The 40,629-nt window shown below is 58.2% G+C and carries 34 protein-coding genes, 1 tRNA gene and 2 other annotated features (1 of these 37 cut by a window edge); of the genes, 11 read left to right on the plus strand and 24 right to left on the minus strand.

Going from position 1 to position 40,629, the window contains the following annotated elements:
• Both ACZOF8_RS03065 and ACZOF8_RS03070 read left to right on the plus strand, forming a co-directional pair.
• Window positions 1–4,053, plus strand: the 3' portion of a protein-coding gene (locus ACZOF8_RS03065; protein WP_441373725.1) for an acyl-CoA dehydratase activase-related protein. 234 nt of this gene lie to the left of the window's left edge; 4,053 of the gene's 4,287 nt are visible here — the last part of the coding sequence; its start codon lies off the left edge, out of view; the stop codon is at window positions 4,051–4,053.
• 148 nt (window positions 4,054–4,201) lie between these two features.
• Complete coding sequence (locus ACZOF8_RS03070; protein ID WP_022487966.1) at window positions 4,202–5,323, plus strand: 5-methyltetrahydropteroyltriglutamate--homocysteine S-methyltransferase; 1,122 nt, start codon at window positions 4,202–4,204, stop codon at window positions 5,321–5,323.
• Window positions 5,324–5,380: 57 nt separating this feature from the next.
• Here the strand turns inward: ACZOF8_RS03070 and ACZOF8_RS03075 are convergent, their stop codons facing one another.
• The 3 genes from ACZOF8_RS03075 to ACZOF8_RS03085 all read right to left on the minus strand — a co-directional run bounded on the left by ACZOF8_RS03075 (window position 5,381) and on the right by ACZOF8_RS03085 (window position 8,634).
• Window positions 5,381–6,715 carry a GntP family permease gene (locus tag ACZOF8_RS03075; protein WP_022487965.1) on the minus strand — a complete coding sequence of 445 codons (1,335 nt, stop codon included), beginning with the start codon at window positions 6,713–6,715 and terminating at the stop codon, window positions 5,381–5,383.
• 119 nt (window positions 6,716–6,834) lie between these two features.
• A complete protein-coding gene (locus tag ACZOF8_RS03080; protein WP_022487964.1) occupies window positions 6,835–7,359 on the minus strand; it encodes a LeuD/DmdB family oxidoreductase small subunit in 525 nt (174 codons plus the stop codon).
• A gap of 15 nt (window positions 7,360–7,374) precedes the next feature.
• A complete protein-coding gene (locus ACZOF8_RS03085; RefSeq protein ID WP_022487963.1) occupies window positions 7,375–8,634 on the minus strand; it encodes a 3-isopropylmalate dehydratase large subunit in 1,260 nt (419 codons plus the stop codon).
• Between the two features lie 257 nt (window positions 8,635–8,891).
• On the opposite strand from ACZOF8_RS03085, the gene ACZOF8_RS03090 reads away from it, so the two are divergent.
• On the plus strand, window positions 8,892–9,545 hold the full coding sequence (locus ACZOF8_RS03090) for a GntR family transcriptional regulator (RefSeq protein WP_022487962.1): 654 nt from the start codon (window positions 8,892–8,894) through the stop codon (window positions 9,543–9,545).
• A 339-nt stretch (window positions 9,546–9,884) separates the two neighbouring features.
• Window positions 9,885–11,390 carry an ArnT family glycosyltransferase gene (locus ACZOF8_RS03095; protein WP_487426542.1) on the plus strand — a complete coding sequence of 502 codons (1,506 nt, stop codon included), beginning with the start codon at window positions 9,885–9,887 and terminating at the stop codon, window positions 11,388–11,390.
• A gap of 30 nt (window positions 11,391–11,420) precedes the next feature.
• Here the strand turns inward: ACZOF8_RS03095 and ACZOF8_RS03100 are convergent, their stop codons facing one another.
• The 4 genes from ACZOF8_RS03100 to ilvB (ACZOF8_RS03115) all read right to left on the minus strand — a co-directional run bounded on the left by ACZOF8_RS03100 (window position 11,421) and on the right by ilvB (ACZOF8_RS03115) (window position 15,601).
• Window positions 11,421–11,981, minus strand: coding sequence for a methylated-DNA--[protein]-cysteine S-methyltransferase (locus tag ACZOF8_RS03100; RefSeq protein ID WP_022487960.1), 561 nt, complete (start codon window positions 11,979–11,981; stop codon window positions 11,421–11,423).
• Window positions 11,982–12,080: 99 nt separating this feature from the next.
• Entirely contained in the window at window positions 12,081–13,331 is a 1,251-nt protein-coding gene (locus ACZOF8_RS03105; RefSeq protein WP_154487505.1) for an ATP-binding protein, read from the minus strand.
• Window positions 13,328–13,891, minus strand: a complete 564-nt coding sequence (ilvN, locus tag ACZOF8_RS03110; RefSeq protein WP_022487958.1) for an acetolactate synthase small subunit — start codon at window positions 13,889–13,891, stop codon at window positions 13,328–13,330. The genes ACZOF8_RS03105 and ilvN (ACZOF8_RS03110) overlap by 4 nt, the downstream gene beginning before the upstream one ends.
• Window positions 13,892–13,903: 12 nt before the next feature.
• A complete protein-coding gene (gene ilvB / locus ACZOF8_RS03115; RefSeq protein ID WP_154487503.1) occupies window positions 13,904–15,601 on the minus strand; it encodes a biosynthetic-type acetolactate synthase large subunit in 1,698 nt (565 codons plus the stop codon).
• Window positions 15,602–15,746: 145 nt separating this feature from the next.
• Window positions 15,747–15,986: a binding site (T-box leader), on the minus strand.
• Window positions 15,987–16,224: 238 nt separating this feature from the next.
• On the opposite strand from ilvB (ACZOF8_RS03115), the gene ACZOF8_RS03120 reads away from it, so the two are divergent.
• From ACZOF8_RS03120 to ilvN (ACZOF8_RS03140), 5 genes are all read left to right on the plus strand, one after another.
• On the plus strand, window positions 16,225–17,730 hold the full coding sequence (locus ACZOF8_RS03120; protein ID WP_022487956.1) for a sensor histidine kinase: 1,506 nt from the start codon (window positions 16,225–16,227) through the stop codon (window positions 17,728–17,730).
• Window positions 17,708–18,394: a response regulator transcription factor gene (locus ACZOF8_RS03125; protein ID WP_022487955.1), complete on the plus strand. Its 687-nt coding sequence runs from the start codon at window positions 17,708–17,710 to the stop codon at window positions 18,392–18,394. Before ACZOF8_RS03120 ends, ACZOF8_RS03125 begins: the two co-directional genes overlap by 23 nt.
• A gap of 131 nt (window positions 18,395–18,525) precedes the next feature.
• Window positions 18,526–18,765, plus strand: a binding site (T-box leader).
• Between the two features lie 82 nt (window positions 18,766–18,847).
• On the plus strand, window positions 18,848–19,858 hold the full coding sequence (gene ilvC / locus ACZOF8_RS03130; protein WP_022487954.1) for a ketol-acid reductoisomerase: 1,011 nt from the start codon (window positions 18,848–18,850) through the stop codon (window positions 19,856–19,858).
• Window positions 19,859–19,897: 39 nt separating this feature from the next.
• Entirely contained in the window at window positions 19,898–21,595 is a 1,698-nt protein-coding gene (ilvB, locus tag ACZOF8_RS03135) for a biosynthetic-type acetolactate synthase large subunit (RefSeq protein WP_487426543.1), read from the plus strand.
• A complete protein-coding gene (ilvN, locus tag ACZOF8_RS03140; protein WP_022487952.1) occupies window positions 21,592–22,095 on the plus strand; it encodes an acetolactate synthase small subunit in 504 nt (167 codons plus the stop codon). Before ilvB (ACZOF8_RS03135) ends, ilvN (ACZOF8_RS03140) begins: the two co-directional genes overlap by 4 nt.
• Window positions 22,096–22,120: 25 nt before the next feature.
• Here the strand turns inward: ilvN (ACZOF8_RS03140) and ACZOF8_RS03145 are convergent, their stop codons facing one another.
• The 6 genes from ACZOF8_RS03145 to ACZOF8_RS03170 form a co-directional block, all read right to left on the minus strand.
• Window positions 22,121–22,690 (minus strand): DNA-3-methyladenine glycosylase I, encoded by a 570-nt coding sequence (locus tag ACZOF8_RS03145; RefSeq protein ID WP_487426544.1) that lies wholly within the window; start codon window positions 22,688–22,690, stop codon window positions 22,121–22,123.
• Between the two features lie 112 nt (window positions 22,691–22,802).
• The gene (leuB, locus tag ACZOF8_RS03150) at window positions 22,803–23,876 is read right to left on the minus strand and encodes a 3-isopropylmalate dehydrogenase (RefSeq protein WP_329778219.1); all 1,074 of its coding nucleotides are present in this window, start codon (window positions 23,874–23,876) and stop codon (window positions 22,803–22,805) included.
• A complete protein-coding gene (locus tag ACZOF8_RS03155) occupies window positions 23,876–24,358 on the minus strand; it encodes a 3-isopropylmalate dehydratase small subunit (protein ID WP_022487949.1) in 483 nt (160 codons plus the stop codon). Before ACZOF8_RS03155 ends, leuB begins: the two co-directional genes overlap by 1 nt.
• The gene (gene leuC, locus ACZOF8_RS03160; RefSeq protein ID WP_487426545.1) at window positions 24,355–25,620 is read right to left on the minus strand and encodes a 3-isopropylmalate dehydratase large subunit; all 1,266 of its coding nucleotides are present in this window, start codon (window positions 25,618–25,620) and stop codon (window positions 24,355–24,357) included. The genes ACZOF8_RS03155 and leuC overlap by 4 nt, the downstream gene beginning before the upstream one ends.
• Window positions 25,621–25,938: 318 nt before the next feature.
• Window positions 25,939–27,345, minus strand: coding sequence for a WG repeat-containing protein (locus ACZOF8_RS03165; protein WP_487426546.1), 1,407 nt, complete (start codon window positions 27,343–27,345; stop codon window positions 25,939–25,941).
• 24 nt (window positions 27,346–27,369) lie between these two features.
• The gene (locus ACZOF8_RS03170; RefSeq protein ID WP_022487946.1) at window positions 27,370–28,296 is read right to left on the minus strand and encodes a LysR family transcriptional regulator; all 927 of its coding nucleotides are present in this window, start codon (window positions 28,294–28,296) and stop codon (window positions 27,370–27,372) included.
• Window positions 28,297–28,431: 135 nt separating this feature from the next.
• Between ACZOF8_RS03170 and ACZOF8_RS03175 the strand changes: the two genes are divergently transcribed.
• A complete protein-coding gene (locus ACZOF8_RS03175) occupies window positions 28,432–29,508 on the plus strand; it encodes an AbrB family transcriptional regulator (protein WP_487426547.1) in 1,077 nt (358 codons plus the stop codon).
• Window positions 29,509–30,031: 523 nt separating this feature from the next.
• On the opposite strand, the gene ACZOF8_RS03180 is transcribed toward ACZOF8_RS03175, so the two are convergent.
• The 11 genes from ACZOF8_RS03180 to murQ form a co-directional block, all read right to left on the minus strand.
• A tRNA-Ala gene (locus ACZOF8_RS03180) sits at window positions 30,032–30,107 on the minus strand.
• 142 nt (window positions 30,108–30,249) lie between these two features.
• Window positions 30,250–31,143, minus strand: coding sequence for a CvfB family protein (locus ACZOF8_RS03185; RefSeq protein ID WP_329778216.1), 894 nt, complete (start codon window positions 31,141–31,143; stop codon window positions 30,250–30,252).
• Window positions 31,140–31,493 carry a ribosome silencing factor gene (gene rsfS / locus ACZOF8_RS03190; protein ID WP_012937544.1) on the minus strand — a complete coding sequence of 118 codons (354 nt, stop codon included), beginning with the start codon at window positions 31,491–31,493 and terminating at the stop codon, window positions 31,140–31,142. The genes ACZOF8_RS03185 and rsfS overlap by 4 nt, the downstream gene beginning before the upstream one ends.
• Before the next feature lie 61 nt (window positions 31,494–31,554).
• A complete protein-coding gene (locus tag ACZOF8_RS03195; RefSeq protein WP_022487943.1) occupies window positions 31,555–32,532 on the minus strand; it encodes an LCP family protein in 978 nt (325 codons plus the stop codon).
• A gap of 17 nt (window positions 32,533–32,549) precedes the next feature.
• Window positions 32,550–33,128: a bis(5'-nucleosyl)-tetraphosphatase (symmetrical) YqeK gene (yqeK, locus tag ACZOF8_RS03200; protein WP_022487942.1), complete on the minus strand. Its 579-nt coding sequence runs from the start codon at window positions 33,126–33,128 to the stop codon at window positions 32,550–32,552.
• Between the two features lie 36 nt (window positions 33,129–33,164).
• Window positions 33,165–33,776, minus strand: coding sequence for a nicotinate-nucleotide adenylyltransferase (gene nadD, locus ACZOF8_RS03205; protein WP_022487941.1), 612 nt, complete (start codon window positions 33,774–33,776; stop codon window positions 33,165–33,167).
• Window positions 33,777–33,891: 115 nt separating this feature from the next.
• Window positions 33,892–34,662: a histidinol-phosphatase HisJ family protein gene (locus ACZOF8_RS03210; RefSeq protein WP_487426548.1), complete on the minus strand. Its 771-nt coding sequence runs from the start codon at window positions 34,660–34,662 to the stop codon at window positions 33,892–33,894.
• Window positions 34,663–34,686: 24 nt separating this feature from the next.
• Complete coding sequence (gene ychF / locus ACZOF8_RS03215) at window positions 34,687–35,796, minus strand: redox-regulated ATPase YchF (RefSeq protein ID WP_022487939.1); 1,110 nt, start codon at window positions 35,794–35,796, stop codon at window positions 34,687–34,689.
• Between the two features lie 38 nt (window positions 35,797–35,834).
• Window positions 35,835–36,896: a MupG family TIM beta-alpha barrel fold protein gene (locus tag ACZOF8_RS03220; protein WP_303225512.1), complete on the minus strand. Its 1,062-nt coding sequence runs from the start codon at window positions 36,894–36,896 to the stop codon at window positions 35,835–35,837.
• A 111-nt stretch (window positions 36,897–37,007) separates the two neighbouring features.
• Window positions 37,008–38,396: a PTS transporter subunit EIIC gene (locus ACZOF8_RS03225; RefSeq protein ID WP_487426549.1), complete on the minus strand. Its 1,389-nt coding sequence runs from the start codon at window positions 38,394–38,396 to the stop codon at window positions 37,008–37,010.
• On the minus strand, window positions 38,386–39,222 hold the full coding sequence (gene murQ, locus ACZOF8_RS03230) for an N-acetylmuramic acid 6-phosphate etherase (protein WP_022487936.1): 837 nt from the start codon (window positions 39,220–39,222) through the stop codon (window positions 38,386–38,388). Before murQ ends, ACZOF8_RS03225 begins: the two co-directional genes overlap by 11 nt.
• A 109-nt stretch (window positions 39,223–39,331) precedes the next feature.
• Here murQ and nagA point away from each other — a divergent pair, with 109 nt between their 5' ends.
• Complete coding sequence (gene nagA / locus ACZOF8_RS03235) at window positions 39,332–40,495, plus strand: N-acetylglucosamine-6-phosphate deacetylase (RefSeq protein ID WP_487426550.1); 1,164 nt, start codon at window positions 39,332–39,334, stop codon at window positions 40,493–40,495.
• Window positions 40,496–40,629: the final 134 nt, after the last annotated feature.

Below are 40,629 nucleotides of genomic sequence, written 5' to 3' on the forward strand. Positions count from 1 at the left end.
GAACAGGAAGTCATCGCCGCCACCAAATTCGTCAAAGCCAAATATCCGGACGTGGCCACCCTGATCGACATCGGCGGCGAAGACGCCAAAATCGTGTATATTAAAAAAGATGGCAGCTGTGATCTGCGGATGAACGGGAACTGTGCCGGCGGCACCGGGGCCTTCCTGGATCAGATGGCTGTGCTGTTGGGGATTCCCATCGAACAGCTGAACGGGCTGGCGGAAAAGGCCCAGCACGTCCACTACATTGCTTCCCGCTGCGGAGTTTTTGCCAAAACGGATATCCAGAACCTGCTGGCCAAGAACGTGAGCCGGGAAGACATTGCCATTTCCATTTTCCATGCAGTGGCGGTCCAGGTAATTTCCACCCTGAGCCACGGCTGCACCATCGAGCCCAAGATCCTGCTCTGCGGCGGTCCTTTGACCTTTATGCCCGCTCTGCGGAAGGCTCTCATGGACTGTCTCCAGATTCCCTATGTGAATTTCGTGGTGCCGGACAACGCCAACCTGATCCCGGCCTACGGCACTGCCCTCAGTGCGGCGGACGCTCCTTCCATCACCTTTGACCAGCTGGTGGAGAAACTGGAAAGCGCCCCCAAGGTAAAGGTCCGGTCCGATGATGTGCTGCCTCCCATTTTCAAATCCCCGGAAGACTATGCCGCCTGGAAAAAGGCCAAGGAAGCGGACGCCATCCAGCTGACCCCTCTCACCCCGGAAACTGACGCAGTCTATGTGGGCATCGACTCCGGCTCCACCACCACCAAACTGGTGGTTACGGACCCGGAAGACCGGATCCTGTACACCCATTACGGGCCCAACAACGGGAATCCCATCGGCGCCGTCCAGGAAGCCTTCGAAGCGTTCTATGCAGAATGCCTGAAGGTGGGAGCCAACCCCCGGATCCTGGGCAGCTGTTCCACCGGCTATGGGGAAGACCTGATCAAAGCCGCCTTCGACCTGAAGACCGGCATCATCGAGACCATCGCCCATTATCTGGCTGCCCGGAAAATCCACCAGGACGTTTCCTTTATCCTGGACATCGGGGGCCAGGACATGAAGGCCATTTTCGTGGACCACGGGGTCCTGAACCGGATGGAACTGAACGAATCCTGCTCCTCCGGCTGCGGCACCTTCCTGGAAACCTTCGCCAAGGGGCTGAACTATTCCGTCAGCGACTTTGCCAAACTGGCCTGTGAAGCCAAGGAACCCTGCGACCTGGGTACCCGGTGCACGGTGTTCATGAACTCCAAGGTAAAACAGAGCCTCCGGGAAGGGGTCACCATCGGGGACATTTCCGCCGGTCTGGCCTATTCCGTGATCAAAAACTGCCTGTACAAGGTGCTGAAGCTCCAGAACACCCATGACCTGGGGAACGACATCGTCCTCCAGGGAGGCACCATGAAGAATGATGCGGTGGTCCGGGCCTTCGAACTGCTGACCGGCACCACTGTCCACCGGAGCAACATCCCGGAAATCATGGGAGCCTACGGCTGTGCCCTGTTTGCCCGGAGCCGGGCGGAAGGGGAAGCCACCCTGGACGACATGATCCATGTGGCCAACTACACTGACAGCCAGCTCCAGTGCCACGGCTGCGAAAACAACTGCCTGATCAAGAAGTACAACTTCAGCAACGGCAGCATCTATTATTCCGGGAACAAATGTGAGAAATTCTTCACCAACAACGGGGAAGACCACAAGCCCGGAGAAAACATCTACGACTACAAATACAAGCTGCTCTTCGACCGTCCGGTAAACGAGGATGCCCAGCGGGTCATCGGGATCCCCCGGTGCCTGAACATCTACGAGGATTATCCCTTCTGGCATGCCCTGTTCACCACCTGCGGCCTGAAGGTCCAGCTGTCCGATCCCTCCACCTTCAAGAACTACGAAGGCGGGATCCACGATGTGATGAGCGACAACATCTGCTTCCCGGCCAAACTGGTCCACGGCCACATCAACAACCTGATCCGGAAGCGGGTGAACCGGATCTTCATGCCCTATGTGATCTACGAACGGCAGGATGACAAACGGCAGCTGAACAGCTACAACTGCCCGGTGGTCTCCGGCTATTCCGACGTGATCAAAAGCGTGGTGAACACGGAGATCCCCATTGATTCCCCGCCCATCAACTTCCAGGATGAATCCCTGCTGAAGAAGCAGATCCGGAAATACCTGAGCTACATCGGCTTTGACCGGTTCACCGCGGACAAGGCCCTGAAGGCGGCCCTGAAGGCCCAGGAAGAATACGGCCGGGCCATCAAGGCAAAGAATGAGGAAATTCTCCGGAAAAGCCGGGACAATAAACAGCTGACCATCCTGCTGGCAGGACGTCCCTACCATACGGACCCCCTGATCCAGCACAAACTCAGCGAATCCATTGCAGCCATGGGCATCAATGTGATCAACGAGGACCTGGTCCGGGATGACAGCACCATCACCATCGATGATTCCTATCTGGTCCGCCAGTGGGCCTATATCAACCGGATTTCCAAGGCTGCCGACTGGGTGGCCCGTCAGGACAACAGCGTCCACTTTATGGAAATGACCTCCTTCGGCTGCGGCCCGGATGCCTTCCTCCAGGACGAAGTCCGGGGCATCCTCCAGCGTCACGGGAAGGCCCTGACCCTGCTGAAGATCGACGATGTGTCCAATATCGGCTCCCTGAAACTGCGGGTCCGGTCCGTGGTGGAAAGCATCCGGTACAACCGGGATGCCAAATTCACTTCCACCCCCTTCGAACAGCCTCCCCGCTTCGAAAAGAGCATGCGGGACTACACCATCCTGGCTCCCTATTTCACTCCCTTCATCTCCCCGCTGATCCCTTCGGTGATGAAGAATGCAGGCTTCCATGTGGAAACCCTGCCGGAAAGCACTGTCCAAAGTGCGGATCTGGGGCTGAAATTCGCCAACAACGAAGTGTGCTACCCGGCCACCCTGGTGGTGGGGGACTTTATCCGGGCGCTCCAGTCCGGGAAATACGACCCCTCCCACACGGCTGTGGCCATTACCCAGACCGGCGGCCAGTGCCGAGCCTCTAACTATTTCGGGCTCATCAAGCACGCTCTGATTGCCGCCGGGTTCAAGGACACCCCGGTGCTGTCCCTGGCCACCAGCAAGAACATCCAGAACGACCAGCCGGGGTTTGAACTGAACTGGCTGAAGATTGCCAAGATCACCGTTTCCACCGTATTGTTCTCCGACTGCCTGGCCAAGTTCTTCAATGCCTCCGTAGTCCGGGAAACCGTAAAGGGCAAGGCAGAAGAACTGAAGGACAAGTACCTGGATCTGGCCAAGAAGGAAATCGAAGCCAACAGCTCCAGCGGCCTTCTGAAGCTGCTGAAGGAAGCGGCAGCGGAATTCAACGACCTGGCCAAACCGGATGTGCGGCTGCCCCAGGTGGGGATCGTAGGGGAGATTTACCTGAAGTTCAACGCCTTCGCCCATAAGAACATCACTGGCTGGCTCATGGAGCATTCCATCGAAGTGATGCCGCCTCTCCTGACACCCTTCTTCATGCAGGCCTTCGTGAACCGGATCACCAACCGGAAATTCGGCCTGGAACGGCACCATATGCCCAATGTGATCGCCGATGTGCTGTACATGTGGGTGAACAAGCAGGTGAAGAAGTTCAACGAGATCGGGGAAGAATTCCGATACTTCACTCCCATCGAGGACATTTTCGAACTGGCCAACGACGGGAAGAACATCATCAACATGGCCGCCCAGTTCGGGGAAGGGTGGCTGCTGCCGGCGGAAGTGGTGAACTTCGCCAAGCACGGCATCGAGAATGTGATCAGCCTCCAGCCTTTCGGCTGCATCGCCAACCACATCATCTCCAAGGGGATCGAAAAGAAGATCAAATCCCTTTATCCCCACATGAACCTGCTGAGCCTGGACTTCGACAGCGGGGTCAGCGACGTGAACGTGACCAACCGGCTGCTGCTGTTTGTGGAGAACATCCGCACCAGCGCCGCCCCGGCTCCCGCTCCCAAAGCAGAAAAGAAAAAAGGCTTCTTCGACGAGAATCTGGCGAAGAGGGAGATCATGATTTAAAGAAAAGGCCTGCTGCCGGCGCAGCAGGCCTTTTTTGTTATTCCTAAAACCTATGGCAGCTGGTTGTTTTTCTGTATTATCCAAATCCCTATGCGTATGCTATACTTTTCCCATGAACAAAATGTGAATGATGTGGGAGGATATATTCATGACTGTAAAGAACAAACCGCCTTTTCGGTATGATATTGTAGGGAGCTTTCTGCGGCCGGCTGCTTTGAAGGAAAAACGGGAGGCTCTGGCCGCCGGGACCATCACTGCCGCTGACCTGAAGGCTGCGGAAGACGAAGCCATCCGGGACCTGGTGGCCAAGGAAAAAGAAGTGGGACTCCGGGCCGTTACCGACGGGGAATTCCGCCGCCGGTACTGGCACCTGGATTTCCTGACGGAACTGGAAGGAGTTACGGAGATTTCCGCAGAAAACTGGTCCGTCCATTTCAAAGGGGCCCAGCCCAAAGCCCGGACCGCCAAGATCACCGGTCCCATCAGCTTCGGCAGCCACCCCTTCCTGGACCATTTTCGGTTTCTGAAGGAAGCGGCCGGGGACACCCTGGCCAAAATGACCATCCCCTCTCCCAGCATGCTGCATCTGATCTGCTGCGTCCGGGAAAAACACTATGAACCCATTCCCCAATACCAGGACCAGAACCGGCTGTTCACGGACATTGCCCTGGCCTACCAGCAGGCCATCCGGTCCTTCTACGCTGCCGGCTGCCGGTACCTGCAGCTGGATGACACCAGCTGGGGAGAATTCTGCGACGCAGACAAGCGGAAAGCCTATGCAGAACGGGGCTTTGACCTGGATGAACTGGCCAACCACTATGTGGATATGATCAACCGGGCCCTGGAAGCCAAACCGGAGGACATGACCATCACCATGCACATCTGCCGGGGGAACTTCCGTTCCACCTGGTTCTCCAGCGGCGGCTACGAACCGGTGGCGGAAACCCTCTTCGGCCGCTGCCATGTGGACGGATTCTTCCTGGAATACGACAGCGACCGGGCCGGAGGCTTCGAACCTCTCCGGTTCATCAAAGACCAGCAGGTGGTCCTGGGCCTGGTGACCTCCAAGACCCCGGAACTGGAAAAGGAAGAAGACATCATCGCCCGGATCCGGGAAGCGGAAAAATACGTACCCCTGGACCAGCTGTGCCTGAGTCCCCAGTGCGGTTTCTCCTCCACCGAAGAAGGGAACCTGCTGACGGAAAAAGAACAGTGGGCCAAGCTCCGTCTGATCCGGTCCATTGCGGAAAAAGTCTGGGAAGATGCGTGAAAACGGGGTTGTGAAAAAATGATTTTTCATTTTTTCACAGCCCCGTTTTTTCATTGTTTACAGCCACAGGCTGGCAACATACGTGGCCAGCAGGCCCCCCAGGCTCATGAACACATTGCCCAGGGACAGAGTCTTCAGGCCGGTTTTCATATCAAATCCCATGCAGTTGGTATACACCCAGAAGAAGGAATCGTTCACATGGCAGCATACCCGGGCACCGGCACCGGATGCCAGGAAGATCAGGATGGGGTTGAGCCCCAGGCTGCTGGCAATGGGCGCACACAAAGTGGCTGCAGTGGTCACTGCCACAGTGCCGCTTCCCTGGACCACCTTCAGCAGTCCGGAGATCACAAAGGGAATCAGGATGAACGGCAGCCCGGTGTCGATGACCATCTGTGCCAGGCTGGCACCGGCTCCCGATGCTTTCAGCACAGCACCCAGGGCACCGCCGGCGGAAGTGATGAACACAATGGGCCCTGCATCTTTCAGGGTGGTATCCATGATTTTCAGGACATTTTCTCCCCCGATCCGTTTGCCCAGGGTAATGATGGCAAGGACGGCCCCAATGGCCAGAGCGATGTTGGCATCCCCCACAAAGGAGGTTACCGCCAGCAGCGGATGTTTCTTGGGCAGCAGCATGGAAGCCGTAGTATTCCCCACGATCAGCAGCAGAGGAATGACCAGGGGAACCAAGCTGGCCAGAGTCCCGGGAAGATCGTCCGTATTGTCATCGAACACTTCCTGTTCTTCCTTCAGGGCATCGGGCTGGAACTGATAATAACCAGCCGGCCGTGTCCGCAGATAGGTTTCCGCAAAGAGCCACCCTGCAGCCGTCATGAACACGGCCGCAAAGGCACCCCACATAATGGCCTGGCCGATATCGATGCCCAGCAGCCCGGCAGCTGCCAGAGGGCCGGGCGTGGGCGGCACATACACATGGGTGGCCAGCAGGCCCCCGGAAAGGCTGACAGCCAGCACTGCCAGCGGGATCCCGGTTTTTCTGTGGATGGCCTTGACCAGGGGGGCCAGGATTACACAGGCAGCATCGGAAAATACCGGGATGGAGACCAAATAGCCGGTAAGGGCCATGGCCAGGCTGGCCCGTTTCTGCCCTACCAGGCGGACGGCATCAATGGCCATCCGGTTGGTCCCTTTGGCGGCATCCAGATAGTTGCCCAACAGGATCCCAAAAATAATCACGATCCCGATGCTTTTTACCGTACCCGCAAACCCGCCGGTAATGGCTTTCACCGTACCCGGTCCGCCCAATCCGGACAGGATCCCCATGATCAGGGCCGTGGCCAGCAGGGCGATGAATGCATTGGCCTTGACTTTCAGGCACAAAAACAGCAGGACGGCAATCCCTATGACAAAGACCAGTTCAATTGGCATTTTTTTCTTTCCCCTTTCTCTGATTTCCGTGTTTTTTTGTGGAAATCCCGCACTTTCCAGACAAAGCTCATTCCGATCAGGACCAATGCCCCCAGAAGAAGGATCTGTTCCTGTGTCATTTACTTGTCTCCCGCTTCTGCCTTGATTTTAGCGAACCGTTGCCGCATCAAAGGTTTGATGCCCCCGGCTTCCAGGATTTTCAGAGCCTGGTCTCCCAGCTTTTCACAGGGATAGGTTTCGCCGGTTTCCTGGACCGTCACCTGATATTTTTCCAGATCCAGGGTCAGGGTCATCCCATCCTTCACCTTTTCCCGGATCCCTTTGCAGATAATGGGCAGCAGCCCCAGATTGATGGCATTCCGGAAAAAGATCCGGGCAAAGGAATCAGCCAGGACGGCTTTTGCTCCCATATTCAGCAGGGCAATGGGAGCATGTTCCCGGGAAGAGCCACAGCCGAAATTCCTTCCGGCCACCACCATCCCTCCCTGGGGGAAATTGGCAGCAATGGATTCATCCACGCCGCACAGACAGTGACTGCCGATTTCCTTGGGATCCACAATATCCAGATAGCGCCCCGGATAGATCTGATCCGTATCAATATTGTCTCCCACCACAATGATTTTTCCAGTTACTTTGGTTTCCATTGCCTGTTCCTCCTCTTACAGATATTTCCGCGGGTCGGTAATGTACCCGGTGATCATGCTGGCGGCTACCGTTGCAGGGCTGGCCAGATACATCAGCGCATCCTTGGAACCCATACGTCCCGGGAAGTTCCGGTTGGTGCTGGTAATGCAGACTTCCCCAGCTGTCAGCACCCCTTCATGGGCCCCCAGACAAGCGCCGCATCCCGGAGTGGAAATGGTGGCACCTGCCTGGATCAGATCCTGGATATACCCTTTTTCCAGGCATTTCTGCATCACTTCCGCCGAAGCCGGGATTACCACCAGCCGGGTATATTCCGGAATGTGTCTCCCCTTCAGGATTTTGGCAGCGATGGCAATATCTTCTTCCCGGCCTCCGGTGCAGGAACCGATGTATCCCTGGTTCAGTTTTACCGGGCCTTCAGCCACTACACTGGAAAGGGTATGGACATTTTCCACACTGCTGGGACAGGACAGTTCCGGTTCCAGTTGGGAAACGTCGAAGGTGTAGCTTTCAGAGTATTGGTACCCGGGATCCGTGTACTGGACTTCAAAAGGACGGACAGCCCGGGCTTTCACATAGTCCAGCACATCCTGGTTGGGCTGCATGTAAGCGGTTTTGGCTCCCATTTCCACGGCCATGTTGCAGATGGTCATCCGCCCGGCCACATTCAGATTTTCCACATAGCTTCCGGTAAAATCGATGGCTTTGTAAACCGCTCCGTCTGCCCGGATTTTCCCCAGTACGGCCAGGATCACATCCTTGGGGAACACTCCCTTGGGGGCTTCCCCTTCCAGACGGACTTCGATGATTTCAGGGATCCGGAACCACAGTTCCCCGGTCATCAGGATGGTAGCCATGTCCGTGGCTCCGCAGCCGGTACCCACCGCACCGAAGGCTCCATGGGTGGTGGTATGGCTGTCCGTTGCCACCACGATCATCCCCGGATAAATGACCCCGGCTTCCGGCATAACCTGATGGCAGACACCGCAGTTGGTGTCAAAATGGTATTTCAGGTTGTTCTTTTGAGCGAATTCCCGCATTTCCTTATGGTTCTGTGCACTTTTAATGGTGGGGCAGGGTGCATAATGGTCAAAGACAAAAGCGCAGCGGGTATTGTCCCAGACCTTTTCTCCGCCCATTTCATAAAAAGAATAGACCGTCTGGAGATACAGATCGTTGATTTCTGCAAAATCCACTTTGGCCATGACGATTTCGCCAGTTTCCACGCTTGCCTTTCCGGCATTTTTCGCAAAAATTTTCTCGATGGCATGCATAGTTGTATTCCTCCCTCATAATCCTCTCGTCTGCATAGTAGAATATCGTATATCGTATACGATATTTCGTATGAGATATTTTTACCATATTTCTCCTGGAAAAACAATCCTTCAAAAGAGTTTTCTGATATTTGGCTACAAATTGAATATCGTATACGATATTCAATTTTCCATATACAACATAAAAGATATTGAATTCCCGTCAAAAACTCCTTACAATAAAGGTATCTATTCATCCATAGGAGATCGTGATAATCATGCAAACCCTGAAAATGGTCCCCACCCGGGTGCGGGTCACTTCCATACTCAAACGTGCCATCTACAGCGGGGAATACAAATCCGGTCAGGAGCTGAGCCTGACTGCCATTGCAGAAAAGCTGGGCATCAGCCGGACCCCTGTCCGGGAGGCCTTTCAGACTCTGGCGGCCGAAGGCCTGATCACCCTGCGCATGAGCAAAGGTGCCATCGTCAATAAAATCGATAGGAAATTCATCCAGGATACTTTTGAAATGCGCATCCTCCTGGAATCCACCGCTGCCTACAAGGCCGCACAGAACGGTCTGAAAAATGGAGAAGAGCTGATGGCAAAGCTCAGAGCCCTGGCCGACACTAAAGGCCCCATTGACAGCAAAAGCTATGAGGAACTGAACCAGACCATCCATATGGCCATCTGGGAAGCTGCCGACAACCAGAAGCTGACCAGTTATCTCATGGAACTGTGGAACGGTCCCAGCACCGGCCATGCCATTCCGGAAGAACAGCAGCACTACCGGCTCTCCACGGAAGAGCATATCCAGATCCTGGAAAACATCCAAAACCACAACCCGGTTGCCGCAAAAAATGCCATGGAAAAACATCTCCGGCGCAGCGAAGACAATGTGCTGAATTACCTGGAAAACCGGGATGCGTAAAAAGAAAAGGTGCTGCACAGAACGTGCAGCACCTTTTCTTTTTGTCAGCGGTCAACGGTCAGTGACCGTTGGGACCCCCTTGTTCCCCCCATCTCCAACTGACTTTTGACGGGGCGCCGAGCCTGCGCCCCCTACGGTTATACACAATAAGAAGAACCTGGCCGAAGGACAGGTTCTATCCAACGACCCGAGACTCACGGCTCGAGACCCGAGACCTGAAAAGAGGGCTGTTGCCCTTGCAACAGCCCCCTTTTCTTTAATCAATCCTTCGATTGTGTTTAATTTTCCTTTAAGATTCCCTTCTATACTGGAACCATCAAGATATGGGAGGATCCGGATATGGAATATTGGGAACATGACGACAATCCGCTGCTGGGCTTTTATCATCGGCACTGGCCTGCTTTTCTGCTTCTGCTGCTGAGCCTGGTGCTGTTCTTTGCCGGCAACGGACAGCTGTTGATCACCGATCCGGTGGAATCCAACTATGCCCTTACCGCCAAGGAGATGCTGGCTTCCGGGGACTGGCTTTCCCCCCGGATCTACGGAAACTACTGGTATGACAAACCCTGGATGTTCTACGGAGAACTGCTGGCGGCCTTCCAACTGTTTGGAGAGACTTCCTTTGCCGCCCGGTTCTTCCCGGCGGTTTTCGGCACCATCGGGGTGCTCCAGACCTACTGGTTCGCCCAGAAGCTGTACAGCCGGAATGTGGGATTCCTCAGCGGTCTCATTATGGCCACCAGCGCGGAATATTTCTACCTGGCCAAAGCGGTGATCACCGATATGACCCTGTTCGTCACGCTGGACGGAGCCCTGATGCTGTTCTACCTGGCCAAGACAGAAAAACGGCCCCGTCTGTATTACGGAGCCTATGCCCTGGCCGGTCTGGCCATCCTGACCAAAGGGCCTCTGGGTCTGGTGCTCCCCGGCCTGATCATCCTGGCCTACCTGGCCGGGAACCGGGATTTCAAGACCCTGGCCCACATGAAGCTGTTCCGGGGGATCCTGCTGGCTCTGGCCATTGCCGCCCTTTGGTACGTCCCCATGACACTTCTCCACGGTTTCGCCTTCCTGGACGGGTTCATCGGGGTCCACAATGTGCTCCGGGCCACGGTGTCTGAACATCCCCGGAACAACACCTGGTGGTATTACTTCCTGATTTTCCTCATTGGCTGCTTCCCCTGGAGCCTGAGCCTGCCCTGGCTGTGGAAGAAGTACGGGAAGACCCTGAAGGAACGGATCAAGACCCGGACCTTCTGGAAGAGCCTGGACGACCAGCAGCGGTTCCTGTTCCTGTGGGTGCTGGTCACCTGGTTCTTCTTTGAATGCATGGCCACCAAATATCCCACCTACACCTTCCCCTACCTGCCCCCGCTGGCCATAGGCCTGGCCTGTGCCGTCAGCCGGCTGGATTTCCAGTACTGGGTGAAACGGGCAGCCGCGGCCATGGTCCTGCTGTTCACGGTGCTGTCTTTTGTGCTGGCCGCCCCTTTGTGCCGCCAGGCTTCCGCCTGGGATGTGGCCCAGCTGGTTTCCGTCCATCATGTGCCCGGGGTGCCGGTGTACGTGTACGGGGGCCGGTATCCGGTTTCCTTCACCTATTACAGCAAGATTCCCGCTCCCCGGCTGGTAACCCGGCAGCGGCTGCAGCAGATGCGGCCGGAAGGAATCAACTGGAACGCCAAGAACATGATGCCCTTCCAAGCCCTGGAAGATCTGCCGAATACGGGACGGCTCATTGTGCTGGTGGACCAGAGCAGCCAGAAAGACTTCCTCCAGCAGGTCCCGGGAGACTGGGAGAAGCTGGGAGAAGGAGGACGCTGGACCGTGTGGGGAAGAAACTGAATCTCCTGGAAGCAAAAAGGACTGTCCCTGTTACAGGGCAGTCCCTTTTTTCGGTATGGTGAAACCGGAGGCTTTCAGATCGATTCCTTCATGTTCCAGCAGCCACACTTTCCGGGGCATACCGCCGCCGTATCCGGTCAGGCTTCCGCTGGTCCCCACCACCCGATGGCAGGGAATAATCAAGCTGATGGGATTGTGGCCCACCGCTCCTCCCACGGCCTGTGCCGACATCCGCTCCTTTCCCTCCCTCCGGGCCATTTCCCGGGCAATGGCGCCATAGGTCATGGTCTTTCCGTAAGGAATGGTCAGCATGATCCGCCCTACCTGCTGCCGGAAATCACTGCCGGACAGTTCAAGGGGAGGCGTGAAGCCTGGATCTTTCCCCTGGAAATACAGGTCCAGCCAACGCCGGGTTTCCTGGAATACAGGGAGATCCGGCCGTTCTTCCACACCGTCTTCGTTTTTCATCCGGATTTCTTCATACTTCTCTCCCTGGAACCACAGCCCGTTCAGTTTTTCTCCATGGCTGCTCAAGAGGATGGTCCCCAAGGGACTTTCCACCTTATCCATATACAACACCGTCTTTTTCATGGTTTTCCCTCCTGTTCTGCCTTTATTGTACCAGAAAAAAAGAAAAAACCGGCGGTTATCAGACAGGAAAAAGGGGCTGCTGCAGACGCAGCAACCCTCTCAATGATTCCCCAGATACCACTGGACGAACTGTTTGGCAATCCTTCCGTTCCGGCCGGAGTGTTCCATTTCCCACCGGACCCCTTCCACCCGGAGTTCTTCCGGGGACAGCTGGATGCCTTCTTTCCGGAGTTCGTGGTCGATGATGGCCAGGTATTCCTGCTGGGTGGGAGCCCCGAAATGGAGGATCAGCCCAAACCGGTCGGACAGGGAAATGGATTCGTTGGTGGCGTCTTCCCGGTACACTTCCGCCTCCAGGTCGTCACTCCGGTCCGTCCAGGTTTCCTTCAGCAGGTGCCGCCGGTTGCTGGTGGCGCACAGCATCACATTGTCCGGCTGGGGAGCAGCCCCTCCGTCAATGGCGGATTTCAGGTACTTGTATTCCTTTTCGTTCTCATCAAAGGACAGGTCGTCGAAGAAGAACAGGAACCGGTGGCTGCGGATCTTCCCGGCCCGTTCCATGGCTTCCGCCAAGAGCTGGAGCTGATCCCGCTTGATCTGGACCAGACGCAGGCCCTGGGCACTGAACAGGGGGATCAGGGCCTTGATGGAGGTGGACTTCCCGGTGCCCCGGCTGCCCGTGGACAGCACATTGTTGCAGCCCCGGCCGGCCATGAACTGCCGGGTATTGGCCAGGAGCTTCTCCTTCTGGTCCTCATAACCCAGGATATCGTCCCAGGCGTAATGGGGAAAGTCGGCAATCCCCTGGAACCGTCCTTTGGCATCCAGGCAGAAGGCTTCATACCGGGCCATTTTTCCCCGGCCGTACCGCTGGTAATGGTGGAGCAGCAGCCGGGCCTGTCCGGCGGCTTCAGGGGTTTCTTTCAATTGCCGGGCCAGCTGGCTTTCCAGGTTCTCCCGGGCCGGCCGGCTGGGTTCATAATGGTCATAGAACCCGTCCTGGAACACCGCCTGCCCGGACAGGTCCAAAAAGGGACGGAGGGCCTCCAGGTCCCGGGTGAGAGCCGCCAGAAGGCCGCTGCCGGCGGTGCCCCGGTTTTCCGCCACCTGGGCGGCCAGGTTGTCCCCTTCTGCCAGGAGATGGAAAAAGTATCCCTGCCACAGGTTCCCGGCAAGGCCCAGCTCTTCAGCGGCGGCCAGGACAGCTTCCCGGGCCCGGGCCAGGTGTTTCTCCCGTTCCGGATGGGCCTGGGCTTTGGCCAGGCTGTGGATCACCGGATCCCGGCGAAGGTTCCGGAGGACGGACAAACGGGCAAACAGGCGGAAATCCGCGGTCTGGTTCTGGCTCATGGCTGTTCTCCTTTCCTTTCAGCCGGTTCCGTTTCTTCCGGCCGAGGTGCGGCCAGCAGGCTGTCCTTCACCGTCTGGGGCCCCCGTCCCAGGGCAATCTGGCCGGTGGTGGCGATTTCCAGGACGGTGTAGCTCCGGAGCATCTGCTTTAAGGCCTCAATATGATCCTGTCGTCCCGTAAGCCGGAAAATCAGGGAATCCGGATACACATCCACGATCTTGGCATGGAACAGGCCAGCAATGTTGGTCAGTTCTTCCCGGATCTGGGGGGTAGGGGCGCTGACCTTGATCAGGGTCAGTTCATAGCTCACCAGGGGGGCATCATCCAGGTTCACCACCTTGATTACATCGATGAGATGGCTCAGCTGGTGGATGGCCTGGTCCAGCTGGAACCGGCTTTCCACTCCCACCACCAGGTTGATCCGGCTGATTTCCGGGATTTCCGTGTAGCCTACGTTCAGGCATTCTATATTGATGTTCCGGCGGGCGATGAGTCCGGCCACATGGGACAGGACTCCCGGCCGGTTGTTGACCAGAAGGGCGATATGCTGCCATTTCATGGGTTTTCCTCCTTATTTCTCTTCCGGGCCCAGGATCATCTGATCCAGCCCTTTGCTGCCCGGGACCATGGGATAGACCCGTTCATCCTCGGGAATGGTGATTTCCAGCAGGGCGGATCCCTCCGACCCAAACAGGAACTCCAGACCTTCTGCCAGCTCTTCCGGCCGGGAAATGCTCCGGGAAGGGATCCCCATGGCTTCCGCGATTTTGGCCATGGAGGGCTTCCGGATCAGTTTGGTCTGGGAATACCGGCCTCCCCGGAACAGGCCCTGGAGCTGGCGCACCATGCCCAACTGGCCGTTCCGCAGGACGATGGTCTTCACCTGGATGCCGTAGGTGGGCAGGGTGGTGAATTCCTGACAGTTCATCAAAATGCTCCCGTCCCCGGTAATCAGGAGGACGGTTTTGTCCGGTTCCCCCACTTTGGCTCCCAGGGCGGCAGGAAGGCCGAACCCCATGGTGCCCAGCCCTCCGGACGTAAGGAAATGCCGGGGCTGTTCCGTAGGGAAGAACTGGGCCGCCCACATCTGGTGCTGGCCCACGTCGGTGACCACAAGGGTGTCCTGGGGAGCCCGGGCCGCCGCCTGTTTCAGGGCGGTTTCCGGAGAAATCCCCCCGGTGCACCCATGGGCGCTGCAGGGGACCTCCCGTTTCATTTCTTCTCCCTGTTCCCGCCAGGGAGCCGTCTGCTCTTTAACGGCTTCTGCCAGAGGTTCCACCAGACTGGCAAAAAGGGGCAGGGATTCCTGGAGATCGCCGGGCACCGCCACCTGGACCGGGATGATCTTGTTGATTTCCCCCGGTTCCACATTGAAATGGACGATCCGGGCCGCCGGGGCAAACAGGCTGGCCTTGGCGGTGGACCGTTCGTCGAACCGGACCCCGAAAGCCAGCAGCAGGTCACAGCCGGATACTGCCATATTGGCGGCGTAGCTGCCGTGCATCCCCAGCATCCCCAGGTTCTGGGGGAGGGAATCGGGCACGGCCCCTTTCCCCATCAGGGTGGTGACCACCGGGATCCCGGTTTTTCGGGCCAGTTCCGTAAGCACTCCTCCGGTGCCAGACAGGATCACCCCGCCTCCGGCCATGATCACCGGACGGTGGGCCCGGCAGAGGGCTTCCGCCGCCCGCCGGACATCGGACTGCCGGGGATGGAGACTCCCCTGGTAGCCCAGGAGATGGACCTCCTGGGGATACTGGAAATCCAGTCTGGCATCGAACACGTCGGTGACGATGTCGATGAGCACCGGTCCCGGCCGGCCGGTCCGGGCAATGTAAAAGGCTTCTTTCAGCACCTGGGGCAGGTTCTCCACCTTCCGGACCAGATAGTTGTATTTGGTGATGGGAGTGGTGATCCCTGCGGTGTCCGCCTCCTGGAAGGCATCCTGACCGATCAGGGAGGTGGCCACCTGACCGCTGATAATCACCAGGGGAATGGAATCCATGTTGGCGGTGGCAATCCCCGTCACCATGTTGCAGACCCCGGGGCCGCTGGTGGCAATGCACACCCCCACCTTTCCGGTGGCCCGGGCGTACCCGTCCGCCGCGTGGATGGCCCCCTGTTCGTGGCCGGTGAGAATATGGGGAAAGTTGGTTTTGTAAATGGCATCATACAGGCCCAGTACGGCCCCTCCCGGGTAGCCGAAAACCACCGGGACCTGTTCTGCTTTGAGACATGCAAGGATGGCTTCTGCGCCGGTCATTTCCATAAGAGGTCCTCCTTCAACGCTGTTTCCTTTTCAACTGGGCCCTGGTATCGTGGCCCTGATCCTTTTCAATGGGTTCTGGTATCGGAACCCGGGTGGGGAAAGTCGATTTGACGGTTGCCGCAGAAATAAAAAAAATCCGTCCCTCCAAAGGGACGGAAAAATCCGCGGTACCACCCTGTTTCCCCGGTCCATTGCTGGTCCGGGACACTTTGCCACGTACAGTCATACGCGCTTCCGGTAACGGGGAACACCGTCCAGGCCTACTGCACTGCTTCAGCCTGTCTCCTCCGGGACCAGTTTCCTCCAGGTTCCCCTGATGGCTCGCACCTGCCGCCATCTCTCTGTCAGCTTCCCCCGGACTACTCTTTCCCCTCATGGGATTGGGATTTGAAATTGTGAATTGTCGCTATTTTATCTCCCGTGAGGACGCTTGTCAATATCTTTTTGTGTTTTTGTTGCATTCTCCTGTTTTTTATTTTTTAATTGTAAAGAAAGAAACAGCCCATAAACTCTTTCGAAACAATCTTTCCTTCCATTCGGAGGCCCCAGGAAAAATGCTATAATATGAAGACATTCAAAAAGAAAGGAGCCTCCCGCTTTTCCCGGGCGGGACTGTGGAACCTATGCGCTGGAAAGACCTTCCCATCCGGAAACGGCTGCTGGCCGCCAACTATCTGATGATCCTGACCCCTGTACTCTGCTTCATGGTGCTCAGTGTGGGGATTTTCTGGATCTTTGGTATAGAAAACCTGAACCGTGCCAGCGTCCTTTCCTTCATCTGGCCGGAAAGCGGCCCCACTCTGTCCATCCAGTTTGAACTGACCCGGCTCCGGGTCCGGTCAGACCATTACAACCCGGACAAACCCAAACCTCTGCTGCTGGTCAGTGACCATCTGGAAGACCAGGGGCTCCGGGTACTGCTGGAACGGAACGGCCAGCCCTTCTATGTGACGGAAGGGCAGCAGCCGGAGGAAATCCGCACCGCCACTCTCCAGCAGGTACCGGAAGGCCGGGGTGGCATCAGCTGGGGAAAAAAAGGAGTGGCCTTCTACTACCGTTCCCTCCAGACCGGCGTGGAAACCTATGTGGTGGGGGCTGACCCGCTGGTGGAAACCGACGACCGGTTCGCCATGCACTCCAAGGAACTGTTCAAGGGCAGCTTCGTAGGAGCCTTCCTGCTGGTGATGCTGACCGCTGCCCTGGCAGGCCTGGCTCTCAGCCGGCTTATGGCCGTCCAGCTGCTGAAGCCTTTGAACAAACTCCGCCGGGTGGCCGCCCAGGTGAGCCGGGGAGACCTGGATACCCCGGTGAAAGCCGACAGCCGGGATGAAATCGGAGACACCCTCCGGGCCTTTGAGACCACCCGGCTGGAACTGCGCCATGCCCGGGAAAAACGGGAGCAGTATGACCGGAGCCGGAAGGAAATGCTGGCAGGGATCGCCCACGACCTGGCCACCCCTCTCACCAAAATCCAGGGCTATGCCTCCGGGCTCCAGGACGGGATCGCGGACACCCCGGAAAAACAGCAGCGGTACCTCCAGAAAATCCTGGAAACCACCGAAAGCATGGCCAAACTGAACCAGACCCTGTTCCTGTTTTCCAAACTGGATCTGGACCAGGTTCCCTTCCATTGGGAAACGGTGGATCTTTGCGCCTGTCTGAAGGACTATGTGGAGGAACAAAAGGATCACTGGGAACAGAACGGCCTCCAGGTGACTCTGGAAAGCACCCTGGACCGGGCCCCTGTGAAAATGGACCGGGACCAGTTTGCCCGGGTGCTGGACAACCTGCTGAGCAACAGCTGGAAATACAAAACGGAAAAAACCGGCACCGCCCAATTCCACCTGTTCTCTGACGGAAAGAACCGGGTACGGCTGGAACTGGCGGACAACGGATCCGGGGTGGCACCAGACCAGCTGGACCGGATCTTTGAAAGCTTCTACCGGACGGACCGGGCCCGGAGCCATGTGTCCGCCGGCAGCGGCCTGGGCCTGGCGGTGGTCCGGAAAATCGTGGAAACCATGAAGGGAAAGATCTGGGCGGAGGCCAATCAGCCCAGGGGCCTGAAAATATGCATGGAATTTTCTTTGGAGGAGAATGGGAACAATGGAAAAGATCCTGATTGTTGAAGATGACAGGGATATAGCGGAACTGGAACGGGATTATCTGGAAGCCAACGGCTATCAGGTGGAAATCGCCCCGGACGGCCCCTCCGGGGAAAAGAAAGCCCTGGAACCAGAGGTGGATCTGGTGCTGCTGGACATTATGCTGCCGGGGCTGGATGGGTTCCAGGTGTGCCGGCAGATCCGGGAAAAGCGGAACATCCCCATCCTTATGGTGTCCGCCCGGCAGGAAGATGTGGACAAGATCCGGGGCCTGGGCCTGGGCGCCGATGACTATATCGTGAAGCCCTTCAGCCCGGGAGAACTGGTGGCCCGGGTAAAGTCCCATCTCCAGCGGTACCGGCAGCTCACCGGCCAGAAAGCCGCCAGCCCGGTGCTCCAGCGGGGAGGCCTGACCATCGACCGGGAAGGCCACCGGGTCTATGTGGACGGGAAAGAAGTGATCATGCCCAACAAGGAATTCGCCCTGCTGCTGTTCCTGGCGGAACATCCGGGGATCGTGTTCAGCAAAGAGACCCTGTTCGAGCGGATCTGGGGAGAAGATTCCCTGGGGGACACGGCCACGGTTTCCGTCCACGTGAACCGGATTCGGGAAAAGATCGAAACCTCCACCACCAAACCGGAGTACATCGAAACCGTATGGGGCGTGGGCTACCGGTTCCGGAAATAGAAAAACGGCTATTACATTCTTTACACTTTTTATTTTCGTTTTGTGCTTTTGGAACTTTTTTAAAAATCATGTTGACAACTGTTCTTGTGCAATGTATACTGACACCATCCTTTTCAAACCAAGTGAACAAGGCAAATCCCATGAAGGGAACGAGTACTTTGCCTCCCGTTTCTCCCAGAGAGCTGACAGATGGTGAGAGCCAGCAGAAACCGGCAAACGAAAATCCTCCCCCAGGAGCCTGCTGAAAAACAGTAAGCACGGACGGCTTTCCCCCGTTAACCGGAACGCGTATGATAGTACGTTGCAGAGCGCTCCAGGCCAGCAATGGCCGGAGAACCAGGGTGGTATCGCGGAAACTTTCCGTCCCTATTTTCATAGGGACGGATTTTTTTATACGAAAAACCCCTGCAGCGTATCCCCATTTTATTTCTATTTTCAAAGGAGATGTTTCCCATGGCAAAAGTATTTTATGACAAGGACGTTAACTGGAGCGTACTGAAAGACAAGACGGTGGCCGTCATCGGCTACGGCAGCCAGGGCCATGCCCATGCCCTGAACCTGAAGGAAAGCGGCGTCAACGTGGTGGTGGGCCTGTACAAAGGCAGCAAATCCGCCGATGTGGCCCGGGCTGCCGGCCTGGAAGTGAAGACCGTAGCCGAAGCGGTAGCCGCTGCTGACGTAACCATGGTCCTGATCCCTGATGAAAAGCAGGCCGATGTGTACAAAGCCGAAATCGCTCCCAACCTGAAAAGCGGCAGCGCCCTGGCTTTTGCCCATGGGTTCAACGTCCATTTCAAGCAGATCGTCCCTCCCGCTGATGTGGACGTGTTCATGGTGGCTCCCAAAGGTCCGGGCCATCTGGTCCGCCGGACTTTTGTAGAAGGGGGCGGCGTCCCTGATGTATTCGCAGTGGAACAGGATGCCACGGGCAAATGCTTCGACCTGGCCCTGGCCTATGCCAGAGGCATCGGCGGCACCCGTGCCGGGGTCATCCAGACCACCTTCCAGGAAGAAACGGAAACTGACCTGTTCGGGGAACAGGCTGTCCTGTGCGGCGGCATCTGCCAGCTGATCACCAACGGATTCGAAACCCTGTGCGAAGCCGGCTATCAGCCTGAAATCGCCTACTTTGAAACCTTCCATGAAATGAAACTGATCGTGGACCTGATGTACGAAGGCGGCATGGCCAAAATGCGGAAATCCATTTCCGACACCGCCGAATATGGGGACTATACCGCCGGCCCGAAAGTGGTGACCCAGGATTCCAAAGCTGCCATGAAACAGGTTCTGAAGGATATCCAAGACGGCACCTTCGCCAAAGACTGGCTGCTGGAAAACCGTGCCGGCGGCCGGGCTCACTTCCTGGCCATGCGCCGTCAGCATGCGGAACATCCCATCGAAAAAGTCGGGGAAAAACTGCGCAGCATGATGCCCTGGCTCCATGAAAACGACAAAAACGAGTAATCCACAACCATTCCAGCTTTAAAGGAGGCAGGGGAAACCATGAAAATCACCGGTGCAGAAGCCGTCATCGAAAGTTTGCGAAAAGAACAGGTCCAGGTTGTCTTCGGCTATCCTGGAGGGGCCGTACTGAGCCTGTATGATGCTCTGTACCGGATGAAATTCCCCCATATCCTCACCGGCCATGAACAGGGGGCCGTCCATGCAGCGGACGGCTATGCCCGGGCCACCGGGAAAGTGGGTGTCTGCTTTGCCACCAGCGGTCCCGGAGTCTGCAACATGGTCACCGGCATTGCCACCGCCAATATGGATTCCATCCCTCTGGTGGTGATCAGCGGCCAGGTGGCCACCCATCTCATCGGCCGGGATTCCTTCCAGGAAGCGGACATCTCCGGCATCACCACCCCCATCACCAAGCACAACTACCTGGTGAAAAAGGTTCAGGACCTGCCCCGGGTGCTGAAGGAAGCCTTCTACATCGCCCGGAGCGGCCGGCCGGGACCGGTGCTGGTGGACGTGGCCAAGGATGTGTTCGACACGGCCTTTGACTACGAATATCCGGAAACCGTCTCCCTCCGGGGGTATCAGCCCCTCCAGGAAGGCCGGGAAGAAGAAGTGGACCGGGCCCTGGAGGCTCTCCGTAAGGCTCACCGTCCCCTTTTGATGGTGGGCGGCGGAGTGGTCCTGTCCGACACTGCGGACACCCTCCGGCAGATCGTCCAGGCCGCCCAGCTGCCGGTGGTATACACCCTTATGGGCAAAGGAGCCATCCCCGACGCCTGGGAAGAAAACCTGGGCATGGCCGGCATGCACGGCACCTGGACCGCCAACATGGCCATCACCCAGTGTGACCTGCTGCTCACGGTGGGAGCCCGGTTCGACGACCGGGTCACCGGCTCCGTGGCCAACTTCGCTCCCAAAGCCCGGATCGTCCATTTCGACATCGATCAGGTGGAGATCAACAAGATCGTCCACGCGGATCTCAGTGTGAACGGGGATCTCCGCTGGTCCCTGCCCGCCTTCTGGAAGAAACTGGAAGCCGCCCCCATTCCGGCGGTCCAGACCGTCACCTGGCGCCAGGAGCTCCAGGAAATGAAGGCCGGCCATCCTTCCGGGACCCGTCCTTCCTCTGACAGAGGGCTTTCTCCCCAGGTGGTGCTGGAACAGCTGGCCCAAAAGGCCGGTCCCGATTCCATTGCCGCCACCGATGTGGGCCAGCACCAGATGTGGGCCGCCCAGTTCTACCCGGTTTCCCAGCCCCACCACTTCATCACTTCCGGAGGCCTGGGGACCATGGGCTACGGTCTGCCCGCCGCCCTGGGCGCCAAACTGGGAGCCCCGGACAGCCCGGTGGTGCTGATTACCGGGGATGGCAGCATCATGATGAACTGCCAGGAATTTGCCACCCTCCACAAATACGGCATTGCCGTAAAGACTGTGGTCCTGCGGAACAACACCCTGGGCATGGTCCATCAGTGGCAGGGGATGTTCTACCAGGGCCATTTTGCCGAATCCGACCTGACCGCCAATCCGTCCATTGCCGGAATCGCCCGCTCCATGGGGGTACCGGCCTGGACAGTGGAAAGAGAGGACCAGCTGCCGGAAGCCCTGGACAGACTTTTTTCCCAGGACGGCCCGGCCCTTCTGGAAGTGACCATCCCGCCGGACGAAAATGTCTACCCCATGGTCCCCGGTGGAAAGAAACTGGATGAAATGGTAACAGGAGGCGAACAATCATGATCCGACAGCATCTGGCCATCCTGGCCGACAACAAGCCCGGGGTCCTGACCCATGTAGCCGGACTGATCAGCCGCCGGGCCATCAACATCGAGTTCATCAACGCCGGCTATACGGAAGAACGGGACGTGACCCGGATCAACATCGTGGTGTCCGTAGAGGACCGGTACGAGCTGGACCAGGCCATCAAACAGCTGGCCAAGCTTATCGATGTGATCAAGGTGGTGAACCTGGACGACGCTCCCTTTGTGAGCTACGAACTGGCCATGATCAAGGTCAGCGCCCCCACCCCCCAGGTGCGGGAAGAACTGACCAACCTGGCGGACCTGTTCCATGCCAAAGTGGTGGACGTGCAGAAAAAGTCCCTGGTGCTCCGGCTCACCGGCCGGGAAGACCACATCGACGCCCTGCTGGAAGTCCTGGAAGACTACCAGATCATAGAAATCGCCCGGACCGGGCAGATTTCCCTGGGACGGGGGCTGGTGCCGGTGAAGAAGATGTAAATGAAAAAAGGGGGTGTGAATTTTTTCACACCCCCTTTTGCTGCTCCAGCCAGCACCCCTTCTCATGGCTCCAGATGACTCCTACGGCCTGGAGGAGGGAGTAGACCACCGTGGTGCCCACGAATTTCATACCCCGCTTCTTCAGGTCTTTGGACAGGGCATCGGACAGAGGGGAATGGGCAAGGCCCGTTTCCCGGATGGTCTTTCCTTCCGTCCAGTGCCACAGGTACCGGTCGAAGGTCCCCCATTCCTTTTGGATGGTCAGGAACACCTGAGCATTGGTCACGGCGGCCCGGATCTTCAGCCGGTTCCGGATAATGGCGGGATTTTGCCGGAGGGCTTCTGTTTTTGCTTCCGTATAACGGGCAATGATTTCCGGGTCGAAGCCGTCAAAGGCCTGCCGGAACCCTTCCCGCTTGTTCAGTACGCACTCCCAGGAAAGGCCGGCCTGAAAGGTTTCCCAAAGCAGCATTTCGAACAGTTTCCGGTCTTCATGGACCGGCCGGCCCCATTCCTCATCATGGTACCGGATATACAAGGGATTGTTGGGATTGGCCCAGAAACACCGTATTTTCCCGTCCGCCCATTGGGTCATAATTTTCATCTCCTTCATCAGAAAAAGCTGCCTTTCCAGGCAGCTTTTTTCCTTCGGCCGCTGACCCTTGACAGCTGACCGCTGACGGTCTGTTGCCCAGGCAGCAGACCCCTTATTTTCTCACCGCTTCCGCCACCAGTTGGCCCATTTTCTTCGTGCCTACGGTGGTAAGTCCTTCTCCGGCCAGGTCCGGAGTCCGGTAGCCAGCTTTCATCACCTCGTCCACGGCCTTTTCGATGGCCCGGGCGGCTTCTTCCTGATGAAGGGAATAGCGCAGCAGCATGGCAGCAGACAGGATGGTCCCCAAGGGATTGGCAATGTCCTTTCCGGCAATGTCCGGGGCGCTGCCGTGGATGGGTTCATAGAGCCCGGTGCCGTCCCCCAGGCTGGCAGAAGGCAGGAGCCCGATGCTGCCGGCAATGGTGGAGGCTTCGTCGCTGAGGATATCCCCGAAAATGTTATTGGTAAGGATCACGTCGAACTGTTTCGGGTTCAGCACCAGCTGCATGGCGCAGTTGTCCACATAAAAATGGTTCAGTTCCACATCAGGATACTTGGCCTCATGGATTTCTTCCACGATTTTCCGCCACATCCGGGAGGCCCCCAGCACATTGGCCTTGTCCACGCTGGTCACCTTGCCCCGGCGCAGCCGGGCTGCCTCGAAGGCTTTCACGGCGATCCGTTCCACTTCCGGACGGGTGTATTTTTCCACGTCAGAGGCGGTTTCCACCCCGTCCACCAGGGCAGCTTCCCGGTGTTCCCCGAAATAGATGCCCCCGGTGAGCTCCCGGACGATGACCAGATCGGCCCCTTCCGCCCGTTCCGTCTTCAGGGGAGACAGATGGGCCATGTAGGGCCGCACCTGGACCGGACGCAGGTTGCAGTAGAGTCCCAGGGCCTTCCGGATGCCCAAAAGACCCTTCTCCGGCCGTTTGGTCACGTCTTCGATATGATCCCATTTGGGACCCCCTACGGCCCCCAGCAGGACCCCGTCAGCAGCCTTGGCGCTGGCGATGGTTTCTTCCGGCAGGGGAGTGCCGAACTGGTCATAGGCACAGCCCCCCATAAGCTTATGATCGTAGGAAATGTCCAGGCCGAACACTTCCGCCGTTTTCTTCAGGACTTCCAGAGCCGCATCGGTGATTTCAGGGCCGATGCCGTCCCCGGCCAATACAGTGACTTTCATCAGGCATGGACTCCTTTCACATAATTGATGAGACCGCCGGCTTCGGCGATTTTCCGGACAAAGGCTGGCAGGGGATGGGTCTTGATGGTCAGGTTCTTGTTCACCACATGGATTTCTCCCTTGTCAAAATCCACTTCCACCTGGTCTCCGGCCTGGATCTTTTTGGCTTCTTCCCCGATTTCCAGCACCGGCAGGCCGATGTTGATGGCATTCCGGTAGAAGATCCGGGCAAAGCTTTCCGCAATGATGCAGGCGACCCCTTTCTGCTGGATCACAATGGGGGCGTGTTCCCGGGAAGACCCGCAGCCGAAGTTCCGGCCGGCCACCATAATGTCCCCGGGTTTTACATTGGGGGCAAAGGTGGTGTCGATGTCTTCCATGGCATGTTCACTCAGTTCCTTGAAATCGGAGATGTTCAGGTAGCGGGCGGGGATGATTACATCCGTGTCCACATGGTCTCCGTAACGCCATACTTTACTCATTTCAGTACCTCCCTGGGATCAGTGATGTGACCGGTAACGGCGCTGGCAGCAGCCGTCAGCGGGCTGGCCAGGTAGACTTCGCTGTCCACATGGCCCATGCGGCCCCGGAAATTCCGGTTGGTGGTGGAAACGCACCGTTCCCCGGCAGCCAGGATGCCCATGTAGCCGCCCAGGCAGGGTCCGCAGGTGGGAGTGGAAACCGCTGCACCGGCTTCGATGAAGATATCCAGCAGCCCGTTGTCCATGGCCCGTTTGTAGATTTCCTGGGTAGCCGGGATGATGATGCACCGGACCCGGGGATCCACTTTCCGCCCCTTCAGGATCCGGGCCGCAGAAGCCAGATCCTCGTACCGTCCGTTGGTGCAGGACCCGATCACCACCTGGTCGATGGCCAGGTCTTTGCCTTCCGCCGCCGGATGGGTGTTTTCCGGCAGATGGGGATAGGCCACCACCGGCACCAGCTTGTCCAGTTCGATGGTGATGGTCCGGTCGTAGACCGCATCCTCATCTGCTTCCACCGGTTCCCATTCCCGGGTGACTCCCCGTTCCTTCAGGTATGCCCGGGTCTTGTCATCCACCGGGAAGATGCCGTTTTTGGCCCCGGCTTCAATGGCCATGTTGCAGATGGTGAACCGGTCCGCCATGGCCAGTTCCCCTACTCCTTCTCCGAAGAATTCCAGGGACTGGTACAGGGCACCGTCCACCCCGATCATCCCGATCAGGGTCAGGATCACGTCCTTGCCGGAAATGTAGTCCGTCTTTTTGCCGGTGAGCACCACTTTGATGGCCTTGGGGACCTTGAACCAGGTCTGGCCGCTGGCCATGGCTGCCCCCAGGTCCGTCTGGCCCACCCCGGTGGAGAAGGCGTTGACAGCCCCGTAGGTGCAGGTGTGGGAGTCAGCCCCGATCACCAGTTCCCCGGGAGCCACCAGCCCGCTGTCCGGCACCAGGGCGTGTTCGATGCCCATCCGGCCCACTTCGAAATAATTGGTGATGTTATGCTTCCGGGCAAAATCCCGCATATGCTTGCACAAAGTGGCGGATTTGATGTCCTTGGGAGGAGAGAAATGGTCCGGCACCAATGCGATCTTGTCCTTGTTGAATACCGGACGGCCGATTTTGTCGAATTCGTCAATGGCCGGAGGCCCGGTAATGTCGTTGGCCAGGGTCAGGTCAACCTGGGAAACCAGCAGTTCCCCTTCTTCCACCTCCGGACGGCCGGCATGCCGGGCCAGGATTTTCTGTGTTCTTGTCATTCCCATACGTATTCCCCTCTCTTGCACAAAAAGCCCCTACCTGCTGCAAAGCAGATAGGGGCGAATGGACGCGGTACCACCCTATGTTGGGTCTCATTCAGTTTAACGCACTGTGGACGGCAGGGACTACTGGACTTTCCCCCCTGCGGCTCCCGGGTGAGAGGAATCCTCGAAGCTTACCGGCTCACACCAGCCGCCGGCTCTCTGGAAGTTTCTGCGATTCCGCTCCCGTTCATTACCTGTGTTTGTTTGAAATGGTATGGTTTACATTATGCCACTGCACTCTGTTTCTGTCAATAGTTTTTTGTATCCGATTTAAAAAAATCAGTCGAAAATTCCAGCCTTGTCATATTGCGGGGAAATTACGACCTTTGCATTTTCATCCACATAGCCCCATTTTTTCTTTTGGGCGTCCTTGTAGGCCGCCCGGTCCGCTGTCAGAGGCCCCAGTTCCCGGAGCTCGGACCGGAAAGGGGCCACCGGATTCCCGGTTTTGTCGATGATCCCGCCTTTTTCCTTTTCCACTGCTGTGGTCCGGTCCTGGAAGAAGTTCTGGACACTGTCGAACCGGTTGGGGATCACCACTTTGTTGGTCTCGTCGATGAACCCCCACTTTTTGTCCGACTGGAAGGCGGCCAGTCCCTCACTGAAGGGCAGCAGGGCATCGTAGGCTGCCGGGATCACCACCTGGCCTTTGGCATCCACCATGCCCCAGTGGCCCTCGTCCCGGATGAGGGCCAGTTTCCCGTAGAAGGGGGACACAAAACTGTAGGTGGGAGAAATCACTTCCTGGCCTTGTTTGTTCACATAGCCCCGGTACATACTGGAGGGCATCACTGCTCCCGGAGAGATGCCGATGCTGCCGCCCCAGCCGTGATGATGGTGATGATGGTGGTAACCGTAATCTCCCCAATAGGGACCCCAGCCCGGGCCCACGCCCCAGTAGGGACCGCCCCAGCCCCAGCCGTCTCCCCAGCCCCAGCCGATGGAGATGTAATCCAGGAAGCTGTGGCTGGCCCGGCGGACCCCCACTTCCGCCAATCCATTGTCCTGAAAGTCCCCTACGAAGGCATAGGGCTTCAGTTTGGCGTATTTCTTTCCCTGGGTGTCCATGAGCCAGCCTCCGTCCACCACGGCCACCCCCTGGTGGAAGTCCCCGGCCTTTTTCACGCTCATGCTGGGCAGCAGGCTCCCGTCCTTCCGGATATAGAACCACTGGCTGTCTTTTTTCACCGCGGCCAGCCCTTCGCTGAAGCTGCGGACTTCCTTGTACTGGGCGGGGATCACCAGTTTCCCGGTTTTGTCCGCAAAGCCCCATTTGCCCTGGGTTTTCACCGGGGCCAGCCCTTCCTGGAAGGCCCGGGCCTCTTCCCATTCCCCGGGAAGCCTGGCTCCCTGGAGGGTGTAGAAATTCCACTTCTTTTCCGCCACGCCGCCGATGATCCCTTCATTGATATCGGTGATCTTCTTCAGGGTGGGGGCCAGCAGCTGCTTTCCCTCCCGGTCATAAAGGCCGTATTTTCCCTTCAGCTGGACCAGGATCACCGGATCCTCTTTCGGATCCCCCACTGCGATTTTTTTATAGACCAGGGGCAGGATTTCCTTCCCTGCCTGGTCGATCACGCCCTGCTTTCCGTCTTTCTCCACCACGGCCACATGGTCGGCGGCAAAAGCCGTCTGCCCCAAAGCCAGAGAAAGTCCAACCAGCAGAGCCATCTGTTTTCCGTTCATAGAAAACACCTCCGTTCACTTGCCTTATTGTACCATAGAACGGGATCCTGTTACACTGGTCCGGATCAGGCCGCAGAGGGCTTCCATGGCCCGGGTCATGTAGGCCCCCTTCCGCCGGGCCAGGTACAGGGTCCGGTCCAGCGGATGGTCTTTCACCTGGAAGAACACCGACTGATCCGTCCGGGCCAGGGTGGGAAAAGCCAGCCGGGGGATCAGGGCGAACCCATGGTTGGCCAGGGCCAGCCGGTGAGCCAGTTCCACGCTGTCCGTTTCCAGGATGATCCGGGGCTGGATCTTCCCCTCCCGGAAGAACTGATCCGCCTTGTACCGGAGCCCCCGCCCCGGTTTCAGCAGGATAAAGGGCTGATTCCGGAGCCGCCCCACATCCTCCATCACATGGCCGGTACCCGGGGTCCAGGAAAACTGCCGGCTGAAGCCGGGAGGGGCCTCCAGATACACCGTATCCGTCAGCAGCCGGGTGTATTCCAACTCCGGATCGTCAGGGAAATAGGTCAGGGCCAGGTCCAGTTTTCCCTGCCGGAGGAGAGGATTCAGCTGTCGGATCAGGGTTTCCGTCAAACGGAGTTCCACCTGGGGATACAGGGTGCGGAACTGCTCCAGGATCACCGGCAGCAGGGTCTCACTGGAGATCCGGGACAGCCCCAGACGGATCTGGCCGCTTTGGGAATCCCGCAGGTCATGGATCTCCCGGAGACCGTTCTGGTAGTTTTCCACCATGGCCTGGGCCATCCGGGCATAGATTTCTCCCGCCTGTGTCAGGTAGACTCCGCTGGCTTCCCGGACCAGGAGAGGCATCCCTGCTTCCTTTTCCACCGTTTTCACGATCCGGCTGAGAGCAGGCTGGGACAGGCCCAGCTGGGCGGCGGCAGCGGTAATGTTGCCGTTTTCGCAGACTTTCAGGAAATCCCGCAGGTATTTTTCATGGAACATGGCAGTCCCTCCTTTTGTTATATCATTTTTGCTATATCCCTATTATACTATTAAGATTTTACAGTATGGAACCCATTGTCTATAATAAAAGTATCCTGCCGGACAGGCGCTCCGGCTTCCAAAGGAGATCTTTCCATGAAACAACGTTTTCCCGCCTTACTGGCATCCGCCCTGCTGGGCTTCCTGCTCCGGCAGCTGGCCATCCCCATTCCCTATTTGCTGGGAGGCATCATCACCGGTTTTGTTGTACGCACTTTTCTGGATAATTCCTTCCAATGGCCCCGGGCCTGGCGGGGGCTGATGCTGGGGGTAGCCGGCTACGGCATCGGCAGCAACTGCACCCCGGACACCTTCCTTAAAATGAGCCAGGAAACCCTGGGGATCCTGGGTGCCAGCCTGTTCACCCTGGGCGTTTCCGTGGCCGTGGCCATCCACATGCACCGGCACACCTTCGCCAACCTGCTCAGTTCCATTATGGGCTGCCTGCCGGGAGGACTGACAGCCATGACCGTGCTCATGGACGATTATGAGGAAGCAGACGAAAACGTGGTGGTAGTCTCCCAGTGCCTGAGGCTGTTCGTGGTGGAAGTCAGCGTGCCCTTCCTGGCCATCAACCTGTTCGGAGGCCAGATCACCCGGGCCGCCGGCGCCAGTCTGTGGGTCACCACCCTGGGTGATTTCCGGAGCCTGTTCCATCCGGGCTGGCTGCTGGTGGTCCCCCTGGTGTTCCTGGGCCGGTTCCTGGCCCAAAAGACCCATATGCCCACAGGGCAGCTGCTGGGACCCATTCTGATCACTTCCCTCTTTGCTCTGTGGCAGGGCAGTGTGCCCCGGGTCCCGGCTCCCGCCATGGCTTTTGCCCAGCTCCACATCGGCCTGTACATCGGCACCATGATGGACCGGGAAAAACTGCTGAAGACCCGGGAACTGATTCCCAACGTACTCCTGGGTTCCCTTTTGATGGTGGCTTCCAGCGCCGCCCTGTCCCTGTTCATGTCCCGGCTCTACGGTTTTTCCACCCTTACCGCCTTTCTGGCCCTGGCCCCCGGAGGCATTGCGGAAATGTGCCTTACCGGCCTGGAAATGCACCAGGATGTAGCTGTGATCCTTACCTACCAGCTGGTCCGGGTGCTCATGCTGGCCATGGGAGTGCCCTTTGTGATCCGGAGGTTCTTCAAGCCGGACAGCGGAAAAAAAGGGGCTGCTGCATAAGCAGCAGCCCCTTTTTGAGGTCGCGGGCCGCGAGTCGTGAGTCGCGGCCCACTGGATAGAACCTGTCCTTCGGCCAGGTTCTTCTTATTGTGTATAACCGTAGGGGGCGCAGGCCCGGTGCCCCGCAAAATGCACAGATAATCGATGATTTGGCGGGCAGCCCGGCGTGCAGCCCCTATGGTACCGATTTACACATCCAAAAATTTGCCTGCAAATTTTATCATTCGGCCATTGACGATTGACCATTGACGGGGATATTGCATACATATTTTTCACGTGCAATATTCCCCCTTTTTCACTGCCAGTTGATCAACAGCGCTATGGCCACGGTCACCATCTGGGTAGCCAGGAGCATGGAGAACCAGAGAGAATTTTTATACCGCCTTCGATGAAGTAAAACGGAATAAAAAAGGGCTGTTGCATGAGCAACAGCTCCTCAACGTTCAGCTGTCAACGTTCAACGGCCCCAGATACAAAAAATACCCTTGCGGCTTCACAACCGCAAGGGTATTGGTTTTTCATTTGGTGGAGACAAGGAGGATCGAACTCCTGACCTCTTGCATGCCATGCAAGCGCTCTCCCAGCTGAGCTATGCCCCCAAACGACTCCTTAAGTATACCCCCAAAAGGGGTTCCTGTCAACAACTTTTTTCATGGTTTTGAAAAAAACCGTTCAAAGCCTGTGCCAGCAGGCTTCCTTCGGCCATTGACAATTGACCATTGACGGAAAGCGCAGCTTCCCTTACTTCACCAGACTGGTCCACCCGTTTTCCTGGGTGATCTTCCCTTCCTTCATCAGGCGCCCCAGGGCCCGTTTGAAAGCGGCTTTGGAAATGCCGAAGGCGTCTTTGATGATTTCCGGCGGGGTGGCATCGCTGTAGGGCATGGTGCCCTGGCGTTTTTCCAGGAGGGCCAGGATCCGTTCGCTGTCGGTGACCATGGCTTTTTCCTTCACTTCCCGGAGGGACATGTCCACCCGGCCGTCTTCCCGGACGAAAGTGACCCGTCCGGTGACCTTCTGACCGAAGTCCAGCCGTCCGCCAGGCACTTCGCTCCGGTGGATGAAGGCCAGATACCGCTGGGTGGTCAGCAGGAAGAAACCTTCCGGCAGGATGTTGTAGACGGTGCCGGTAAGTTCATCTCCCACCTTCACATCTTTAGCCGGTACGGAAGCCCGGACCATATCCTCTTCCACCCGCATGGTCACGGCCTGCCGGCCGCTTTTATCCCGGTAGAGCTTCACCCATACCAGCTGTCCCGGAGACACATGGCCCCGCATTTCGCTGTAGGGCAGGAATACCCCCCGTTCCGCGCCGATGTCCACAAAGCCCCCCTGCCGGGTGACGGACAGGACCTTCACATACCCCAGCTGTCCTTCCCGCATCTTGGGCAGCTTCATACTGGCGGTCATCCGGCCCTTGGCATCCAGGTACAGGTAGACCTTTACTTTGTCTCCCACTTTCACCGGGCTGGTCTGCTGATGCTGGTGGAGCAGGATGTCATCGGAGGTGTTGCCGGTGCCGGCGTCCAGGAAAGCGCCCACTTCCCCCAGCCGGGCCACGGTCATCTCGCACACGTCCCCCACCCGGTACCGGCCCACAGTCTTGACGGTTACCGGTCCACGTTCCTTTCTCATGCTTCTGTCTCCGTATAGCTTTCGCTGGGAGCATCCGCCCACAGCTGTTCCAGGTTGTAGAAATTCCGCTGGGATTCCTGGAACACATGGGCCACACAGTCGCCGTAATCCAGGAGCACCCAGTTGCCTTCGCTGTACCCTTCCTTGTGGGCCGGCAGCTTCCCTTCCTGGGCCAGTTTGTCTTCGATACCGTCGGCAATAGCCCGCACCTGGGTGGTGCTGGGAGCCGAGCAGATCATGAAGTAGTCGGTTACGGAAGACAGTCCCTCCATGTTCAGCAACAGGATATCCCGTGCTTTTTTGTCCGCAGCCGCCGCTGCAATTTTGTTGGCCAGTTCTTTTCCGGTCATAGTATCATCCTTCCTTTCTCATAAAAACTCATATTTCTCGTTTCACAGAACGTTTGTGCACTCAGATGCTGGGGATCCGCCGGTGGGGGATCTTCAGTTCGTCCAGGGTGGCAGCAATCTTGGAGGGAGTGGTGACCCAGTAGCTGACGCCGCCGATGTCCCCGAAATCCCCCTTCAGGCTGGCGCTCTTCACGCCCCCTTCGCCGAAGATCCGCAGGCAGTTGGCCGCCTTCACCAGCTGGATGAAGGTCATGTCCGTTTTCACATACTCTGACGCCGTGCCGATGATCACGGGCAGCTTCACCATGTTCCCCACGGTGAAGGCCTGTTTGGCCAGGGCTTTCATGAATTTCTGCTGCCGTTCCACCCGGCCGATGTCCCCCATTTCGTCATGACGGAACCGGACGTATTCCCCGGCTTTTTCCCCGTTCAGATGCTGTTTTCCCTTCTTCAGGTGGATCTTCAGGTCTGCGTAGGGGTCTTCGTAATCCATGTCCTGTTCCACATCCAGGTCCACCCCGCCCAGCATATCCACCACTTTGATGAAGCCCTGCCAGTCCACCTGCATGTAGTGGTTCACCGGCACCTGGAGCAGATTGGCCACAGTCCGTTTGGCCAGATTCACGCCCCCGTAGGCGTAGGCCGCGTTGATCTTGTCATGGCCCCGCCGTCCGGGGATGGTCACCCGGGTATCCCGGGGCAGACTCAGGACGGAAACCTGGCTGTTTTCCGGGTCGAAGCTCACCAACAGCATGGCGTCCGTCCGTTTGGGCACGTCCTTGTCAAAGTCTTCGCTGTCCCCATCGTCCGTCCCCAGGAGCAGCACATTGATCCGGTTGGAGAACCCTTCCGTAGTCAGGGTATCCTTCTGGGTTTCGGCCACCTGAGCCCGGGGCCGGAAGAAACGGTTGTAGATCCGCATGCCTGCCGCAAAGCAGCTGGCCATGAGGAAAAGGATCATCACCAGGGAAAAGAAGGCCCGTCCTTTCCGCAGCCGTTTCTTGTACCGCCGGTTCCCTGTTTTCTTTTGGTCTGTCATCTTTTGTTCTGCTCCTGTTATTTCTGATTCTTTTTCTCTTTCAGGACAAGTTCATTGTACCCGGCCAGACAGTCGGGATGGATCAGCATCTCCTGGTCCAGGAGATATTCCATGGTATGTGCATAGGCCTTCCGCATACCGTTTTCCAGGCCTTTCTTCACTTCTTCCCGCATGGTGTCCACCCCGGGGAAATCCCGGTTGGGCTCCACCAGGTCCGCCAGGTAGATCACCATGGCCAGAGGACTCATATGGGCTGCCCCGGTGGTGTGGTACCGGATGCTGGACAGGATGTCCGGATCCGTGACCCCGAATTCATGTTGGGCGTAATAGACCCCCAGTTTGGCATGGATCAGGATGGGCTGGTTCTTTTCCACTTCATCCAGTTCAATGCCCAGTTCCGCCGCCCTGGCAATGAAATCCTTTTTGGGGACCTGCCGCCCGCTGTCATGGAGCAGGCCGGCAATGGCGGCTTTCTCTTCGTCCACTCCGTACAGCCGGGCCAGTTCAACGGCCGTCTGGCTGACGGCCAGGGTATGATGGAAGCGTTTGGCCGGCAGTTCTTTTTCCAGCCGTTCTTTCATTTCGTTCAATTCCATAGGTTTTCCCCTCCCAAGAAAAAAACAGAGAAGCCCCTACTGACGGTAGAGGTCTCTCTGTTCGATGTATTCCGCTACTGCCTTGGGGATCATGGTATCCACCGGTTCGCCTTTCCGGATCCGTTCCCGGATCGCTGTGGAAGAAATGTCCAGTTCCGGTGTATCCACCCAGACCAGATTCTTCAGTCCCTGCCGGGCCAGATCCTCGCTGACTTTCTCCTTCTGGGGAGCAAAGCCGGGCCGGGCCGCCGCCGCAAAGGTGGCATAGGTCATGGCCTCCCGGATATGGTGCCAGGTGGGCAGCTGTTCTGCCGAATCGGCCCCGATGATGAAGTACAGATCGTAGAACCGGTGCCATTTCCGGTGGAGCTTCCGGAGGGTATCGCAGGTGTAGGATACGCCGCCCCGGTCCAGTTCCATGGAGGAAACCGTGTACCGGGGATTTTCCCCTGCCCCCAGGATGGTCATGGCCAGCCGGTCTGCAGAGGGAGAACAGTGCCAGCCCCGTTTGTGGGGCGGAATGTAGTCCGGGATGAACAGGATCCTGTCCAGTCCCAGTTTGTCCAGCATGGCACGGGCGATCATCAGATGTCCGTTGTGGATGGGATCGAAGGTCCCGCCCAGGATGCCCAGGCGCTGACGGCCCATGTTCTCCACTCTCCTTTGTGATGGTGATACCAGAGTATTATAACAGGGAAAAGAAACGAAAACAAGAATATAGCCGTGACAAATGTATGGAAAATGGGCCCCAAAGGCCCATTTGTCAGCAGCGGATCCGCTTCCGTTCTTTGTAGTACACCAGGGTCAGGCCCGCTTCTTCGGCCATCTGTTTCCCCTTGGCGAAATCCCGGCCCACATGTTCCTTGTAATGGGCGTCGCTGCCCAGGGTGGCGTATCTCCCCCCCAGTTCCCGGAACCGTTTGTACAGCTTCAGGAGGGGCGGGATCACGCTGTCATCCCCCAGCCGCCGGGTGTTGATCTCCAGGGCCTTGTCCTCTGCGATCAGCAGCCGGAACACCCGGTCCCACAGGTCCGGATGGTCTTCATAATACAGATTGGGATCCGGATAGGGCATATACCGGCAGATATAGTCGATGTGCCCGTAGGAATCGAAATCCGGCTTCCTTTCCAGGTACCGGACGGAATCTTCCAGATACCGGCGCACCGCCTGGTCCTTGGTAAGCCCTTCATAGGTGGTGGGTTCGTACATGTCCAGCCCGTCGAAACAGTGCATGGACCCCACCACTTCGTCAAAGGGATGGGCCTGGACCATTTTCCGGTCTTCCTCGATGGCCCGGGGCTGGAGCCCCACCTCGATGCCCAGGAGCACCTGGCTGCTGCGGTAAGGCCCGTCCTTTTTGAAATAGTCGTCGATGTCGAACAGGAACATCTCCGGATTGGTGGGATAGTACCGGTCCCAGTGTTCCGTCAGGATGATCCCGATTCCCTGAGCCCTGGCCGCTGCTGCAGCATCCTGGATGGTCTGTTCCGCATCGCAGGAATAATCTGCATGGGTATGGGTATCAAACAGCATGGGCACGCACCTCTTTTCCTGTTTTTACACGTTGAAGCGGAATTCCACTACATCCCCGTCCTGCATGATGTAGTCCTTGCCTTCCAGACGCACCAGGCCCTTTTCCTTGGCCGCCTGTTTGGAGCCGCACTTCACCAGGTCGTCATAAGAGACGATTTCCGCCCGGATGAAGCCTTTTTCAAAGTCCGTATGGATCTTCCCGGCTGCCTGAGGCGCGGTGGAACCCTGGACGATGGTCCAGGCCCGGGATTCCATTTCCCCGGCGGTAAGGAAGGTCTGGAGCCCCAGCAGCTTGAACCCGGCTTTGATGAGACGGTCCAGGCCGGCTTCGGAAAGGCCTTCCATTTCCAGGTATTCCTTGGCTTCGTCTTCCGGCAGTTCGGCAATCTCTTCTTCCACTTTGGCGGAGATCACGATCACCTGGGCGTTTTCTTTGGCGGCATAGTCTTCCAGGGCCTTCACATAGGGATTCCCGGACCAGTCCGCCGCTTCTTCTTCCGCCACATTGGCCACATAGAGGATGGGTTTGGAGGTCAGGAGATCCAGTTCCTTCAGGCCGGCTTTTTCATCGTCGGTCATTTCCACCCGGCGCACCGGGATTCCTTCTCCCAGGGCATCGGAGATCCGCTGGAGCAGGTCAGCCCGGGCGGCAGCCTTCTTGTCCCCGGCCTTGATCAGCTTCTGGGCCTTCACCAGCTGCTTTTCCACGCTTTCCAGATCCGCCAGGCACAGTTCCGTGTTGATGATTTCCACGTCCCGGACCGGATCGATGGACCCTTCCACATGGGTGATGTTCCCGTCTTCAAAGCACCGGACCACTTCGGCGATGGCATCGGTCTGACGGATGTGGGACAGGAACTTGTTCCCCAGGCCTTCCCCTTTGGAAGCCCCTTTCACCAGGCCGGCAATGTCCACGAACTTCATCCCCGCCGGTACGATCTTTTTGGAATGGAACATGTCCGCCAGCACTTTCAGCCGGGCATCAGGCACGTCCACCACGCCCACGTTGGGCTCTATGGTACAGAAAGGATAGTTGGCCGCTTCGGCCCCTGCCTTGGTGATGGCGTTGAACAGGGTGCTTTTGCCCACGTTGGGCAGGCCCACGATTCCCATTTCCAGATTGGTAGAACTCATATTGTATCTCTCCTTCATGCAGACTATTGTTTATTATATCATATTCCGGTGTCCATCTTCACCACCCGGAACCGGAACTTTTTCCCTCCGGGCAGGTATTTCAGCAGGAACCGTTCCTCTTCCGGGATCCTTCCCAGCACATCCACCCGCCGGTCCGCCGGCAGTTCCGTGAGACAGATCTCCAGTTCCCCGGCATACCGGCCGTAAAGAGGATTGTCCAGTGTCACATCCCCGGCATGGCAGCGGCGGAAAGGCAGTTTGGGAATTTCCACCCCTTTCCACAGGGCCCGGCTGTTTACCGTGCGGATCACTTCTTCCGCCTCGTCCGGACGGGTTTCATACACATGGTGTGCCAGTACCGGGTACAGGGGCCTGTCCTCCCACACCTGGAGGGTCAGTTCCAGCACCTCACCGGATACCCGGGCCAGATCTTCCAGTTCCTGCCGGTCCGGACCGTCGTCCCCAATGTATACAGCGTCCAGGCCCAGGGCCGCCAGCTGCCGGGCTCCCTGGGATACGGTCCGGTGCCGGTCCTGTTCCAGGGTGGGGAGCCCTTCCCGAAGGGGTCCCCGCCGTCCCTTCCGGCTGGCCACAAAGGCCCCTACCGGAATGCCCAGCCGGTGGAACAGGTCATTCTGCCGGCGCAGGTAGCCTTCGGAAAGGCCGGTGTGGGGATGGGGATAAAAATTGTGGAGCGCTTCCATCCGGGACAGGTCCACCCCCTGGCGTTCCAGTGCTTCCAGCAGGTCTTCTCCCACCGCAGAAGCATTGAGCACCAGTTTCCGGTCCGGATACCGGTCCTGGAGGGCCTTCATGGCTTCCGGAGTGTATCCGTCATCCAGCCGCAGGGAAGTCAGCGTTTCCGGTACCGGGCGCCCGGGCACCAGATCCCCTACGGTTTCCATGGACAGTTCCCGGGCCCGGGCCAAAAGCGGTGCCACTTCCCGGTCAAAGGCCTCCGGATCTGTTTCCGGGATGTGGAAGGAAAGGAACAGACGGGTGATCCCCAGTGCCGCAGCCTCTTCCAGCCGCCGGAGACAGTCTTCCAAAGGCCGTCCTAGGCCGGGGTACAGGGAGATTCCTTTTGCCAATTTCGTCATACTAGAACGCCTCCTTGAGGGAATCATTCAGTGGTTAAGTGGGTAAGTGGGTAAGTGATTAGGTGGTTAAGTGTTTTTTCTCTGCACTCTGCACTCTGCACTCTTCACTCTTCACTCTGCACTCTTATCTTCAAACCCCAGCACCCAGGTGGCCGCGAAACCGGCTGCGTAGGAAACCAGGAGCCCCAGCAGGTACACGGGCACGTTGGTGGTGCTGGGAGCCAGAGGAAGACCGGAAATCCCCAGGGCCGCCGCACCCACCTGGAAGGCCGCCTGGACGGCGCCTCCGCAGGCGCCTCCGATGCAGGCCCCGATGAAGGGCCGTCCCAGAGGCAGGGTCACCCCGTAGATCAGCGGTTCCCCCACCCCCAGGAACCCCACCGGCAGAGCGGAGGCCACCACTTTCCGGATCCGGGGATCCCGGGTCTTTGCATAGACCGCCAGGGCGGCCCCCACCTGTCCCCCGCCGGCCATGGCCAGGATGGGCAGCAGGATGGTGTACCCGTACTGGGCGATCAACTGGGCATGGATGGGGGTCAGTCCCTGATGGACTCCCAGCATCACCAGGGGCAGGAACAGGCCCCCCAGCACAAAGCCGGTAAAGGCTCCGCCCCGGCTCACCGCTTCCGTGGCGGCATAGCCGATGCCTTCCGCCGCCCAGTCTCCCAAAGGCTGGAACACAAACAGGGTGGCAAAAGCCATAATCCCCAGTACCAGGAAGGGAGTCAGGAACAGGTCCAGGGCTTCCGGCACCAGTTTGCGGATCCGTTTTTCCAGCAGGGCTCCCAGGGCCGCTGCCAGCAGCACCGCCACCACGCCTCCCCGGCCGGGGATGAGGGCCTGGCCGTACAGGGTGATCCCGGCAAGGCCCGGATGGCTGATGAGAGCCCCCAGGACTCCGCCCAGCACCGGAGACCCGCCGAACTCTTTGGCGGCGTTCCAGCCCACGAACAGGTTCATGGCCCAGAACACGGCATTCCCGGCCAGTCCCAGGATCTGGAAAAAAGCATGGCCGGCCAGCTGGGGATCCAGCCGACGGACGATGTTCAGGATCCCGGTCAAAAGACCGCAGCCGATGAACCCGGGGATGAGAGGCACAAAGATCCCGGCGATCCGTTTCAGAAACAATTTCCCGGGGGTGGCGTTCCGGGCCCGGATGGCCTCATGGAGTTCTTTTCCGTCCCCCACTTTTCCGGTGAAATCTCCCAGAACAGGCTGCTCCGTTTCCTTCTTTTCCCCTGGAAGATCCGGTGCTTCCTGGAGCAGAGCCTGGAAAGCATCGGTGACCTGGGCAGCCTTTCCCGGCCCCAGGATGATCTGGAGCTCCGGTCCCGCCTCATTGATCCCCATGACCCCCGGCAGTTTTTCCAGGGCCTGCCGGTCCACTGCCCGGTCCGCCAGCTGGAGCCGGAGCCGGGTCATGCAGTGGCTGGCCTGGAGCACGTTGTCCCGGGGCCCCACCAAGTCCAGGATGGCCCGGGCCAGGTCCTTATTTTCCATGGGCCGCCTCCCATTCCTCCACGGCCTTCCGGGCACTGCCCCGGTTCCGGGCCAGGCTCAGCCGGGCTTCTTCCCGGGAACAGCCGGTGACGGTGCAGACAATATGCAGGGCCCGTTCCAGGAGTTTTTCGTTGGTGGCCTTCACGTCGATCATCAGGTTCCCCCGGACCTTTCCCAGCTTCACCATGGCTCCGGTGGTGATCATGTTCAGCACCATTTTGGTGGCAGTGCCCGCCTTCATCCGGGTGGATCCGGTGATCACTTCCGGCCCCGGCAGCACCGTAAGGCACAGATCCGCCAGTTTGGCCATGGGGGACTGACGGCTGCAGCAGAGCCCCAGTACCGCGCAGCCCCGTTCCCGTGCTTCCTTCATGCCCCCCAGCACATAGGGAGTCCGGCCGGAGGCACTGATGCCCATCACCACATCCAGGGGAGTCAGTTCCTTGTTCCAGATATCGTCCCGGCCCTGTTCCTCGCTGTCTTCCGCCCCTTCCTTGGCCCGGAAGATGGCTTCATAGCCTCCGGCGATGAGCCCCTGGATCTGTTCCGGGTCGGTGCTGTAGGTAGGGGGGCACTCCACCGCATCCAGGATCCCCAGCCGTCCGGAGGTACCGCTGCCCATGTAGAACAGCCGGCCGCCCCGGCCCAGCCGGTCCGCCACCAGGTCCACCGCCAGGGCAATGGCCGGCAGAATCTTTTCCACTGCATCGGCCACCTTGTGGTCCTCCCGGTTGATGATTTCCACCAGTTCCTGGGTGGATACCTTGTCAATGGCAACGGAAGCGGGATTCCGCTGTTCCGTAGAAAGCTTGTCCAGATCGATCATTGAAAAAAACCTCCAGCCTTTTGCTATGCTATAATAAAGAGTGTTTTGTCGATAGGTACCCCATGGAGAGGATCCCTTCCCCATGGTCAGCAGAAAAAGGAGATCCACCATGAAAGCAATCATCAACGGCAGACTTATTTTACCACAAGAAATCCGGGAGGGACAGGCGCTCCTGTTCGGGGAGACCCTGGAGGGATTCTGTGAGCCGGACCGGCTGCCGGCCGGCACGGAGATCATCGATGCCCAGGGAGCCTACGTATCCCCCGGGTTCCTTAATCTCCACATCCACGGCTGCGGAGGAAAAGATGCCATGGACGGCACCCGGGAGGCCCTTGGAACCATGAGCCGGCTGCTGCCATCCACCGGGGTCACCGGCTGGCTGCCCACCACCATGACGTCCAGCGGAGACGCCATCACCCGGGCTCTTTCCGCCATCCGGGAAGCCCGGGGCAGGGCAACCGGGGCGGAGATCCTGGGGGCCAACCTGGAAGGACCCTTCATCAGCGAAAGATATAAGGGAGCCCAGAAGGCCTGCCACATCCAGAAAGCCCACTGGGATCTGGTGGAACCCTTCACCGGTCTGATCCGGATCCTGACCCTGGCTCCGGAGACCCTTACGGACATGGATTTCATTCCCCGGTGCTGCCGGGCGGGGATCATCGTGTCCCTGGGCCACAGCGACGCCACCTATGAGGAGGCAGCCCGGGCCATATCTGCAGGGGCCAGCCACATCACCCACCTGTACAATGCCATGAGTCCCCTCCATCACCGTAAGCCCGGCCTGGTGGGGGCAGCCCTGACTCTGCCGGTGACCTGCGAACTGATTGCCGACGGGATCCACATCCACCCGGCGGCCCTGGAGCTGGCGGTGCGGACCAAGGGCCTCAGCCGGATAGTGCTGATCACTGATTCCATGCGGGCCTGTCTCTTGGGAGAAGGGAAAAGCGAACTGGGGGGCCAGACCGTGTACGTAAAGGACGGCCGGGCCACCCTGGAAGACGGCACCCTGGCCGGCAGCATCCTGACCATGGAACAGGCAGTCCGGAACATCTGGAAATGGGCCCACCTGACCCTGCCCCAGGCCGTCCAGTTGGCCACCGCCAACCCGGCCCGGGAACTGGGCCTCACCGACCGGGGCACCCTGGAACCAGGAAAACGGGCGGACATCACCATGTTTGACGAAGATTTCCGGATTTTGCGGACATACGTAAAGGGGTGCTGCGCATTCTGCGCAGCACCCCTGGCCGCGGGTCACCAGTCACGGGCCAAATGAAAAATTTCCAGGCAAATTTTTGAACGGGTAAACCGGTACCGTAGGGGCTGCACGCCGGGCAGCCCGCCAAATCATCGATTATCTGTGCATTTTGCGGGGCGCCGGGCCTGCGCCCCCTACGGTTATACACAATA

Source organism: Acidaminococcus sp. (assembly GCF_057597765.1).

What these genes read in the sequence shown, in the direction of transcription:
- ACZOF8_RS03195 (WP_022487943.1), bottom strand. Translation starts at nt 32,532, where the DNA reads ATGACAGACCAAAAGAAAACAGGGAACCGGCGGTACAAGAAACGGCTG.
- ilvB (WP_487426543.1), top strand. Translation starts at nt 19,898, where the DNA reads ATGAAAATCACCGGTGCAGAAGCCGTCATCGAAAGTTTGCGAAAAGAA.
- ACZOF8_RS03165 (WP_487426546.1), bottom strand. Translation starts at nt 27,345, where the DNA reads ATGAACGGAAAACAGATGGCTCTGCTGGTTGGACTTTCTCTGGCTTTG.
- ACZOF8_RS03120 (WP_022487956.1), top strand. Translation starts at nt 16,225, where the DNA reads ATGCGCTGGAAAGACCTTCCCATCCGGAAACGGCTGCTGGCCGCCAAC.
- ACZOF8_RS03070 (WP_022487966.1), top strand. Translation starts at nt 4,202, where the DNA reads ATGACTGTAAAGAACAAACCGCCTTTTCGGTATGATATTGTAGGGAGC.
- ilvB (WP_154487503.1), bottom strand. Translation starts at nt 15,601, where the DNA reads ATGGAAATGACCGGCGCAGAAGCCATCCTTGCATGTCTCAAAGCAGAA.
- ACZOF8_RS03090 (WP_022487962.1), top strand. Translation starts at nt 8,892, where the DNA reads ATGCAAACCCTGAAAATGGTCCCCACCCGGGTGCGGGTCACTTCCATA.
- ACZOF8_RS03170 (WP_022487946.1), bottom strand. Translation starts at nt 28,296, where the DNA reads ATGTTCCATGAAAAATACCTGCGGGATTTCCTGAAAGTCTGCGAAAAC.
- ilvC (WP_022487954.1), top strand. Translation starts at nt 18,848, where the DNA reads ATGGCAAAAGTATTTTATGACAAGGACGTTAACTGGAGCGTACTGAAA.
- ACZOF8_RS03175 (WP_487426547.1), top strand. Translation starts at nt 28,432, where the DNA reads ATGAAACAACGTTTTCCCGCCTTACTGGCATCCGCCCTGCTGGGCTTC.
- ACZOF8_RS03220 (WP_303225512.1), bottom strand. Translation starts at nt 36,896, where the DNA reads ATGACGAAATTGGCAAAAGGAATCTCCCTGTACCCCGGCCTAGGACGG.
- ACZOF8_RS03080 (WP_022487964.1), bottom strand. Translation starts at nt 7,359, where the DNA reads ATGGAAACCAAAGTAACTGGAAAAATCATTGTGGTGGGAGACAATATT.
- nagA (WP_487426550.1), top strand. Translation starts at nt 39,332, where the DNA reads ATGAAAGCAATCATCAACGGCAGACTTATTTTACCACAAGAAATCCGG.
- ACZOF8_RS03185 (WP_329778216.1), bottom strand. Translation starts at nt 31,143, where the DNA reads ATGAGAAAGGAACGTGGACCGGTAACCGTCAAGACTGTGGGCCGGTAC.
- ilvN (WP_022487958.1), bottom strand. Translation starts at nt 13,891, where the DNA reads ATGAAATGGCAGCATATCGCCCTTCTGGTCAACAACCGGCCGGGAGTC.
- ychF (WP_022487939.1), bottom strand. Translation starts at nt 35,796, where the DNA reads ATGAGTTCTACCAATCTGGAAATGGGAATCGTGGGCCTGCCCAACGTG.
- ACZOF8_RS03095 (WP_487426542.1), top strand. Translation starts at nt 9,885, where the DNA reads ATGGAATATTGGGAACATGACGACAATCCGCTGCTGGGCTTTTATCAT.
- ACZOF8_RS03210 (WP_487426548.1), bottom strand. Translation starts at nt 34,662, where the DNA reads ATGCTGTTTGATACCCATACCCATGCAGATTATTCCTGCGATGCGGAA.
- ACZOF8_RS03125 (WP_022487955.1), top strand. Translation starts at nt 17,708, where the DNA reads ATGGAAAAGATCCTGATTGTTGAAGATGACAGGGATATAGCGGAACTG.
- ACZOF8_RS03145 (WP_487426544.1), bottom strand. Translation starts at nt 22,690, where the DNA reads ATGACCCAATGGGCGGACGGGAAAATACGGTGTTTCTGGGCCAATCCC.
- murQ (WP_022487936.1), bottom strand. Translation starts at nt 39,222, where the DNA reads ATGATCGATCTGGACAAGCTTTCTACGGAACAGCGGAATCCCGCTTCC.
- rsfS (WP_012937544.1), bottom strand. Translation starts at nt 31,493, where the DNA reads ATGACCGGAAAAGAACTGGCCAACAAAATTGCAGCGGCGGCTGCGGAC.
- nadD (WP_022487941.1), bottom strand. Translation starts at nt 33,776, where the DNA reads ATGGGCCGTCAGCGCCTGGGCATCCTGGGCGGGACCTTCGATCCCATC.
- leuC (WP_487426545.1), bottom strand. Translation starts at nt 25,620, where the DNA reads ATGGGAATGACAAGAACACAGAAAATCCTGGCCCGGCATGCCGGCCGT.
- ACZOF8_RS03225 (WP_487426549.1), bottom strand. Translation starts at nt 38,396, where the DNA reads ATGGAAAATAAGGACCTGGCCCGGGCCATCCTGGACTTGGTGGGGCCC.
- ACZOF8_RS03155 (WP_022487949.1), bottom strand. Translation starts at nt 24,358, where the DNA reads ATGAGTAAAGTATGGCGTTACGGAGACCATGTGGACACGGATGTAATC.
- ACZOF8_RS03085 (WP_022487963.1), bottom strand. Translation starts at nt 8,634, where the DNA reads ATGCATGCCATCGAGAAAATTTTTGCGAAAAATGCCGGAAAGGCAAGC.
- ACZOF8_RS03105 (WP_154487505.1), bottom strand. Translation starts at nt 13,331, where the DNA reads ATGAGCCAGAACCAGACCGCGGATTTCCGCCTGTTTGCCCGTTTGTCC.
- ilvN (WP_022487952.1), top strand. Translation starts at nt 21,592, where the DNA reads ATGATCCGACAGCATCTGGCCATCCTGGCCGACAACAAGCCCGGGGTC.
- ACZOF8_RS03075 (WP_022487965.1), bottom strand. Translation starts at nt 6,715, where the DNA reads ATGCCAATTGAACTGGTCTTTGTCATAGGGATTGCCGTCCTGCTGTTT.
- leuB (WP_329778219.1), bottom strand. Translation starts at nt 23,876, where the DNA reads ATGAAAGTCACTGTATTGGCCGGGGACGGCATCGGCCCTGAAATCACC.
- yqeK (WP_022487942.1), bottom strand. Translation starts at nt 33,128, where the DNA reads ATGGAATTGAACGAAATGAAAGAACGGCTGGAAAAAGAACTGCCGGCC.
- ACZOF8_RS03100 (WP_022487960.1), bottom strand. Translation starts at nt 11,981, where the DNA reads ATGAAAAAGACGGTGTTGTATATGGATAAGGTGGAAAGTCCCTTGGGG.